A 57,671-nucleotide genomic window follows, 5' to 3' on the forward strand; every position below is an offset into this window, starting at 1 on the left:
GTCTGCGACCTGACCCAACTTCACTGCTTGCCCAACCGCCCCGAGGACCGGAATCTCGAATACCCAGAAATTCGCCTCAGGTGAGACCTCACGATGGGCGATCACGTCATAGACCGTCTCAGCTTCTGCTGTCATGCTCATTACTTCCACTCCTTCGGAATCGTCACGCCTGCTCGCTCCAGCTGCGCCAGGACACCAGCGGACATGAGCCGGTGACCTGTTGGTATCGATACGCGCCCGGCCCCGTTAGACCTCCCCCAGATTTCATGACTTCCTTTCGCGTCACGCAGATAGCCCCATCCCTGGGAACGCAGCAGCTTGAGGACGTCCTTGGTTTTCTGCGGCTTCATACATTATAGTATAGCCCCACTTTACATATAAGACAACCCCCTATTTACAATTTAGTTGGCTTCTGTGAGCCCTCCACTGATGCCGTGGTGCCTTGCACGAGAGCTAGATGCTTGAGGATGTCGCCCACAAGGGCACCGACACCCAGCAGGGTAGATAGGTGCACATGATGATAGGTGTATAGCTGTATGTGTATTTATGCACCGGGTTGGTGGTGGTTGGGGGTGGTGTGGGCTTAGCGGTAGATGTCGCGGCGGTGACCGATGGACAGGGCAAGGATGATGAGGCGGTCATCGTTGAGTGTGCATATGAGGCGGTAGTCGCCGATGCGGTAGCGCCACAGTCCGGAAAGATCACCGGTGAGGGGCTTGCCGTGGCGGCGGGGATCGTCGGTGTTGTCGATGTTTTTCGTGATCCAGCCGTGAATGAGTTTTTGGGTGTAGCGGTCTAGCTTTTTGAATTCTTTATCGAACCGGCTCGTGGTTTCGATCTGCCAGCTCATAGGTCACACTCGTCCCATAGCTCGCTGATGGGGCGAGACTGGTAGTTGTCGCGGGCGTAGTCGGTGAGTGCCTCACGGGCTACTTGCAGATCGAACTCGTCGGCGATGCGGTCGAAGAGGGCTTGCTTGAAAGCCTCACTCAGGGACTGCGAGTGCAGGCGGGCGTAGGAATCAGCTAAGCGGCGCTCATGGTCGGTTAAACGGATCGAAAAACTCATGACGTCACCTCTATCCTCAATGACTGTGTAGTACAGTGTACTACACGAGGGTGGGGGAGTCCACTCCTCGACCCCGCGTAGTACGTATCAGGGGTATGGAGATTCAGGCGGCGGGAACGGTTCCCCTGTCGGGGTGAGCCGGTCGCCCCGTGGGGCTCACTGTGCGGTGAGCTGCAACGCCTCGGCGATCGCGTGGGAGGTCTTCGCGACGTGCTCGGCGGCAGCTTCAATCGCGGCGCCGTCTGCTTCCTTCGCCCAGCCGGCAACGTACCCGGCTGAAATGGGTGCAGAGTCCAACCCCAGCTCGGCTCCTCTGACTTCCAGGTACACCCGCTTTATGGCTGTGGCGGTCGGGCTGGCAGCGCGTCACGCGCCTGGCCCTAGGTGCCGTGGGTGACGAAGCTGGCTTCGCCTTGGCCGGCACGGGCGCGATTCGTGAGCATGGGTTGATCGACCGGCCTACAGAAGACGTAGCCCGTTCACTGTCCAACAGGCCCAGGCCCGCCGCCCAGCAACCTTCAGCGGACTCCGCAAAGCCGCCAGTCAGAACACAACGGCACGCTGAACCGCTGACAACGTCTTGCCCAAACCATCATGGATGACAAGATCCGCGGCCCGGTCGTAGCCGGTCGCCTCACGGTTAATAAGAACCAGGTGACGACCGCGAAAGAACCTCAACAAGGCTGCGGCCGGGTAAACGTTGAGCGAAGTGCCTCCAACGATGAGCAGGTCGGCGGTCGTGATCGCGGTAATAGCGTCGTCGAGGTCCTGACGCCGCAAGGATTCCTCGTATAGAACAACCTCGGGACGCACCGTCCCCCCACAAGAGCACCGCGGGATGCCAGGGGCGTCCATGATCACCGACAGTGGATGGGCGCGCTCACAGTCCAGGCAGTGGTTGCGGTGCACCGAACCGTGCAACTCAATCACCTGACGAGAACCCGCTTCTTGGTGCAGGCCGTCAATATTCTGGGTGATGATCGTTGAGACGTGCCCGGCCCGTTCCAATGCAGCCAGGGCACGGTGACCGGCGTTGGGCCTGGCCTCGGGATAGACGAGGTAGGTGCGGTAAAAGTTGAAGAACTCCGCCGGATGCTCAACCAAGCAGTCGTGGCTGAGCATGTACTCCGCAGTGAAGGGCAGGTCATGCTGAGTGGTGTAAAGCCCGCCAGCCGAGCGAAAGTCCGGAATGCCCGACTCGGTGGACATTCCGGCGCCACCGAAAAACACCGTCGACGTCGACTCCTCGATCCAGTGCGCGAGCTGTTCGATCACTGTTGGGCTTGCCTTAGTAAGGTGCGGACGAGGTCGGGCTCGCTCGCCATGTCGAGGCTGGCAAAGACGTTGGAGACATCAACTTCAGGGCGCTGCCAGCCGATGGTTGCGGCATGGGCAGCCAGAGCGACGCAAATCTCCTGGCAGCCGTCAATGAGCCACTCGGGGTCGACGTCAGGGTTGACATAGTGGGCGAACTCGGCGGCGTCATGGCGCTGTGCTGCAAGAATCGCCGACAGGCCGCTGCGCAGCTGTTCGACCGCCTCCTCCCCCATGGTGGAGACGACGACCGGGTCAGCCAGGTCACGATGTACCCGCTCGACGAGCAGCCCAGGGACATCGGCGGCAGTGAGGTTGTCATGGTCGAATAGCCAATCTGGTAAATAAGCCTCAACCGCGTCCTCATCGACGTGCTCGACCCGCTTGACGGCGGCTTCCAGCAAGCTGACGCCGAGCATGACGGCGCCCTCAAGCTGGCATAGCGGGGTCAGGGCAATGGTGATCGCGGCCCGTCCCGACTCCAACGGGTCGAGTTGCTCCCCTCGCTCTTGGGCTCGCAACTCTTCCTCGCTGACGCGACGCAACACCTCGAAGGACTCTGCGGGCGGTATCTGCACGGTCTGTGGATCGGCCTCCACCTCGTCAGTCTCGGGGAGCGGGGCACCGATCTCGTCAGGGTCGCACCACGTGGTGTGAGCTTCTGGGATGTCGTTCATGGTCATTTACCTTTCCTGTCGGAGGCCGAGGTCAATGCGGCCGTTCTCCGGATTGTCGGCGATATACGCGGGGAGTATCCGCTCCCAGCTCGTGCTTATGTCCGGATCACCGCCAGCCTCCAGCCAGCCCAGTCTCACCTGACGATCTCGCCCTTTGCGAGCTTGATGAGGCGGTCGAGCACCGCCCCACCCGAAGCGTTCGACCCGTTGTGCTCGTATTCGGTTGTCACCCAGGCGTGCATCTGTGGCAGCAGGGCCGCCGTCTCGACAGAGAACTCGCGCGGCACATATGCATCGTCGTGGTACACCGCCGCAGCACAAGGCACCTCAGCAGTCCTGAGCACGTCAGGGTCGTACAGCTTCGGCCACGGATGATTCGCAATGAGGTTGGCAACCTCCTTCCAGGGCCGCAACTCTTGGTCGGTGTCAAACCACTCCGGCATCACGTGTTCACCCGTCAGCAAGGTGGGGTCCTCCCGGAAGTCATTAGGCAGCATCCGGGCAGCCGACCAGTTGGTGACCACACCGTCGGCATAGGACGACTCATGGATGACGGCATACAACGGGTTCCGTCCGCCATAGGGCAGCAGCTCGGCCAGATCATGACGGAACGCCCGCGAAGTGTGCGGGTACTCCAGCAGGTAATGCAGCTTTTCTGCCCCACCCGAGGCTCCCAACAGATGCCCTAGCGACCGCAGCCGCGATGGGCACACGACGTCACCACTCGGGGTGGTGATCTCGCCTTTCTCCGCCAATGCCACCAACTCAGCGAACCGCACCCGGTCCCCGGGGAAGCGCTTGTAATACTCCAACGACTTGGCATGCAGCTGCTCATAGCAAGCCGCGTAGATATCGTCAGCGGATCGCCCCACCGCCGACAGGCCACCAGTAAAGTACCCGGCCGACAGCGACTCCGGGTAGGTAGACAAGTACCTGAGCAACGTGAATCCGCCGAAGGACTGGCCCAAGGCTGCCCACTTCTGAATACCGAGATGTCGACGAATGTCCTCACAGTCCTCGACGATTTCGTCGGCACGAAGATGGGTGAGGTATTCGGCCTGACTGGCAGCATCCCCCACCGGCTCACTCACCGGAGAGGACAACCCCGTACCGCGCTGATCTAGCAAGACGAGCTGGTAGTCCTCCAACGCGCGCGACAACCAACCGGGGAACCCTGGGTCATGCAGAGTCGGGCGGGGAGACTCACACCCCGGGCCGCCTTGCAGGAAGACCAGGTAGGGCTTGTCGGTGCCGTTGGGGGTGGTCACCACACGCGCGTACACCTCGATAGTGCGCAGGTCGTCGGGATTGCTGTGATTCAGCGGGACCCTCAGACGAATGTCGTCGGTCAGCAGGCCAGGAATGTTGCGGTTCCACGTCATGGGATCAGCCTATGAGGTCCCGACGCCCGTAGGTCGGCCCGGCCTTCATCCTCTTCCCTAAAGTCGCCGTCGTCACGGCCGCGGAACCCAAGAGGCGAGACCAACCCCTCAGTATTTTCTCAGTTTTTCACCCCGCACCCAGATCTGTTGATCTATCATTACACCTTGTCAGGGGGATTCTGTGGCGCTACCTTCGGAAGCTGTCACATGACACTCACTCAACTAGACTGAACAGATTTTGAGAATCTCTCAGGAACACGTACAGTTCAACGAGCCCTCAAACCTGCGGCAACGCTCGGAAGGAACATCACATGACCAACACCTCGACCAACGCCGGGACGACTCTCAAGCGCACCGTCGCCCTGACCGCCGCGGCGAGTCTCGCCGTCATGGGCACCATCGCCGAGGAGGCTCACGCCGCCCCCACCGGCAACCCTGGGGCTCATGCCGAGAAGGCTCCCGCCCAGCAGACCAAGAAGGCGCCAGCCAAGCAAGCCAAGCGCGCCACGACATACATCACTCAGTTCGCACGTTCTCGCGCCCACCTCAATGTTCGCTCTGGGCACAGCACTGAATACAAGCGCTACGGGCTTATCCATCCCGGTGACAATCTCCTTATTATCGGTGAGGATGTCCAGGGCTGGACTCCCGTCAACTACCGCGGCAAGACCGCCTGGGTGGCCACCCGCTACATCACTAAGGTGAGCCGTCCGGTCGGCATCTACGCCCAGCGTGGCGACCACAATGCCCGCTCGAAGGTCGTCCAGCGCGAGCTATCGGCCCTCAGCTACTTCCCGGCCAAGTGGGTCGGCCTACCCTATGGTCCGGCTACCACCAACGCCGTCAAGGTGTTCCAGCGGGCCAACGCGCTCAAGCAGACTGGCGTAACCGACGCTGTCACCTTGGGCCTGCTCAAGTCGAAGGCCGGCTACCAGCGCGCTGCCGCGGCCAAGAAGGCTGCCGCCCAAGCTGCTCAGGAGAAGGCCGCTGATCGGGAGGCCTCCAGCGAGAAGAGCTCCACGCCGAAGCAGTCTGTCGAACATCACTCCTCGAGCACCTCCCGCTCGGCCACCCGTTCGACCGGCAGCACGTCCTCCGACGTTTCCACGAGTGGTGTCGCCGGAAGCTGCAAGGCTTCCTTCTACGACGATTCCCAGACCGCCTCCGGTGAGTCCTTCAGCTCGTCGGCCCTGACGGCTGCCTCCAAGACCTACGCTTTCGGCACCCGCCTCAAGGTCACTAACAAGGCCAACGGGCAGTCCGTCGTGGTGCGCGTCAACGACCGTGGACCTTACGTCTCTGGCCGCTGCCTTGACCTCTCCCCGGCTGCCTTCTCTCAGATCTCGTCGCCCAGCGCAGGTGTTGCCGACGTGACCTATGAGAAGGTCTCCTGACCTGGTCACCACATAGACCACCACAGCCAGGCTGTAACAGCGTGGGCCCCCGATCCTTGGCGGATCGGGGGCCCACGTTAGTTCAATTACCTCTAAGGCATCAGCCGGCCGGAGCCTCCGGCCCGTCGTTGAACCACCAGGTCGCTTGGCCTGGAACTCCAGCCTTCTTAGCTTCCTCGGGTGCCTCAACCTTGTCGAAGTCGTGGATATTGCCCTCGGAGTCCTCCCAGCACACCACCTCACGCCGAACTGGAATCTGCACGGTCACCAGGTCCGTGACGACGTAGCGACGCAGCTTGGCACCGGCAGGCAATCCCATGGCCGCGACGGGCTCGACGACGCGAGTTTCCTCGTCAGAGCGGTCGTCACTGAGCGCCTCGGGATGGTTCTCCTCATCCTCGTCGGTACCCTCAGCAGTCGGCACAACCTCGTCAGAGCCAGTCTCGGCGATGACGATCGGAGTGATGATGGTGTCTTGATTAGCCTCGTCGTCTTCAGGCTCAGCGACAACCGACCCAGAGTCATCAACCACATCAGCTTCGGCAATGTCGTCCGGCTCGCTCACAGCACCACGCCCAGGCTGGGAGGTGGCTACGTCGTCATCGCTAATCTCCAAGCCAGAACGACGAGCAGGCTCCATACCGTAATGTCCGTAAACCTCGGCCTCACGGTCGCGCGAAAGGTCGTCTTCCCCGGAAGCCTTGGGAGCGGCCTCGATGAGGTCTCGACTGAACGGGACATTGACCTGACTAGTGGAGTAATCGGCACCTCGCACCGGAATGAAGTACTCATGACCCTCCGAAAGCACGGTCACAAAGGTCGCAGCTCCGGTGACCTCGTCGGCAAAGATCTGCTGAATCGTGCCGACCTTCTCACCATCCGATCCGACGACCTCAGCGTCGAACAGTTCGGGGATCTCCTTGGGATCCATGGCGCTGATGTCCATGTATCGACCTCTCGCTAGGGGGCTAGAACGTACGTGCATACTCGTACTTTTTACCCAGCTTTTCATACCGTGCTGCGCAACTAGCGCAACACCACCGGGCGCGTCTCGAAGTGGAACAGATATGACGGGGACACAGTAGCCGCTTTCCCGCCGCGATCGGCAACTCGTAACAGCTGAAATCAGAGCATTCCAGATAGGTACCCTTAGGCCCGCCTACCAGGACCACAAGGTAGGAGCTTGTAGGATCGTCCCGTGATCTTCAAACGTGTCGGTGACTCCCACCCATACCCTGACCACGGGTACACGCAGAAGCGGTGGTCCCAATTAGCACCCGTCCAGGTGCGTCTGGACCAGCTCGTCACAACGAAGAGCACTCTTGACCTGGCGAATCTCCTCGAAGATGACTCCACCTTCTACGGGGACCTTTTCGCCCACGTCGTGGCTTGGCATGGCGACCTTTACTTAGAGGATGGCCTGCACCGCGCTCTGCGTGCCGCACTGCAACAGCGTCAGACCCTCCACGCTCGTGTCCTCGACCTGGACGGCCATCATGACTTCCGATGAGCGTCGCCATTATCTGAGGATGGCGGGGACCCCGTTAACTCTGCTGGCCCTCGTTCTTCTCATCGCGGTGGCTATCCGCGCCGGGTGGAAGGCCGTGAGTGCCCCCATTCCGCCGCCGCCTCTTACCCCCTGCATCAATCAGGACGTCAAGGGCGAGCTGACGACCCAGAAGGTCACCGTTTCGGTGTACAACTCGGGACACACCCGTGGCCTGGCTGGCAGTGCGTCCAAGCAGCTCGCCAACGTGGGGTTCGTTATCGATTCGGTGTCTAACCGTGAGCCGAGCGTCAAGACAGTCACCATCATCGGGCAGAACGCCAAGAATCCCGAGGTGGGGCTGGTTGCCGGTTATTTCCCGGGGGCGGTCGTGAAATCAGATCCCAAGCGCGTCGACCATGAGGTCGAAGTGGTGCTCGGTGACCGCGACCCGAACTTCAAGACGGATGCGCCGAAGTCAGTGAAGGTCAACGGGTCGGTGTGCTTGCCATCTCCCTCCCCGACTCCGTCCATCCTCGCGACGCCGGGGGAACAGCCCTCCTAGGGTTTGCCAGACCTCTTGCGGTGGCTTCTCATCAGTCGGCGGCCTGCACTCGCAGGCCATGCCATCGCGCTAAACGGCCACCCCGACTAATCTCGGTAAGCCTCTCGACGACGGTACGACGCTGCCCCTGGGGCACGACGATAAGCAACTCGTCACCTTGTTCCAGCGCTGTTCCGGCGTGCGGGGCGAAGGACCTGTCACCGCGAATGATGAGCGAGACGACGCAGTTGCGTGGCAGTCTCAGTTCCCGGATTGTCACACCGGCCAGACGCGACCCCTTGGGGACGTCGGCCTGCAGTAAGTCAGCAGCGATCTCGTCGAGGGGCGCAACCTCGATGGAGACATCTTTAGCCATCTGAGGATCGACGACGCCGAGTATATTCGCCGCGCTAGGCAGGGTTGGAGCTTGGATGCAGGCAAAGACTACGACAAGCACCAGGATGCCGTCGAAGAATTTGTCTGCATGCTCCATATGCGATGCCATCGGGATGGTCGCCAGGATGATAGGCACAGCGCCGCGCAGGCCGGCCCAAGACATGAAGAGCCGCTCGTTGCGTTCGAACCCAAACCATGTCGTGCATGCGGCCACCGCAATTGGGCGCGCAACCAAGGTGAGAAGTAGGCCGGCAGCGACTCCCACTCCGACCGAGCGCCACGTGAGGCGATCAGGGTTGGCCAGCAGACCGAGCATGACGAACAGGCCAATCTGACAGATCCAGGCGATGCCTTCTGAGAAGGACCTGGTGGTGTGTTGGTAGGGAAGATCGCCGTTGCCGATGACGACGGCGGCAACGTAGACGGCCGAAAAACCAGAGACGCCGATCCACACTCCCATGCCGTAGGCGGTGACGGCCCATGCCATCGCAGCGATGGCGTAGAGGTTGCCCGAGGGCAAGGTTATGCGCCGACTGACTTTGACGGCTACCCACCCCACGGCAAGGCCGACGAGAATACCGCCGATGAGCTGAACGGCGATCGATCCGAGTAGGGGAAGGACGCCGGCGCTCGACTCCCCGGTGGCCACTCCCGTTAAGGCGATGACGATGAGAACGGTCGGGGCGTCGTTGAGGCCCGACTCGGCCTCTAACACGGACCTCAGGTGGTCCGGCAATGGGACTCCGCGCAGCACGGAAAAGACTGCAGCAGAGTCAGTGGGCGCGGTGGCAGCACCGAGCAGGGCGGCCACGTTCCAATGCAAATCAAGCACATAGTGGCCGAGTGCCGTCATGACACCAAAGCAGACCCCGACGCCGACGGTTGCGAGCAAGGCAGCCGGGGCCAAGGCTGGTCGGATATCCTTCCAATTCGTCGAGAGTCCGCCGTCGGCGAGAATGAGTACGAGGGCGGCAAAACCGATGGCATGTGCGGCAGCCAGATCGTTGAACTCGATGCCGAATCCGATCGGGCCAAGCAGCATGCCGACCAGCAAAAACAGCAGTAGTGCCGGCAGCCCAAGACGGGTACCGATCCGGGCCGCAAAGGCAGCAAGCAACACGACGACGGCGCCGAGGAATAAGGCGAGGTCGGCTGGCTGCATGACTCCCATTATTGCAACCAAGCAAACGGATTCTTCGCATCTTAAGGGCGAAGACCGGTGACCACAGTCCGGTGGTGACTGGGGCCCGGGGATGTCATATTCCCGGGCCCCAGATGGCGGTGACGGAGGGATTTGAACCCTCGGTAGCTCTCGCTACACCCGCTTTCGAGGCGGGCACTTTCGGCCGCTCAGACACGTCACCGTGAGCAAGGGTAGCGAATTCCTCACCACATCCCAAAATCCGGATGTCAGGAACGCGTCGTGTAGATGTCGAAAGTGTCAGGGACGGCTGCTTTCGTCCCCGTTCGTGACCTCAGCCTCTTGCGCAGTTTCGACGTCGTCGTCGGACTTCACATTCTTCTGATCGAATCTCTTCGCCACCACAAGAGCCAGCCCGATGTAGAACACCAATAGCCCAGCCATGATGAAGGACATCTGATAGATCGTGCCGACGATCGACCGGTTGCTGAGGTTCAGGTAGGTCAGCGGCACCGCGGCGTACACGATCGCGAAAGCCAGCGCGATGCCGTTGTTTCGGGTCACGATAAACATGTTTGAGATCGGTGAGGTGACAAAATTGACGAAGAGCCATGGCACCAGAGCCACCGCGATGTCCGCCGATTGGTGAAACTTCGCACCCAGCAGCCACGGCAGCACCGGCGGGATGAGCAGATACAACAGCCCGAACGGCACAATGCCAATGAGGAAGGACCTCACGACCGACTTTTTGACGGTTTGGTAGAACCTCCCGGCATCAGAAACCGACAACTTCTGGAAGAACACCTGGGATAGTGCCTGGTTGATGACGGACGCCGGCATCTGCATGAGGGTCCACGCGATCGAGAACCGTCCATACCCGGCCGTCGAAAACCTCACCATGATGATCATGTTGACGCCCTGCTGACGAATGGCGTCGACGATGACGTTGGGCGCCGTCAACAGTGGCAACTGGCGATACTTACGCATCAGTGTGCGCATCGGGACTTCCGCTTCCTTGACGCCACGCAGGTCCGAGCCCAACCGACGCCGGAAGTTATTGAGAGCCAGGCACTTACCTAGGAAGGTGGCGATCACCTGACCGAATGCCCCCAGGGAAACCGCACACGACCCGATTCTTCCCATCGCCGTCGTCGACTGGCACCACAGCGCGTTAGTCCCGATGACACCGAATTGTTTGCGCCGGTTAGCCCAGAAGTTCACGACGTTCACCTGGGCATATGTGAAGGTGATCGGCCCCACCGCCAACAACCACCATCGGGCCTGAGGCTTGCCCAGCAGTCCGCTGAGGTAGGGGCCAAGGGGAACCATCGCCAACATCGCGACCACGGAGACAATGCCATTGATGCGGGTAGCCAGTCGAAATACCCGCTTCGCCTCAGAATCATCCCGCGGCAGCACGATGGCCATGTCGTAGCGCAGTGCGGCAGCGGGGATAACGAACTGGGAAACAGCCATGATGGCGCCGTAGATACCCCAGTCAGACGGGTCTATGTGGTGGGTGACGTAGAGGGTGGCTAGGGCAGCAATCAGCTGAGCCAGGCCGGTGCCACTAATGACCTTCGTCACTGAAGCGAGAAACTCATGGCGCTGAATGTATGCCCGACTGCGCGGGAACCACACCCGTTTCTCCCCGGGGGCTGGTGTTGCCCCGGATGCTGCCGGTGTCGGTTCCGTTGTCGTGTTGGTCACCCGTCCACGGTACAGGCCCGATGCCCGTCAAAGAATTCGCGCAACAGAGCAGCAGACTCCTCGGCCATCACCCCTGTGACTACGTCAGGCCGGTGCGGCAACCTCGGATCACGCATGACATCGAACAGGGAACTGACGGCACCCGCCTTCGGATCAAAGGCCCCGAAAACCACCCTCGGGATCCTCGCAGCAACGATCGTTCCAGCGCACATGGTGCACGGCTCCAGGGTGACGACGAGGGTGCAATCACCGAGGCGCCAGCCGTCCCTGACCTCGGCCGCACGGCGGATGGCCAACACCTCCGCGTGGGCCGTCGGGTCGCCAGTGAGCTCACGCTCATTGCCGGCCTCGGAAAAAACCTCACCGCCCGGGCCGAGAATCACCGCGCCGATGGGGACGTCACCCCACATAGCGGCGCGATGCGCCACATCAAGGGCCCGGGTCATAGCCTGACGCCAACCCGGCATCGGGCCAGTCACAGGTCAGCGCACCGAGGTGTTAGCGGCCCGCTCGAACTGCGGCCCGAAGTGAACCCGGGCAGCAATGTCAGACAAGATCTCGTCTGAGTCCTCGTCCGCGTCAGCGAAGGCCTCCATGTCGAACTCCCCCAGGCCAGCATCGGCAAGCATGTCGCCGTCGCCCATCGTCTCGGGATCATCATCGGGATCGGGAATGTCCTCACCGAGAAAATCAGCGACATCGCGGGCTATCGGCCAATCGTTAGCCTGGGTGGCGTCCGATAGAAAGACCTGCACATTTCGACCACGTACCCGGACGATGACATAGAACTGGTGGTCGATGGACACCATGCCGACAGCCCCAGCATCACCGGGTAGACGCCTCAGTTGGGTGATGAGCTCATCGAAGTCATTAGCAAGCATCGGCTCCATAGGAACTGCCACACGCTCGCCGTCATCGTTATAGAGGGCTACTACAAAGTCGATCTCGTCTTCGCTGGCATCCTCGAGATCGTCGTCATAGTCATCATCGTCGTAATCGTCGTCGTCATCGCCGTAGTCATCCTCATCATCGGACAACTCGTCATAATCGTCGAGATCGTCATAGTCATCGACGTCATCGGCGTCGAAGGGCTTGACGTCATCGTCGGGGACAAACTCATCATCGCTGAACCGGGACATGACGACCTCCTTGGGGCGGCGAACGACTCCATCGTTGCAGACATCCGGCCGCAGAAACAGTCGCAAGGCCGATTTAGCCGTCACATTCTTGGGAAGCACCACACTTCCCCACTCAGCCTCTCCTGTCCTTTCCTGCCAAAATACTTGGGCGCACCCCACCAGACAGGGAGCCGAGTGCCACCAACCTTCCCCACATGTGCCAAGGTTGGACTCGTGGAACTCAACGTCATGGATCATCCTCTCGTCTCCCACAAGTTGACCCTGTTGCGCTCGGTAGACACTCCCAGCCCAGTTTTCCGCCAGCTTGTCGAGGAGCTTGTCACCCTTATGGCTTACGAAGGCACCCGCGAGGTGCGCATCGAGCCAACCACCGTCACCACCCCGCTCACCACTACCGACGGCGTCGCCCTGGCCCGCCCTAAGCCGCTCGTGGTCCCGATTCTGCGCGCCGGCCTAGGAATGCTTGAGGGCATGATGCGCCTCATCCCCTCAGCTGAAGTCGGCTTCGTGGGCATGGCCCGCGATGAGGAAACCCTCCAACCGATCACCTACGCTGAGCGTCTCCCCAAAAATCTCTCCGGCCGTCAGTGCTACGTCCTCGACCCAATGCTGGCCACCGGCGGTTCTTTGGGCGGCACCGTCGAGTTCCTGGTCCGTCGCGGTGCCGATCACATCACCTGCTTGTGCATTCTGGCCGCCCCCGAGGGCATCGACAATTTCCGCAAGCTCGTTAGTGACCTTGACGTACCCTGCCACCTCATCGTCGCCGGCCTTGACGATCACCTCGACGAGCACGGCTACATCGTCCCTGGCCTAGGTGATGCCGGCGACCGTCTTTACGGCCTAGCAGAATGAGCGTCCTGCGCCCAGCGGACCTGCATGGTTTAGCGGCCCTGCTGAGTTCCCAACAACACCAAGAGGTTGTCCCGCCGTGCTGGCATTGGGTGCTCCTCCTCGACCCGGTCGTCCCCGCTAATCTCGACGAGGACGGCTATGTTGTCGGCTCACCGATCACCCCAGAACCAGGCATGACAAGGATGTTTGCGGGCGGACGGGTGCGCACCATCTGCCCGCTGGCCCTCAGCAGCGAGACCTCTCGCACTACCAAGGTGGCCTCAGTCACCGACAAGGAAAGTCGCCGCGGCCTACTCCACTTCGTGACACTGAGGACCACGTGGTCCCAGAACAACCAGGACTGCCTCATCGACGAGCAGGACTACGTCTTCTTACCAGCCCGCTCCGTCGATCCCACGCCCGAAGGTGCCGGCCAGACCGACGGCGACGGCTTCCTGGTGACCGAACCCCTGCTAGTGACCTTCTCGGCCCTGACAGCAAACCCGTACCGCATCCACTGGGACCGCGATTTCTGCCGCCGCGCTGGACATGACGGTCTGGTGATCCACGGACCATTACAGGCCCTGCTCATGGCCCAAGCATTCGAGGACACGGGCGCGGACTTCACCGGTAAACAGTTCTCCTACCGGTTCCGCGCCGCAGTCACGGCTCCGACCCGGCTCACCGTCGGCATCGAGGAAGGCGAAGCTAAAGTCCGTCGCCCCGATGGCACCGTAACCGCTACAGCAACCCTGCAAGATGAGGGTCGCTAACGTCTTTGGGAGCGATGCACCACTCAGTTCGCCAATCCCTCGACGACTTCAGCACCGGGCAGGGAAAGTACATCGCCCCCACTGACGATGAGCTTCGAGCTGCGCAACCCTGAGCCGATGCACACTGCCTCGGCTTCAGCCACCCGCGGGTCGATCCAGATCGGCCATTCAGCGGGCAACCCCACCGGGGTAATCCCGCCGTATTCCATCCCGGACATGCTGACAGCCTCATCCATGGGCGCGAAGGACGCCTTGCGGACGTCAAGCTTTTTGCGCACCACCTTGTTGACGTCGACTTTTGTCGTCGCCAAAACCAGACATGCGACGTATTTCTCGACGTCACCACGCTTCCCCTTGACGATGACGCAATTGGCGCAGGTCTCGGGGCCCTCACCGAACGCCTCACACAGCGCCTCAGTATCAGCAATCTCAGGGTCGATGCTGAAGACGACTGCCGACGGTAACTCGGCGACTCGACCAGCCACCGTCGCGGCCAGCAGCTCGGGGTGGTCAGCAGCAGGCAGATGTTCAACGGAGTCGTACATGTAATTCACCGTAGCCACCGTCGATCCATCAACGAGACCCTCTTCCATACCTCGGACGGATACCGTTGGCTGTGGTTGTTCCGACAACAAGGAGAACGATGACCGACGACACCACCGCAGGTCCCATCCCCACGGACTACGCCGACCGCGCTAAAGGCATGGGCGTCTGTCTCATCGATGGTGGCGCTGCGTTTCGAGTATGGGCCCCGCACGCCGAGGCCGTCGCCGTCACTGGAACGTTCGATAACTGGGCAGCTCAGCCAGCGGGTGACAAAAATGACGCTGAGAAGGTCCGCTCGGCCAAATTCCAGCTCGTCAGCGAGGACAACGGCTACTGGTACGGTCAGGCGGTCGGGGCGAAGGTGGGCGACGAGTACCGCTTCGTTCTCATGACCGGCGAACAGGTAATCTCCCGGATCGATCCCTATGCCCGCCACGTAACAAGCTCGATCGGCAATGGCATCATCACCGACCCCAACGCCTACGACTGGGAGGGTGACGACTTCACTCCCCCGACGATGAATGAGCTCGTCATCTACGAAATGCACGTCGGAACTTTTTTCGACAGGGACCCCAATGATGGCAAGCCCGCAGGTCTAGCGGACGTCGAGTCCAAGATTGACCACCTCGTTCACCTGGGGGTCAACGCTGTTGAACTCATGCCTCTTATGGAGTTCGCCGGCGACTACTCGTGGGGTTACAACCCCGCCCACATTTTCGCTGTCGAAAGCGCCTACGGTGGCCCACAGAGGCTGCGCGACCTCGTCAAGACCTGCCACCAGCACGGCTTGGCAGTCATTATCGACGTCGTCTATAACCATTTCGGCCCCTCGGACCTCGACTTGTGGCAGTTCGACGGTTGGAGTGAGAACGGCAAGGGCGGGATCTATTTCTACAACGACTGGAAGTCGTCCACCCCGTGGGGCGATACCCGCCCCGACTACGGCCGCGGCGAGGTGCGTGAGTTCATCCGCGATAACGCGATGATGTGGCTGGAGGAGTTTCACGTCGACGGTCTGCGCTATGACATGACCCCGTACATGCGCAGCGTCGACGCCGGCGAAATGAATATCCCCGAGGGTTGGAGCCTCACTCACTGGATCAACACCGAGATTCGTGCGAAGTTCCCTCACGCGATCACTATTGCTGAGGATCTGCACGGTGAACCGAAGGTTGTCTCGACCGCCGACGACGGCGCTGCCTTCCACGCCCAGTGGGACAACCACTTCGTCCACCCGATCCGCGCGGCCGTCATCGCAGCCTCAGACCAGGCCCGCGATATGAATGCCGTGCGCGAGGCCGTCGAGTTCTCCTACGGTGACGCTTTCTCCCGCGTCATCTACACCGAGTCCCACGACGAGGTCGCCAACGGTTCGGCCCGCGTTCCCCAGGAGGTCAATGACGACGATCCCACCGGCTACTACGCCCAGAAGCGCTCCACCTTGGGAGCGGCGCTGGTGCTCACCTCACCGGGATTGCCGATGATCTTTCAAGGTCAAGAGTTTCTGGAGGGCGAGTGGTTCCGCGACACCGTGCCGCTGCACTGGGATCAAGGCGCTCAGTTCAAGGGCATTTTCCGGATGTACCGCGACCTCATCGGCCTACGCCGGAACGAGGAAGGCCACACCAAGGGCCTCACTGGCCAAAACGTCGAGACCTTGCACCTGCACCCGGGCAATCACGTCTACGTCTTCCACCGCTGGGCTGACGGCGGCCCGCACGACGACGTCGTGGTAGCGCTAAACCTCGACTCTAAAACCTGGGGCGACTATACCGTTGGCATGCCGGCTGCTGGCCGCTGGGTGACGAGGTTCAATTCCGACGCGAAGGTTTATTCGGACGCCTTCGACGGGGTGGACGTGCCCGAGTGGTTCGATGCCGTCGAGGACGGCTACGACGGCCATCCGGCCTCTGCGACCATCGTCTTGCCGCCCTACAGCGCCGTTATTGTGTCGCGGGTGTGACGGCGTCGTCGCATCTGAGACACGACGAAAAGGCATCACGGGGGACGCCACGGTAACTTCCCTCCGCCCTTGGGCTGTGTGCGATCCCTCACTCGATTTGCAAGTGAGACCATGGGGTCCATACTTTCTTGAGTGATTCGCAGCCATGAACGGCAGGCGGTACCCAAAGCCAGCCAGCCGATCGCTGATCGTGAACCGATCCGATCCATGAAGCCCGGACTAGCCCTAGCCGCATTGGGAGTCGTCTTCGGCGATATCGGCACCTCGGTCCTTTACTCTCTCCAAACGGTGTTCTCGATGGAGAACCATGCCGTACGCCCCACCCCCGGTGACGTCATGGGGATCATTTCGATGATCTTCTGGTCGATCCTGCTCGTGGTGTGCGTCAAATACGTCATATTCGTGATGCGTGCTGACAACGACGGCGAGGGGGGCATCCTCGCCCTGATGGCCTTAGTGCGTCGTCTTATGGCTAGTCACAAGGGCACTGGCATGACGGCCCTCCTCCTGGGCATCGTTGGTGCCGGCCTGTTTTACGGAGACTCCTTCATCACCCCAGCGATCTCTGTGATGAGCTCGGTGGAAGGCATCACGGTGGCTAACCCAGTCGCAGAGAAGATCGTTCTGCCAGCCTCAGTCGTCATCCTTACCCTCTTGTTCCTCGTGCAGAGACGAGGAACGGAGGCCATCGGCAAGGCCTTCGGTCCGGTAATGGCGGTCTGGTTCCTCACTTTGGCGGCCCTGGGCATTCCGTGGATCGTCCACCACCCGGCCATCCTCACGGCCCTATCTCCCCACTGGGCAATTATGTTTTCCATCGAGCGCCCAGGGATGGCTTTCATCGCGATGGGCGCGGTCGTCTTAACGATTACCGGCGCCGAAGCGCTGTACGCCGACATGGGCCACGTCGGGGCCCCATCGATCCGACTTGCCTGGTTCGGGCTCGTGCTTCCCTGCCTGCTCATCAACTACCTGGGCCAGGGGGCCATGATCCTGTTGCACCCCGACTGGATCGATAACCCGTTCTTCAGGATGGCTCCCGGCTGGGCGACCATCCCCCTTGTTGTCATCGCCACGATGGCTACCGTCATCGCCTCCCAGGCGGTCATCTCGGGAGCGTTCTCGATGAGTTCAGAAGCCGTCCGCCTGGGGCTACTGCCGCGCCTCGGCGTGCGTCATACTTCGAAATCCGAAGGCGGCCAGATCTACATCCCGGAGGTCAACTGGACCCTCTTTGTCGGCGTACTAGCCCTCATCCTCATTTTCCAGACCTCGTCTAAACTGGCCACTGCTTATGGTCTAGCCGTAACCGGCACCTTCCTCCTGACGACGAGCCTGTTTCTGGTGCTGGCTCACCGAGCATGGCATTGGCCGATGTGGGCTCTCATCTCCTTTGGGGTCATTGTTGGTGGCGTCGAGTTATCGATTTTCTCTGCCAACCTGCTGAAGATCGCCTTTGGCGGCTGGATTCCATTGATGTTCGCAGCCATCGTCGTCGTCATCATGACGACATGGCGCCGCGGCACCGCCTACATCGCTACGCAGCGACAAAATGACGAGGGGCCGCTGGACGACTTCCTCGACTGGATGCACGAAACCAAACCAACCCGCGTCCCCGGTCTGGCTGTTTACCCGCATCCTGGGCGAGCGACAACCCCGTTAGCCTTACTTAACAACCTCAGGTTTAACCATGTACTGCACGAGCACAACATCATCATCTCGATAGTGGTGGAGAATGTGCCGCACGTGCGGCATGTCGACCGCATTGAGAAGGTAGACCTTGGCAGGCCCGCCGACGGCATCACGTACATCGCGTGTCACGTCGGGTTCACCGATTCCCAGGACGTCCCCAAAGCGCTAGCTCTGGCAGCAGCCAAGTGTCCTAGCCTCAAGGAGCGTCTCGACGAGGCGATCTATTACCTCTCCCTGGTAGACGTGAAGCGGGACGAGCCACATCAGGGGGCGCATATGGCTGGCTGGCGCAAGATGCTTTACATCGCCATGTCGCGCAACCAGGCCGATCGCACTCGGGGCTTCCGAATACCGCGCACTCGCGCGGTGGTTATGGGCGAATCAGTCGATTTGTGACGGTCCGTCGCTGAACTCACAACTGGCGTGATGCCCGAGGTTTCGCTAAGCCTCGGGCATCACTTCATCTCTGGGGTGCGCGCAGGGTGCGGCTGCTGTCAGTTTTCGCCCATAGCTTGCTGGGTGGTGGCCAGGGCGTTCGTGATGACAGCTATCAAGGCAACGGGACCCGGATCGGATCAACGTGTGCTTCCCACTTGTCAGGTCGATCGGGTGGCTTATTCCAGGCAAGGTCACAGCGCTGAACTGAGATGTGGGTACTCATGCCTGTTTCCGGAGAACGTCTCCTTGAAACGACGAAACCCCGCCATAAAGGCGGGGTTTCTATCTGCGCGCCCGGAGGGATTCGAACCCCCAACCTTCTGATCCGTAGTCAGATGCTCTATCCGTTGAGCCACGGGCGCCTTGTGCCGTGCACGTGGCTCAACACTACAGCTCTCGATCCTGCAATGCAAATTCGCGTAACTCAGCCCCTAGAAGTCCGCCTAGCAAGCGTGTTTCCGCAACGTCAGGACACCGTACGAGCCCAACTCCAGCACCTTCATTCCAGGCACCACTGGCCCCACCATGCACAAAGCCCGGCATCTCCTAAGTAGTAGATACCGGGCATCCGCGGAGGTGGCGGGATTTGAACCCGCGATGGGATTACCTCCCAAACCCGCTTAGCAGGCGGGCGCCATAGACCTGACTAGGCGACACCTCCAAGTGCCGTGTCAGCCTACTCTCTCAACCCCCCACCCTCCAATTCCAGACCCCAGCTCCGAGTCTCGCCAATATGCCCCATTAGCTCCAACACGCTCCTGACAAGGGGCTTCTCCCCCACCCAGGCGCTAAACGGAAGCCACGATCTCCCTCCACCGGTCAGGCGGGACGGCTTCACATTAGGGACAGCGGTTAACATGGGGTCCGCCCCATCGACATTTGTGGAAAGGGATGAGCATGGCTGACGCGTCACACGGCGCCAACTCGCCGTCTCCACGTCACGCCGCCCAACCGGACTGGATGAACGACCCGGAGGCCAACGAGGACACACACGTCCTGCGGCGGGCTGATATCGAGGCGGCCGCCCGGAGATCGCGGTCCTCTCCACGTCCACGCCGCTCCGCCGCTGAACCCCCCGCTAACGCCCCACAGCCCCCCATCGAACCGAAATTCCGCCCTACCCCGGCTCGACGAGCTGCAACCGCTAAGGCTTCACCAGCTAGCCGCAGCCGCCGCACACCGTCGAGGTGGAATGAGGAAGCCAAACGCAATCACGCCTTCCGCACCTGCTTAGGATGGACTGCCCTCGGGGCTATCATCCCCGGCCTGGCCCTGTCTCGCAGCCACGCCCCGCGTCGCCGCGTCACGGGACTGACGATCATCGGCCTCCTCCTCATCGGGCTGACCGTTGCCGTTTTCTTTGTTCTGGCTAACCCAACAGTTGCAGCATCGATCGTCGTGCGACCCAGGTTGCTCACCGCTCTGACCTGGGGCTTGCCAATTCTTGCCATCACTTTGGTGACATTGCTGACCTTCTCCCATCTAGACCTTCGGCCTCAGGGCATCACCCGCGGACAACGCTGGATCTCAACCATCCTTGTCACCGCCCTATGTACCACCATCGCAACCCCGCTAGCCGTTGCTGGCCGATACGCCTACGACGAGGCGCACATGCTCGGGCGGATCTTCACCGACAAGCGATCGGGCACCCGCCCATCCATCAACTACAACCAAGACGTCAAGGCAATTTGGGCGGCCAAACGTCGAGTCAATGTTCTGCTCGTCGGCGCCGACGACAGCAAGGTGCGCAACTATCGCGCCGCAAACTCCATGAACACTGACACGATCATGGTGGCGTCAATCAACACCTCCAACGGTGATACCTCGATCTTCCAGATCCCCCGCAACACCGCGAAGATGCCATTTCCGGCTAATTCACCCCTGCACAAGGACTTCCCCAACGGCTTCGTCGGGAAAGACGGTGACGGCGACAACCCCAACTACATGGCTAACGAAATCTGGTCTACGGTGTCAGCCCAGTACGTTGACCGCATGGGCGCGACCGACTATCCCGGGGCCGATGCCCTCAAACTGGCCACCGGAGAGGCCCTCGGCCTCAAGATCGACTACTTCGTCATGCTTGACATCGATGGCCTTCAGAAACTCGTTGACGCCCTTGGCGGAGTGTCGGTCAACATCAACGAGCGCTTGCCCATTGCCGGCAACACCGAAGGCAAGAAGCCGAACGGTTACCTCGAGACTGGCCCCAACCAACACCTCGACGGTTACCACGCCATGTGGTACGCGCGGTCACGCTCAGCGAGCACCGACTACGACCGGATGGGGCGTCAGTCCTGCCTCATCAAGGCTGTTCTTGACCAAACCAGCCCACAGAGCGTACTAACCCGCTTCGAATCGATCGCTGACGCTTCCGGGCAGATGGTGGTCTCTGACATACCGCAGGGAATGCTGCCAGCTTTCGTCGACCTCGCCATCAACATGCGTGACGCCAACATCAACCGTGTCGTTTTCACCAATGGCCAGCACGGATTCTTCTCTTCCAATCCGAATTACGCTCTCATGCGCAAACAGGTGGCGGCCGCTATCCATGGCGTCTCCGAGTCGAAAAACAAGAACAAGCCGGTGACGGGGGCCACGGCTGCCAAGTCCCACAAGGCCGCCGTGTCGCAGCCGAGCCACAGCATGTCAATGAATCCCCCACATAGCTCTGCTCCACATCCGTCGCCCAACAACCACGACGTCTCCCAGTCTGTGACTGACGCCTGCGCGTACAACCCACAGCAGCCCTGACCCCGAGCTATGCCACAGTTGTGCGGCTCGTAGGTGTCGCTCAGTGCCGCGGGGGTGCAGTGCTTGCGCGAACCACCAACGGGGCCGGCACCATCACCGACTTCCTCGGAGCGCCCTGCAACTGGGCTAGGAGCTCGGCAGACAGGCATTGACCAATCGCCGTGAAGTCCTGACGTACCGTCGTCATCGTTGGCCACACCGCATTGCCCAAGACGTCGTCGAATCCCATCACAGACATATCCTCAGGGACCCTGACCCCCATATCGAGCAGACCGATGATGACCCCAGCCGCCATCTCGTCATTGCTGGCCAGCACAGCCGTCGCCCCGGCGGCCTCAAGGTAATGAGCTGCATCACGTCCCGACGAGGTTGTCCAGTCCCCGTTGACAACATCGGGGATCTCGCAGCCGTTGGCCTCCAAGCACTCTTGCCAGGCCTGACGGCGCACCGCAGCCTGTCGGGAACAGTCCGGGCCGCTGACGAGGTGAACCGTGCGATGTCCCAACGCCACGAGATAGTTGACGGCGGCACGCACGCCGCAGACCTGGTCACACCCGACGGTCGCGAAACGGCGGCACGGAGGGCCAGCCATCACGATTGGGATCCCTGGCGGCACCTCGAGTTCGTCGGGATGGTCAAGCTCAAGCCCCTCAATGATGAAGCCGTCGACCCGCCCTGCCATCCGCTTCATCGCATCCCGGTAAGCCCCGACAAGGTCGTCAGCAGGCTCAAGGCGGTCAAGGATGACAGCAAACTCGCTGCGACGGGTGGCATCAACAATGGCTTGGACAGTCCGCAGCTCCCCGGTGCGTGAAAGGTCCGTAGCAAGGACCCCGATAGCACTCGTGCGGCCCGAGCGCAGACTCCGAGCAGCCACATTGGGCGAATAGTCGACTTCAGCCATGGCCTTGAGGACCTTGGCAACAGTTTTCTTGCGGACGGCGTCGGAATTGTTGACGACCCGCGAGACGGTCTGCTGGGAGACCCCGGCGGCCGCAGCGACATCACTCATTGAGGGGCGAGACGGTCCTCGACGCTGCCCGTTCATCGACCTACGCTCTCCGCGCAAGAGGGTCAGTAATCGGCTTCCGGCTCCGCGTATCGTTCATCTTCGGACAGCCGAGAAGCTGGCGAGTTGTACTCCACATCACTGCACCCGCAGGGCAGCAGGACCAGGGGTAACGACATAGAACTCGGGGTGAACGAAACCAGCGTTACGGAAAGAGTTCGCGACCTGCGTGGCGACCTCATTGCAGCTGTCGCGATTGACCAGAGCGATGGCGCAACCGCCGAAGCCGCCACCAGTCATCCGCGCGCCAAGAGCACCGGCAGCACGGGCCGCGTCGACAGCGGTGTCCAGTTCAGGGCAGGTGACCTCGTAGCCGTCACGCAGGGAGTCGTGGGAGGCATCCAAGAGCGCCCCCACCTCGCGAATCCGGCCGGTATCAAGGAGCTTAACGAACTGCGTAACGCGGTCGTTCTCAGTAACGACGTGACGAACGCGGTTAGCCATCTCTTCGTCGTCAAGGGCGGCCACGGCGGCTCCCAAGTCACCGATATCACGCAGGCTGCCAACTCCGAGGATGCGTGCGGCATCCTCGCAGGCTCGCCGTCGCGACTCGTACTGGCCGTCGACCAGCCGGTGAGGGGCGCGGGTATCGATGACAAGCAGTTCCAGATCGGCAGCGTGCAGGTTGAAGGGGACTTGACGGACCGACCAGTCGTCACAGTCGATGAGGAGGGCGTGACCTTCGATAGTGCGTAGCGAGGCGGTCTGGTCGAGGCCACCAGTGGGAGCCTTAGCAACCTCATTCTCGGCAGCGCGGGCAGCATTGACGAGGTCAGTACGGCCGGGATCAGAGTCGGTGAGCCCAAGGTCGTACAGATCGGCGAGGGCTAGACCGACGCCACACTCGACAGCCGCCGACGACGACAGTCCCGCGCCCAGGGGGACGCACGTGACCAGGGCAGCCTCGAATCCGCCGAGGTCATGACCGGCCTGACGCAGCGCCCACGCGACACCACCGGTGTAGGCCTTCCAGCCAGTAACCGCCCCAGGAGCGATTTCGTCGAGGGCTCCTTCCCAGGTGAGGACACTGTCGTCAAGCTGAGAGACGAGGACGACCTTGTCGTCATCACGGCGTCGAGCAGCGACGTAGGTGCGATGAGGAAGGGCGATGGGCAGGCAGAAACCGTTGTTGTAGTCGGTGTGCTCGCCAATAATATTGACACGTCCCGGAGCCGCCCAGACGCCGTCGGGGCCGCCACCAATGTGCTCGGCGAAGAGGCGACGGGCGCGCGCCGCGCCCTCCTCGGCCGACCAGGCTGTGCCAATCGTGGCGGACTGGTGATCTGCCACAACGGCGTGGGGGGTCTGCGACATGAATGGCTCCTTTGCCGGTCGAAATTCCTTGTCAACGAGTTTGGGCGTATGAGGATAGCGCCGATGACACCGGCACTGCATATACTTCGCTCACTCAAAATGTTTACGTACTCAAAACTACCGGGGGCAGGTGAACTCACGCCGCACCGGGGGTCTATGGTTCCCACGGGGCAACGCCAACGAGGCCGTTCCTCCTCGCACCAACCGAAAGGACCACCCCACACAATGCCGTTGGAGACACTCATCAACGCTGGGTTCGTTGATTACCTGATACTGCTCATCTACTTCGTGTTCGTCCTCGGGATCGGACTGGCCGCCAGGCATCAGGTGTCCGACTCCCTCGACTTCTTCCTGTCCGGGCGCAGTCTGCCCGGATGGGTGACCGGGCTGGCATTCGTGTCAGCAAACCTCGGCGCCGTCGAGATCATGGGAATGTCGGCTAACGGTGCCCAGATCGGCGTTCCGACCGTCCATTACTTTTGGATCGGCGCTATCCCCGCGATGGTGTTTCTCGGCATCGTCATGATGCCCTTCTACTACGGCTCCGGCGTACGCTCAGTGCCAGAGTTCATGCTCAAACGGTTCGGCCCCGCAGCTCACCTTGTCAACGCGATCTCCTTCGCGCTGGCCCAGCTACTTATCGCCGGCATCAACCTCTACCTACTTGGAACCATCGTCCATGCTCTGCTGGGATGGCCGCTGTGGGTCGCCCTCATCATCGCTGCGGTGATCGTGCTCGCTTACATCAGCCTGGGTGGTTTGTCGGCGGCGATTTACAACGAGGTGCTGCAATTCTTCGTCATCGTCGCTTCCTTGCTGCCCCTTGTCATCATCGGTTTGCATCGAGTTGGTGGCTGGAGCGGCCTCAAAACCAAGATCACCGCTGCCGCCGTGGCTCACCCTGACGCCGTAACGCCGGCTGCCCAGCAGCTTCACTCCTGGCCCGGCCAAGCATTGTCCGGGTTCAGCAGCCCAGTGGTGTCCGTGATTGGCATCACGCTTGGGCTCGGATTCGTGCTGTCCTTTGGCTACTGGACGACGAATTTCGTCGAGGTGCAGCGGGCAATGGCATCCGATTCGCTATCGTCTGCGCGCAAGACGCCGATTATCGGCGCTTTCCCGAAGATGCTCGTACCCTTCCTCACCGTTCTGCCCGGTATGCTCGCCGCGGTCCTCGTCCCTGAAATTGCCCGCATGAAGGCTGGCGAGAAGGTCGCCGGTGGCGCGTCAGGTGGCTTCGTCCAGTACAACGATTCCGTGCTGTTCCTCATCCGGAACTTGTTGCCGACCGGTCTATCGGGCGTGGCGATTACGGGTCTGCTCGCTGCGTTCATGGCTGGCATGGCTGCGAATATTTCAGCGTTCAACACCGTCTTCAGCGTGGACATCTGGCAGCACTACGTCATTAAGGACAAGTCCGACGACTACTACGTCAAGGTAGGACGCGTTGCCACGGTCATCGCCACTGTCGTCGCCATCGGAACGGCGTTCATGGCGTCCGGGTTCTCCAACATCATGGACTACTTGCAGACGTTGTTCGGATTCTTCAACGCTCCGCTGTTTGCGACGTTTATCCTCGGCATGTTCTGGAAACGCTCAACCCCACATGCCGGCTGGTCGGGCCTGGTCGTCGGCACGCTGAGTGCGGTGACGGTGTGGGTTATGAGCTTGACGGGAGTATTTACCTTGCCAGGCCAAGGGACGGCATTCCTGGCCGCCACGGTCGGATTCATCGCAGACATCATCGTCAGCATCGTGGTGTCCCTGTTTACCACGCCTAAGCCGGCAGCAGAGTTGGTCAGGTTGGTGTACTCGGAGACCCCGAAGGAGCATCTCGTCGATCCACAGGAGAAGAACCTCCCGTGGTATCGCCGCACGGTCCCGCTTGGCATGACCGTGCTCGCCATCACAATCGTTCTCAATATCGTCTTCTGAGGAGCTTGTCATGTCGAACGGAACTGCTACGGCTCGTCGTAATCGCCGTAAGGTCGCTCGCGCGATGGACATTCGGACCGTCATTGGCGAGCTGCTCGGACTCTACGGAATCATCCTGACGATCACTGGGTTAGTAAAAGGATCTGGCGCTCACGCCGACCTGTGGTCTGGGGTCTGCCTGCTCGTCTCAGGGGCCGCGTTCCTGCTGTGGGTGAGGCTTCGCCCGATCAAGGTACCGGAAGTAGCCGAGGAGACCAGCAAGCCCGCGGTCGGGAAGGGCTGAGCCTCCCGGCTGGAGTGGCCCGCAGTAATTGAACTGCTAGCTGACCTCAGCACATACATCAGATCAAAGTAGTGGCGTTTCAGAGTATCTCTGAAACGCCACTACTTCGTTAGGTGGTTATCGGTGCCTTCAGATGTCTTGGCGATATCCGCGCGACTTATCGAGGCGATGTGCGACATCGACGGCGAGGTCTTCCATCTCTTGAGGGTTCCCGATTCCGGGACGGACGATGTGGGTACGCCCGACTTGGCCGTGGTAGAGAGTGAGACGAGACCGGGATTCGGTCAAGGCGGCCTTCGTGACCTTGTCCCAAGTTCCGCGGCGGTCCTGTCCAGCGCCATGGATGTGGTAGCCCTTGTCGTCCACATCGACGTAAAGCTTCATGTGAACCATGGACCATGCTGCAGTGCAAGCCAAGGCGATACCGCAAGCGAGGACAGCGATAAAGATGATCGTCACCACCTCGTACCAGCTCTTGGCGATGCTGATAATCGTGAGGATGGCACCGACGATGGACAAGATGCCGGCGATGATGAAACCACGAATGGGAGGCTCCGGCGACATGACGTGCCTGGTCGTGCCAGGTGGAAGATCCATCACATCCGTCCTGGGCATCCCAATCTCCCATCACTGCAAGGCCAAGTATGCGAGGGCCTGACCCTCGGTTTCACACCTGGGGACCAGGCTCCGTGGCGGCGAGAGTGGGATTCGAACCCACGGAGGTTGCCCTCGGCCGCTTTCAAGGCGGCTGCACTCGTCCACTATGCGATCTCGCCAACCGGGCATGACCCGGTGACTACATCTTAGCCATAATTCATCGAATATAGTCATCGTCTCGGACGTGAGCACACTCATACATCGCCTGGATGTTGACGAGTCCGGGCGCCGGCACCATCTGGTAATGCCGATTTCGTGGCCCAACCTGGACGATGAAAGCTCCCGCCGTTGCCCCGTCCGGCCGCGCGAATTCATTCCATCACCGTCTTCCGGTTTTAGTGAGAACACCGATGAGTTCGTTGACTTTCAGCGGCTTAGAGGACGAACGCCTCGTGACGATCTCGCCAGACTGATCACCCGAACGCCATCCCACGCGCCACACCTCGGTCATGCGCACGGTGTAACTTCCTGGATGTTGGTAGGCATAGCCGCAATCCGGAGACTGTGCTCGCGGATCAGCATTCACCGGGCGTGGGGTTGAATGAGTACAGCGGATGGTTTTCTCACCAGTGTCGTAGATGGTCTCGACTCGCTTGGCGTCAAGAGAGACGATAGCTCCATGCGAGGAATCGCTCGCGACATGACGGCTAGCCCCTGAATTGTGAAACCACAATGGCTGCCCCACCGCGGTAATGTTCCATTTGTTGGCTTCAGGTTGCGGCTGAATGTCGACAACCGGCTTCGCAAGGTGAATATTCGTTGCAATATCGATTGACCAGTCTCGAACTACTTCCCGAGCCGGCCGGGCAGGCTTTGAGCGAGAGGGGGATGGCACCCGGCGGCTATGCTTTGATTCCCCAGCATGTGGATAGAGACCAGGAATATACGGGATCGCAGTTACGAAAGACGCCGCTACGTCAAGATAGATGGGGCTCTCCCGCCACTTCTTTGCCCCTGGCGGTTCAGGAGACGTGCGTGGCCGATGCTTATCCACGGGATGGCGGCGCCTGTGATGCGAGCTGCTATGTCCAGAGGCGCCGTGCTTAGCCTCCCGCCCGTGTCCAACTCGGGGCTCTCGACGGGAGCCCCCTCCCCAATACCTGACCGTTACGTCCCCTGCGTTTTCCATGTCCGCGATATCAACACTCTGCCCAGCAAAGGACGGCATCGTCATGACACCGAAGTAAATCAGCATGGCTCCTAAGCACGAGCAGATCACCCGACGCATTTATCTACACCTCTCGAGCTAGCGGCAACAATCACGAGCGATCCATTTTCTCGGGCCATCGACATAATAATTTGGCGTAAATTACCTCGAGATACCTTTTCACCTGACTTGTCCACAAACACCCACTGGCGCTGATCTGCACACGATCTGAGTGTTATTAGGTAACCGGGCTCTGCCTTAATACGCGACAGAGTTATATTCCCGAATCCAGCCGACTGATGAGTTACATGATGACCTCGCTTCTTCACTCTGGCGTAGTACTCTTCGAGAACCTCCCCCCATGGCCCACTGACAGTTTTCTTGAGACCTTCAGGCAAAGGTTTACCCCCACCTTCTTGCTCAAAAAGCAGAGTCTGTTCCAGATACGTCTCATAAACTTTCTTCGCTTCCAGGAACAACGCATCCTGCTTCGTCCCTGGCGCAGGCGTTGCCGAGACCTTCACGAGCTTCGGAACGTCCGCACTGGGAGTCGGAGTCGAGCTCCTGACCGACGTTGCCTTTGCAATCGGAGTCACCCCTCGCGTCGCATCAGAGGAATCCCCGCCAGCATCACATGCCACCGTCCCCAAACCGACCATGACAAGTGACGTCACGATCACAACGCACCGTCGGCAACCTTCAGTGCCTTTACTATTCATCACCATGGCGACAATCCTGAAGGTTTGCGGAGCCATTGAGAACCCTCGGATTTGAAATCTGTGGATAAGTCCCAAGCCTGTGCACACGCCCCCCTCACGCGAGGTCTCGGGGAACTTGCTTACTCACTGTGGCAGGCTTGATACATGCATGCGATCACCGTCCGCCCTACCGACACGACTGACTCCAAGGGCCGCCATCGCCCCGGCCCCGAGTGCATTGAATGGACTGAAGTTCCCACGCCCCAACCAGGCCCGGGAGAGGCGCTCGTCAAGGTGACCGCAGCCGGCATCAACCGCGGTGACCTGCTACAGCGTCAGGGCCTCTACCCGCCCCCGAAGGGCGTCTCGGACACCATGGGCCTCGAGGTCACCGGCACCGTCTCCGCCCTTGGCCCCGGCGTCGATTGGTCTGAAGGTGACGAGGTCGTCGCTTTGCTCGCCGGTGGTGGTTACGCCGAGTACGTCATCGTCCCCGCTGGTCAGCTCCTGCCTATCCCCGATGGCATCGACCCGGTGACTGCATCGACCCTCATTGAGGTCGCTGCCACCGTCATCTCCAACATGGATCACGTCGGGCTAGCTAAGGGTGAGACTTTCCTCGTACACGGCGGTGCCGGCGGCATCGGCCAGTTCGCTATCCAATACGCCAAGTCGCTTGGATGCACGGTTATCACCACCTGCGGCACTGCTGAGAAGCAGGAGTTCTGCCGCGCCCTCGGCGCCGACGTCGTCCTCAACTATCACGACGACTGGGTTGGTGGCGTCAAGGACGCCACCGAAGGCCGCGGTGCTGACGTCATCCTTGACGTCATGGGCGCTAAGTACCTCGGCCTCAACGTCGATGCTCTCGCCACTGGCGGACGTCTCGACATCATTGGAATGCAGGGTGGCGTCAGGGGGGAGCTCAACATTGGAAAGCTTCTCAACAAGCGCGCCTTGGTCACCGCTACGAGCCTGCGCCCTCGTCCCCTCGACGAGAAGGCCAGCATTTGTCAGCGGGTCCGTGAAGTCGCATGGCCGCTCTACGCCAACGGCAGCATCAAGCCTGCCCCGGTCGAATCCTTCCCGATGTCTGAAGCGGGCAAAGCCCACGAGCGACTCGAATCCGGTGAGGTACTCGGCAAAGTCGCGCTGACCCTCTGACAACCCCCAGCTGCCCGCAACGACCTGCCATGGCTCCGGCCAGGGCAGGTCGTTGCGTGTTTTCCGGGACACTCAGCGCGCTCCCCCAACCCAACCAATCGCATATCCATTTGAGTCAATGCATATATATGCGCTAGGGTGGTTAACGTGTCCAAGGTCATCACTCAGCTCCCCGTCGACGAACGCGTCGGCATCGCATTCTCCGGCGGCCTCGACACGTCCGTCGCCGTTGCGTGGATGCGCGAAAATGGCGCGGTCCCGTGCACCTATACAGCCGATATCGGCCAGTACGACGAACCCGACATCGCGTCAGTGCCGGAGCGTGCCCTCGACTACGGCGCCGAGATCTCCCGGCTTGTCGACTGCAAGGCGGCGCTCGTTGCAGAGGGTCTGAGCGCTATCGCGTGCGGTGCGTTCAACGTTCGCTCCGCCGGGCGTCCTTACTTCAACACCACCCCAATTGGTCGCGCCGTCACCGGCACTCTATTGGTGCGCGCCATGCACACCGATGGCGTCTCCATTTGGGGCGACGGCTCCACTTACAAAGGCAATGACATCGAGCGGTTCTACCGCTACGGTTTGCTCGCCAACCCGCAGCTGCGTATCTACAAGCCGTGGCTCGACGAGAACTTCGTCGCTGAGCTCGGCGGCCGGGACGAGATGAGCGCCTGGCTCACTGCCCATAACTTGCCGTATCGCGATTCCAAGGAAAAGGCCTACTCCACCGACGCCAATATCTGGGGCGCCACCCACGAGGCCAAGAAGCTCGAATCCTTGCACGTCTCCATCGAGTCCGTCGACCCGATCATGGGCGTCAAGTTCTGGGACCCAGACGTCAAGATCGATACCGAAGAAGTGACGGTCTCCTTCGAGCAAGGCCTGCCCGTCGCCATCAACGGCAAGGAATACGACGACAAGGTTGCCCTCGTCCTGGAAGCCAACGCCATCGGCGGCCGTCACGGCCTCGGCATGAGCGACCAGATCGAGAATCGAATTATTGAGGCTAAGTCCCGCGGGATTTACGAAGCCCCAGGTATGGCCTTGCTTCACATCGCCTACGAGCGTCTCGTCAATGCCATCCATAACGAAGACACTCTGGCTACCTATCACAACGAGGGACGTCACCTTGGGCGGCTGCTCTACGAAGGACGCTGGCTCGACCCCCAGTCCCTCATGATTCGTGAATCTCTCACCCACTGGGTCGCTAACGCGGTTACCGGATCGGTCACGCTCAAGCTGCGTCGCGGCTGGGACTATTCCATCCTCGACACCACCGGACCAAACTTCTCGTACCACTGTGAGAAGTTGTCGATGGAACGCGTTGAGGGGGCTGCTTTCGGCCCGACCGATCGCATCGGCCAGCTCACCATGCGCAACCTCGATATCGCCGATACCCGCGAGAAGCTTGAGCTCTACTCTGCGCAAGGTCAGCTCACCAGCCACGCCGACCTTATCGGACAACTTGACGCCGGCGGCGCAGCAGCCATCGCGTCCACCGGCGACGACGACAATAACAATCAGGAGGTTCTCGACTCTGCCGCAATGGAGTCTGGCGTCAACTGATCGCCACGCGATCGGGTCGTCCGGAATATCTGGCCGGCCCGAATGAGATTCTTGGACTACCTCCCGCCATTAGAAATGGATGTCCGCCACAACTGCACCACCATGTGACACGCTATTGCCATAGGTAATGATCCGACGCCTCCCAGCGGCTGGATTCCGTCATTCCTTTTCATCGTCATGGCGAGGATGCAGATCGAATCTGTCATCGCACTCATCAAGACTAGCGAGAACTTAGCTTCTATTCGCAAGAAGTTGCGCTGGTAAACGTATCTGCGCGGGGCTGCGTATCGTCTGCGTAGCCCCGCTGCGACTCCGGCGATAGCGAAGTGCTAATACGCAGAGTCGTATACAGTGCTTGGATGCACGGTTACCGGGATGTCATCGCCATTCGGGAGGTGTGGACGACCCTCCTATTGGCAGCCCTTATCCGGATTCCGATTTTCAGCCTCGGAATCGTCCTGAGCGTCCACGTCGTGAGCTCGCTGCACTTGGATTACGTGCGCGCAGGAGCAGTAACGACTGTGGTGACCGTCGCAACGATGATTTCTGGACCCTGGCGCGGCAGCATGGTCGACCGCCGCGGACTGCGACGCACGATGCTTCCCTCACTTATCATCACGACCATCACGTGGGGACTGTGTCCCTGGCTAGGGTATTTCCCTCTTCTCGCCCTGTGCGCGATCGGCGGGCTGTGGAATTACCCAATCTTCACCATCCCGCGCCAGGTCCTTATGGCGGCTGTGCCCACGTCACGACGACGCGCCGCATTGTCGCTCGATTCTGTGTCCGTGGAGATCTGCTACATGATCGGCCCGACCGTTGCCATCATCGCAGCGACGACAATCGGAACCCGGATCACCATCACGGCGTGCGGGTTCATTGCCGCCATCGGAGCCTTCGGCCTGATGGCCCTCGACCCCGCGACGACAGAGCCTCCCCAAGGTAGCCCAGCCTCAGCTATGCCAGTCGCCCAGACGCCGCATAGCCGCAAGATGGCCTGGCTGTCCCCCCAGTCAGCATCCATCCTCTTCGCAGTCATTGCCACCGGGTTCTGCCTTGGGGGTATTGAGTTGACGACGGTCGCCGCTATGAGGTCGCTGGGGCACCCCGGAATGATCGGTTGGGTGCTGGCAGCGTCCGGCTTCGGGTCGGCCATCGGCGGCGTCCTGTACGGGGCATTGCCTCGAGGCGCGTCGACCGCTCTTCTCCTCGTATTCCTGGGGACAATGACCGCCTTACCAGCCTTGTCGCACGGCCCAGTGTCAACGGCCATCTTGTTATTTGTGGGCGGGGTGTTCGTCGCCCCGACGATTACATCCTCCGTCGATGCCCTGACCGATCTGGTGCCCGCAGACTCACGAGGCACCATTATCGGATGGCAGGGATCGTGTCTTAACGGCGGGACGGCCATGGCAGCCCCGCTCATCGGCGCCATTATGGACGCCAATGGCTGGCAGTGGGGATTCCTGGTGGCCGGAATCGCAAGCGCCATTATTGGAGCCGCCGTGTGGACGACGGAGAGGATGGTACGCAAGCGCCCAAACGGTGTGAATGGAAGCTGAGGACAGTATCACGACGGCACTGCCTCGGCCGAGCCTTCACCACTGGCCTTACTAGCGCTCGCCGTGTCCTCCCCTTCAGCCGCTTTGCGGTCGGCGTCAATACGATCTCGCACCGCCTCTTCCGAGGATGGGACCGACATCGGCTGTCGATTCGACCCCACTTCTTGCGCAGCAACAGACTTCGGAGCATCTTTCCACTCGTCACCCAGGTAAATGATGATGTCGTCTTCCCTGGGAGTGTTCATCTCATCGGTGGCAACGTTCACTGAAGAAGGCTTAACGACAAACATCACGACAGCATCCGGCATAGCTTCCCGGAACCGTTCCCAGCTGCGGTTCTCGTCCAGCTTGACCCGTCGCACCCGTTTGCCACTGCGCCACAACTTGTCCATCGCTGAGTACGAGGTCGGAGGGTCGAAGGCCGTCCTTGCTTTGAGGCTCTGCGCGGTGCCAGTAGTGGCGTCGCCGTCATCTGCTTCGTCCATCCGCTCCAGCTGGAAGACGTTCGCCCGTCCCAAGGCGCGTCGGTAGTGCACGGACGCAATCGAGTTAGTGTCGTCGTCCGGCGTGCAAGCCACCATCGAAGCGATTCCTGCAAGGTCCATGTCTTCGGTGGCGTATTCAGATAGAAAGTCCGCAGCCTCGCATCTGAGACCGGCTTTGCGTGCCGCGTACAGGTCATACGCACGTCGAGTGACGATGAGGGTCGACACATCGAGGTCGCGCAAGGTCTTGGCAGTATCAATGGTCCAGGTAGGCGAGCCCGCGAACATCACTCCCCGCGGGCTCGCGGACGCCAGCCCGAGTTTCTCAGCGAGTCTTCCGATGCCCAAGCCGTAGATAGCGACAGTGCAGACGATTACGAGGAAGACCAGCGGAACGAGCCGGTCCACCTCGCTAGCCATACCAGCGATCTGGTTAGCAAACGAGAACAACTGCTTGGAACGCCCCCGATCAGATTCGGCGACCTGCCTCGCTTGCTGGCGCACGTGGTTGGCGGACGCGCTGAACTGCATGGCAAAAATCGACGCCACCGACGCCGCCACGATTCCTCGCGGGGCCATGAACGACATCAGGGTGCGTTCTTGGCGGGTGGCCTCAGTACCGACTAGCCCCAACTGCACCGAGGCAGGCCGGATGACGAGCACAAGCAGTGCGACGAAAATCAGACCGGTGGGCAGAATGTCGAGGATCTGAGACGGGGTCACACGTCCTGCCAGCATGATGAACAAGACGCCGACGAGCAGCACCTGCAGGTGTTCCTTGAACTCGATGACGGGTTCAAGCTCGAGGTTGCGCTGGTTCGCCAGGTAGATGCCGAGCATCGTAACGGCGACCAGCCCCGACTCCTCCTGAAAAGCGTTAGCGCCAACACACGTTCCAACGGCGATCCCGACGAAAATAACGCCCTGGAGGAAGTCCGGGATGAGGTGCTGCTTCATCATTGCGCTGACGATCCACCCGATGGGGGCAGCGAAAAGCAGCCCGACCAGCAAGGTAAGACCCAGGTTCAAGACACCTTTTCCGATAGAGGACCCATCGATGCTGGTAATGGCCTGGTACACCAGCAGTGCCAAGATGGCACCGAGCGGATCGACGACGATTCCTTCCCATCTCAGCAGGGCACTCACTCGCCGGGTAGGGCGCAATTGTCGCAAGATCGGGTTAATCACCGTTGGGCCGGTGACGATGAGAATCGCGCCCAACAGCAGAGAAACGCGGCCATCAAACCCCAATACCATCGCCGCGGCGGTGATAAGACCCCACGCCACCCCTGCGGTGACGGTGCACAACCGAAAAATTGGTCGCCCGAGGTCACGGACTTCGCGAAGCTTGAGTCCAAGTGACCCTTCGAAGAGGACAATTGCGACTGAGAGGTTGACACCATCGAATAGCAGCTTTCTCCCGAAGATCTCATCGGGAGTGACCCACTGTCCGAGCGCGAAACCAATCACGAGGAGGAACAGCAGCGCGGGAAGGCGTAATCGCCATCCGAACCACTGGGCACCGACCGCGAGTACCAGCACAAGTGCCATGTATGTTGCTGCATCCACCTAGGCACTCTAACCGGGATAGCGCTAGATTTCTCACGCGCAATCCATTATGGAAGGTGCCGAGTGACCTGCCGAGGATGTGGACACCGTAGGCATGTAGACGAAAGTCGAATAGCTGAGCAATGCGCTGTCCAAAAGTACACATCGAGCCGCTCTAAAAGATCAGCCTTCCCATTAGCCATCACTGCGAATAATCCCAAACTAAATCCGGGTATATCGCCCTGACAAGCACGTTCGGACGTCCAATTTAGTCACTGTCAACGTCAGATGAACTTCTGAAAAGCACTTGTAGCATCACTGCCAGTTGACGTCGAGCACCCGCCTTGGCCCGTTGGAAAGGAGCCATCGTGAACCGGACGAACGATCGCACTCTCCCGTCCTGCGCCAACCTCAGAGCGGTCTTCCAGCACCCTCTGCTCGAAGGTGACAGCACCGCAGCCACGCCTGACGAACACCGCCTGGAGCGCACTCTTCAGGCCCGCGCTCGCGCTGCCTGTCTTACCTGTCCCCTCTTCGAGCAGTGCCTCGAGAACGCCATCCTCGATCACGATGTCGCTGGATTCGCCGCCGGCACAACGCCGCGTCAACGCTCCCGCATCCGCTCCCACCTCGGCGTCAGGGTGCGTCCCGATGATTTGGAGTCATTCGCCGGAGTCATCGCCAGCGGCCACCAGGTCGCCACTCAGGATGTCATCCGGCTTCGCCGGGCTCACCCCGACCAGCCACTGAGCTTTATCGCAGACCGTCTCGGCTGCTCGCTATCCACCGTGAAGCGGCATCTGCGTCGAGCCCGCGATGCCTCGCCGACTCCACGCCGTAAGGCCCGCTCAAAAGTCACGACGACTCGCCTGGCTGCCGCCTACGAGTCCGTGACTGGTCGACCTCATCCGAGCCGGGCAAGGTTGGCTGCCTGAGAACGTCACGCTTTGTTCACCGCTTGATCATCACGCGGTGGCAAGCTAGCTGACATGACATTCACTCCCCGCATGGTGGCCCTCGACATCGACGGGACCCTCGTTGATCATCAGGGGGAACTTCCGGAAGCGGTCCGTGAGGCGGTCGCCAAGGTTGACGTCCCCGTCGTCCTAGCGACCGGCCGAGGGCTATTCGGCGCGGTCCCGATCCACGAAGCGCTCGGCCTGCACGGCGGACACGTGGTGGTGTCCAATGGTGCCGTCACCGCGACGATGTCCCCTCTCAAAGTTCAGACCGAGGTCACCTTTGACCCGCGCCCGATCATTGACCACGTCATGGACGTCTATCCCCAAGCTCTCATCGCCGTCGAAGAAGTTGGCGTCGGATACCGGCTCAATCAACTCTTCCCGGTCGGCGAATTGCAGGGCGAGCTTCACATCGAAACGATTGAGGAGTTGGCGTCACGACCGACCCCGCGGGTCATCATTCGTGATCCGAGCGGCTACGCTGGCTCTTTCAGCGATCTGGCCCGTAGCCTCGACCTGCACAGCGTCTCCTACGTCATCGGCTGGTCAGCTTGGCTCGACATCACCTCAGAAGGGGTCACCAAGGCTTCTGCCCTTGACACTCTATGCCGCCTCAAGGGGATCGACCCGACGGACGTCCTAGCCATTGGTGACGGCAACAACGACATTGAAATGCTGCAGTGGGCCGGGCGCGGGGTAGCCGTCGGCGATGCCCCCGACTCGGTCAAAGAGGTAGCCGACGACATCGCTCCCTGCTTTACCGACGGCGGCACCGCCACCGAGCTCAACCGGTGGTTCGCCTGAGACCACCCTCGACTCAGCCCTGACCGCCTGCCACGAGGCTTCCCCTGTTGTACCCGCAAGGCGGCAAGACAAGCGGTCGTCTCCCCCTGCATTTCGGATTCCACCTGAATAGCCACATTGCCCATAAAGTGCAGTATCATGCACTGCATGGACACGAGTGCGGAGCCACTAGCACGTGCGATCGGCACGCGGCTTAAGCACCAGCGCAAGGCCCGGGGATGGACGCTCGATCAACTCGCCGAGTACGCCGGGGTAAGCCGACGTGTGCTCGTCAACGTCGAGCAGGGCGCAGTGAATCCACGCGTAGGCACCCTCCTGCGACTCTCGGATGCGCTCGGCGTCGGACTCCCGGCTCTGGTAGAACCCCCGGCTCCGCGCGCCGCGAAGCTCACCCGCAATGGACAGGGCGCTGTCCTCTGGAACGGCGACGCGGGCGGCAAAGGCATGCTGGTTGCAGGCACGCAACCACCGGACGTGGTCGAACTATGGGACTGGACGCTCGCGCCCGGTGAGCGTCACGACAGCGAGGCGCACAGCGACGGCACCCGAGAACTACTGCACGTGCAGGAAGGTACGGTCACAGTGGAGGTCGACGGCAACCACTACGACCTTGCGCCCGGCGATGCATTGTCGTTCTACGGCGACGTCGCCCATGCCTACATAAACTCAACCGATAACTCTGCCCGGTTCTCACTGACGGTGTTCGAGCCGGACGTGGGAACCGCACACTGAAAGGAAACCCCGATGCCTGAACCCATGACCCCCGAGACGTTCCTCGACGCCTGCACAGTGGACGAGGCCGTATTCGAGCTACGTCCTGACTACCGTGCCCTGCTGCTCGTCGTGGATGGCCTCACCCCGCCTGCATCCGGGGAAGGCAACAACATGGTCGACACGCTCATCGCCCGGGCTGAAGACCACGCGCGTGACCTCCTGGCCAGTTCACCGGTGACTGAGCTTGCACACATCGCCTCGTGGCGGGAGGCGTTTCGAGGATTCGGGGCAAAACCGCAGCGCACGCGCAACTGTCTTGAAGCCCTCACCCGCCGCGCCGAAAAGGGCCTGCCGCGGGTGAACGCGCTCACTGACGTCTACAACGCCATCTCAGTGCTGCACCAGATCCCCCTCGGCGGTGAAGATCTTCACCGCTATGACGGGCCGGCACGTCTGATCCGTGCCACGGGTGAGGAGTCGTTCGATACGACCGCGAATGGGGAGGCCGTGATCGAGCACCCTGAAATCGGGGAGGTCGTCTGGCGCGACAATGCCGGGGTAACGTGTCGCCGGTGGAACTGGCGACAGGGTCGACGCACCGGCCTTACTGATACCACTCGGACGGCATTGTTCATCCTCGACGCCCTCGCCCCCGTCACCGACGAGGAACTGCAGGCCAGCGGCGACGCACTCACTGAGGCGCTGGCGAACCTGGGCGAAAACGTGCAGACCGCAAGACGGCTGATAAGCGCGTAATCCAGCAGGATCTGAGGGCGCAGCAGCCCACACGTCCTCGCCCATCTCGAGACTGCAGAGCGGGCGGGGACGGCGGGGTGTTCTAATCCCAATGACCGATCAGTGTCTCACCTGGGTTCAACGTAGCCGCGGTCAGCGAGAGGCCAGTGGGTAAACCCTCGCCACCCTTCCCTAAAATTGGACTCGTCGCGATGCCAGGGCCACATCAATAGATTCACTTCGCGCTTTTATTAAACGTGCACACACCTGCCCACGAAATGGTCCAATCTCTCACCACATTGCCTCGCTGGATTGCCCATTTAGGGCACGCCGCAAGCAAGCTCGATCAGTATCGCCAGCCCGATGCTTACCACGATGTTCAATTACGCGCATGCAATGCCGCCAATGAAAGCAACTGTCCTGACCGGCTAACTATCAGCCACCCCCGAATGTCACTTCTGACAAGAACAGCTCTATAACCCAGTTAGCTTCCCTCACCCCCGGCGCTCAGACAACGATCGACGAGGCTGCCGTCTTCAACCACCACCGACTGATCGGAAGCCTTTGTCGCTGCTGGTATCGACAAGCGCCTGGCGAGGGAAACGCTACTAGCGTTCAACATCGTCAACCTCGTCAAGGACATCGCCCAAGAAATCGCCCACACCGGCAACACTCAGGAAGCCATAGCGGCCTACAAGCAATTCAGAACTACCAACTCTGAACGGCCTCATGCAGAAGGCCCGCGCCCCGAACCGGATCCCACCTCCCATTCCGACTCCGACAGCAACCCCAACCCACAGAGCCATGCCCGCTAAGCCCTTCAGCCGTACCACGGACCGCTACAACCTCGGGGCTCATCGCACCCAAATCACGGCCCCAGCGCTGATCCATGCAAAGAGCCATCCCACCAGCAGGAGTCTGACGGCTTCAGGGCACAACGCAAAATTTCTCTGACAACCAGAAGGATCATGATTCACACAGCCGTGGACCACGGATATTTAGTTGCCTAAGCAATGGATGACTCGTACACGGGAATCACTCAAGGACAACCACAGTGAAAAAGCCGACGCTAACACTGGACTTGGCCGATTGTGCATCAGAATTTCACCGTGCCGTTGCCGCGAACAAAGCACCGGTGAAACTCTGACATGGCGAGGATGAGGAAACAGAAGTCACCCCCAAAACAGTTTTCTACACCGACCTCGAGTAGATTCTATAACGAACGCCAGAAATCTACTCTTCCAAAGGCACATCGAGGCGCAAGCTCACCGCCATTTATCCATAACTACCGTTAAGCATCTGTCCTCGACTAGTTCAACGTTAATGCTGACACCAGACTCACAATAACGGTCACCTCGGCTCGGAGTCTCCTTCAAAAACAACTCCATCGTCACGCGCGGTTACGGCGAAATAATGCCCTAGTCTAGCTCCACACCCTTCGGGTAAACCATCTCCAGGGGGTAGTCAAACGCTCGCCTGCCGAGCGGGTAATATACCAACGCTGTAACAACAAGACCCACGAGCCAAGAGATGTCCGCCCCGCCCATCGCCGTGGCCACCGGCCCCACATAAAACGCCTGTGAGATGAACGGGATCTGCACAGCAACGCCGAGCAAATACACCACGATAGTCGTCCAGTGAAGCTTGCCATAGCGCCCTCTCGAGGTGTACAGCGCAGGAATGTCAATACGACGACGACATATGAGGTAATAGTTTATTAGGTTAATTGCTGACCACGGCAGGAAAAACATCAACAGAGTTAAGATGAAAGACTTAAACACTTGAAGAAAATCCGACGACGCCGCAAGCGCCGTCAGGACAACTACAACGTTGAAACCAATCACGAACCCGAAACGGGTCTTAGGGGAAATGCTGCTCTTACCAGTGAAACCTGAAAGCGCTGTCGACAACGCCATAACTCCACCATAAGCGTTCAAGGCGTTGATAGTCAACTTGCCAATCACAATGGAGATGAAAATCAGGATCGCCAGAACACGATTTTGGGCAAGGTTTCCCATAAAACCAACCTGATCACCAATGAAAGCTTGGCCACCGGCAGCAGCGATGAACACACCCAGCGTCATCGAAATCGTAGCCCCAAGTACCGAACCCGCGAACGGGCCAAACCACGCACGCCCAAATTTCGTATCGCGGGGAAGATAGCGTGAGTAATCACTGGCATACGGTGCATAAGTCAACTGCCATCCCGCCGCTAAAGCAATCGACAGGAGGAACGGTACCGCTGAGAAGTGCACATCGGTCAGCTGTGACCCAAAGGAACTTACCTGGAACAGACGAACCGCGATATAGAGCAGCCCCAGGAGGCCAACTGTCGATGACACCTTCCCCAGCTTATGGATTAGGTCATACCCAAACATGGCAATAATTGCTGTCAGAGCTGCAAAGACCAGAATTCCGATCCACCTGGGCTGGACGCCGAATGCATTGTTGATAGCTTGTCCAGCCAAGACAGTTCCAGTAGCAGCGAAGCCGAAATAGAGAAGCAGTACGAGAAACAGCGGAAGCGCAGCGCCATAAACGCCGAACTGCGCCCGCGAACTGATCATCTGTGGGAGCCCCAGCGCGGGCCCCTGAGCGGAATGGAGCGCCATGACAGCGCCACCGACGATCTGCCCGATGAAAAGGCCAACTATCGCCCATACGACATCGGCTCCAAAAACAATCGCCAAAGCACCATTCACGACAGCGGTAATTTGCATGTTCACTCCGAACCACAGCGTGAACTGACTCTTCGGAGTGCCGTGCCTTTCGCTGTCAGGCACCATATCAATTGTTCGCTTCTCAACACCGTGACCTGCTCCCGAAATTGTTGGAGCCGGATTCCCATGACAAACTTCACCCTGAGCGTTATTTGGTGCGGACACCACAATTCCTCCTACCGAGCGACAACTTTGTCGCTTCACAGCCACCCAAAAAGGGGTCATCCTTCTCTAAAAGAAATACCCATTGCACCTGCGGGATAGCGCCATTCAAGCGACCCGGGTGCAGCAACCGCCAGACAGGTGCCACACTCCAGACACGCTGCGTACTCAACGGAAATAGTGCCATCGGGCTCCTCCGAGTACACGTGTGCCGGACACACTCGCACCAATAGCTTTCCCGTCCCTGTTCTGCGCGCAATGTCTTGGTTAACACGAATGTGGCTGTTATCCTCATCCACGTCATAATGATTTTTTGCAAGACGGTCGGTCACAGACCCGAAACCATCACTTTTTGCTGCCATCACAATGCCCTCATCGCTCTGAACCCAATTGAGGCGAGCTGGGAAAAGCTCAGGCTCGATGACCTCACCGCAGAGGCTACCGTCGGAAGTAAATGTTTCCGCGGGGTCATATCGAGACCGTAGATCTGATACATCACGTCCGCCGCAAGCTGACCGACATCGTTGTACATTTCTGGAGATTCCAGGAATTTTGGAGTATTCCGATATGTATTCATGTCGCGACCCACAAAGCCTTCATTGCATGTGGAAATATAACCATCCAGAGTCCCATGACCGACATCATGGTTACGCAAGGCTAAATCAACCGACTTCGCAGCGGCGAGAGCAGAGCCTGCAGCGAGGTCCATCCCCCGTACCGTAAACCCCGTGTTGAACGTGAAGCCAGCGGCATCGCCGACGACCAAGAGTCCTGGTGCAACCAGGTCGTGCTGCATACTGGCACCACCTTCAGCTACCAGATGGCAGCCGTACTCCAGCAGCTCGCCACCAGCAAGGAGTGGCGCAACAACCGGGTGAGTCAAGAAGTGGTCGTGCAGCTGCGAGCTTGACTCCCTACTCCTTTCTAAATCATCCAACCGCAGGACCACCCCGGCTGACACGCTGTCAATATTCGTGTAAAGGAACCCACCTCCCCCAACACCTTTCGTGCAGTCACCAACGACCGCGTAGGCTGCCCCCTCGCCGTTCTTTACCTGGAACCGTTCCTCGATGACTTTCGGGTCAAGGCCAATTACCGACTTCACTCCGACGGCGAGATTGTTCTTGGGCTCCGGCCCACGGAGTCCAGCGTCACGACTCAGAAATGAATTCACGCCATCGGCAGCAATGACCACACGCGAATATAACTCATCATCACCAGCTCGAACGCCGACGAACTGCCCATCACGCTCAATCAACGAATCAACGCGAACACCTGACATCACACTGACGCCAGCATCCTCGCATTTTTCCGCCAGCCACGGATCAAGTTTCGCCCGGAGGACGGTAACAGCGTTGACGGGATTCACGAGTCGCGCATCTCGATAATCAATTGCAACAGATGAGTCCCTATTCAGGAACATCAGCTGGTTGCGAGTGATCTTACGCTCGACCGGAGCATCTCGAAGAAAGTTCGGAAATATCTCCTCAAGAACTCGGCAGTAAAGAACACCTCCTGAGAGATTTTTGCTTCCAGGCTCTTGGCCACGCTCGACAAGGAGCACTTCGTGTCCCCCACTGGCTAGCTCGTAGGCCGCGACGGCACCAGCCACACCACCCCCGACGACAATGGCGTCGAAATCAGGCTCAACCCCTGGGACGTCCCACAACGGCGGCGGTGACTCCGAAGCCTGGGAGCCCACACCCCGCAACAGTTCTGCGATCCCAGTCATCGCGCCAATGCCTTTGTCAGCTCGGGAAGCACGGCATAGAGGTCTCCAACAATTCCATAATCAGCCTGCTCGAAAATAGGCGCATCTGGATCTGCGTTGACAGCAACGACAGTCTGGGACTTATTCATACCGACAACATGTTGCAGCTGGCCAGAAATCCCCACCGCAATGTAAAGCTCAGGTGAAACCTGTGCTCCGGAGATTCCTACGTAGAGTTTCTTTTCAAACCAGCTCACCCCTTCAGCTAGAGGACGCGAGCAGGCGAGCTCCGCACCTATCTGTGCAGCCAAGTCGTGCGCAATGCGGAGGTCTGCCTCCTCACGAAAACCACGTCCACAAGCAACAATGCGTTTCGCAGCAGCCAAATTCGTCACCTGGCTACCGGCCTTGTCACTGGAGACCACGGTGATCCCATCTGCGTTTGCGCTCAGCTGCGTCACCTCAGCGCATGGCCCCTCAGACGGCCCCCCAGGCTCACACACGAACACGATCGGCGTGGTAAGCGAGAGCGTCTGCTCCAACACACCACCCAGCTGCAGCACAGTAGCCTTATCAGCCTCCAGCTCTTGCAGGCCACGATAAATGGGCACATCAAGCTGGACAGCCACCGCAGCTGCGAGAACACGATCGGCCGAAGAAATGCCAGCGAGGACCACGTCGCCGGGCTCAGCTGCGACCTGCTCCGCCGCGAATTCAGCCACCGCCTCAACCGGCATCGCTGCCGGAAGTTCAATCTGAACAACGCGACCGGCCCCCGAAAAACGATCGGCGGCCACACCAACAGCCACCACGACCGTGCTGTCACCTCTCTGCCCAGCAAACTCCAGCATACGAGAAATGTTTGGCTGCGCAGTAATGATCCAACTCGTCGACATCAATATTCTCTTTCACGCCTGTTTGATTCTTGTCAAATGACCGATGCATCTCGAAGTGCAGCAACAAGTCGGTCAGCAGCACCATCGCCACTGAAAACTTGATGCTTCCGCTCCTTCACCGGAGCTGGTCCACGCGAGAGAACATCCACCGTTGCCTGTGAAAGGTCCAACTCGGAACACTTCACATCCTCCATCGGCTTCTTCGCCGCCTTAAGAATATCTTTCATTCCCGGCGCTTTCGGAAGCGTCGCATCTGGGGTAGCAGCGATAACCGCAGCGCCATCGGTGCGAACAACACGGCTACCACCGTCGTAGTTTTGCGTAATTTTCCAACCCATTCCGGAAGGCTCGACATGCGTGACTTCCAGGAAGGTAGGAAGTCTGAGGCGAGCTCCAACAAGTGCAGACATCAATTGGGCACCGTCGTCAACAGACGCATCTCCGGTAACGACTAGGGTGACACCCTCGATTCGTTGGATGAGGGCCGCAAGCGCACTCGCAACCTGGACACTCGACCATTCACTCGTCTTGTCGTCCCCCAGAGTCACAACTCGATCTAGGCCACGAGCCAAGACATTTTTCTTCTCCTTGACAGCAGTCGCTGCAACCGTACCAACACTTACACCCACAAGGTCAGTGCCAGAAGTATCGGCCGCCTCCCGGGCAACCTGAATCGCGACCGGATCATAGTCACTAATGCCAAGTTTCCCGTGAGACCAATCGATCCTTCCATCGGGTTCTACACGTGCGTTCTGTGGATTGGCAGCCACTTTATATGCCACAGCAATTGTCATGATTTTCCCTTCTGTCGGCAGATGGCATCGGTCCAATTTGGTCATCAGTCGCTTAGCGGATCACAGGCAGAGCTCCCGCAAACTTCGCGAACTTCGAGTCAAACATTCATTTTTTATTCTTCTTCGGTCGGCACCATTCATCCGCGACGGCCTCCGCTGTCTGCTCACCCAAACTCGGAGACGGCTCTGAAAAAGCCGCCGAATCTCCGCACCCAAAGCCCGCCGGAAATCGTAAGTACGGCATCTTCCCGAGCTCCGGGTGTGTGAAGTGACCAAGCGAATGGCGCGCGACCACGTGCTCACTTTCAAGCGCATCCTTGAGATCCCATATGGGTGCAGCAGGGACACCCGCTTCCTCGGTCTTCCGCAAAAGTTCTGCGACGGTCATCCTCTGCGTCCACCCGGACACCAACTGCGTGAGCTCTTGTCGTTTACTCGCGCGGTTCATATCACCGAGATAGGCATCGTCAGTTCCGAGGTCCGGCCTTCCCATGAGGTCGGCCAAGCGTGCCCAAATTCGATCGTTCGCCACTGCCAGCGCAACCAATCCATCCTTGGCAGGATACGTGTCGAACGGAACCGAAACTGGATGACGATTCCCGATTCGTCCCGGCAACTTTCCATCGGCAAGAAGGAGACTCAGATTAGTCACCTGCAACGCAAGTAAAGAGTTGAACATTGAAACGTCGACACTACGGCCAATCCCCGTACGCTCACGCTCATACAGTGCTGCACAAATCGCCCATCCGGCGAAAATTCCTGAAACTACATCACCTAGTGATTCACCAACGCGTGTCGGCTGTCCTCCCTCAGGACCCGTGGCAGCCATGATCCCGCTCATCGCCTGAACAATGAGGTCATACGCGGGACGGTTTCGAAACGGCCCCTCCTGGCCGAAACCCGAAATGCTGGCGCATATTATTCGCGGATTGGTCTTATGCACACTTTCTGCATCCATCCCTAAACGCTTCGTAACTCCCGGCCGGAAGTTTTCTAACACGACATCCGCGTGCTCAACGAGTCTCATGAAACGCTCATGATCGTTTGGGTCCTTGAAATTCAGAACAACACTCCGCTTACCATGGTTCAATTCGGCGAAGTACACGCTCTCCGCACCCTTGAATGGGCCCAAATGGCGCGCGTCATCCCCATTTGGCGCCTCGACTTTTACCACATCAGCACCTAAATCTGCGAGGAAGGCACCGCAGTACGGGCCAGCCAAGACACGTGAGAGATCGAGAACCCTGACTCCCTCGAGCACACCTTTGGACACGATCAAGCTCCTTTCCTACTCGTCCTAGACACAGAAGTCAGCGTGACCTGTTGAACAGCTGACGCGCGATAACGATCCGTTGGATCTGGTTCGTGCCCTCGTAGATCTGCGTAACCTTGGCATCCCGAAACATCCGCTCGACGGCAGAATCCTTGGAATAGCCGATGCCACCAAGCAGCTGGACTGCATCCGTGCAAACCGCCATCGCTGTATCGGAAGCAAAACATTTGGCCGCCGCACCGAAGTAACTCACATCGTCAGTCTGGCGCCCACTACGGTCAGCGGCAGAGTACGTAAGCGCCCGCGCCGCCTCTAAACGCATTGCCATGTCTGCGAGCATGAACTGGATTCCCTCAAAATTGGACAGCGCCTGACCAAACTGCTTGCGCTTCTGGACATAATCCGTGGCAATGTCTAAAGCTCCTTGGGCAATTCCGACTGCTTGAGCGGCGATCGAGACACGAGAGTTGTCAAGTGTGCCCAGGGCGACGCTCAGCCCGTGCCCTCGACGGCCAATCACGCGGTCCTTAGGGATACGCGTATTTTTGAAAATTACTTCTCTGGTAACTGACGCGCGTATCCCCATCTTGTGCTCCGGGGCTCCGTAGCTAATGCCCGGGTCATCTGCGTGGACCATCAGCGCGCTGATTCTGTGGCGCGGATCGGCTGGGTCAGTAACCGCAAATACTACCAAGTATTTGGCTTCGCCAGCCTCCGTGACCCAAGCCTTGACGCCGTTCAGGATGAAGCTGTCCCCATCTTCGTCGGCTCGACATTTAAGTGCAGCCGGATCTGATCCCGCATCAGCCTCGGAGAGCGCATATCCGAAAAGCGCCTTACCCGAAGCAACTTCAGAAAGATAACGTTTCCTCTGCTCCTCGCTACCGTATTTAAGGAGGGGCACGGTACCAAGCTCATTGGACGATATGACAGTGGACGATGACGCACAGACTCGAGCGACCTCTTCCATGATTATTGCGGACGCAATCGCATCCGAACCGTCGCCACCATACTGCTCCGGGATGCCAGGAGCCGCGAAACCCGCCTCAACGAGGGCATCATACTGCTGCTGCGCAAAGACTCCTTTATCGTCAACTTCTGCAGCGTTGGGGGCAAGCTGCGACTCGGCAAATTCTCGGACAAACTGGCGTAGCATTTCATGCTCTTCTGACAAGTGATACAGCATCCCGACTCCAAATCATCATCGATCGCGCTTCCGGCTTCATCGCTTTCAGCGGTCCTCTTATAAAAAGCAAGGTACTAAGCGGCGTCAAGGACACGCAATGCTGTCACACCGTCAGCTGTTTCACATAAGAAACAGTCAGTTCCGGATCAGAAACACCGTCACAATTTAGTGACAAATCTTACGCAACTTCTTGTACAGTGTGATTTTTATATCAATTTCTGCAGCTCAGCGCGCACCCAGTCTGTACTGGATTGCTCGCGCGGCCGCGAGAAGATGGCCAAGAAGTGCCCGATCGAGCTGGCTGCTCTCAAGTGCCGTTTTGTACGTCGTGGCAAGCGAAGCCAATGGATAACCCGAGGCATCGACAACTGGGACAGCTAGAGTCGACCATCCGACCGTCACCGAATCGATTTCGCGTGCCCACCCTCGCTTTCGTGTTTCGGCGAGCATCGCATGAAGCTCAGTAGTCGAGGTCGGCGAGTTCGAATGCCCAGCCGACAACTGAGCTGAGCTCGGATACAGCGCATCCACCTGAGTCCGTGACAGGCAGGCCAGCATTGCCCTCCCGCTCGCAGTAATTTCAGCCGGGAGTCGAACCCCGACCTCAGTTATGAGCGAGGGGGTATGAATGCCCCGCTGCTCCACAACATATATGACTTCAGATCCTCGAAGTAACGCAAGATGAATACTCGAATGGGTTTCATCCACAAGATGGTCGATAATCGCGAGGCTCACGCGGCGCAGCGGCTCCTGCCGTTGATACGCAGCAGCCAACTCGTACGCCGCTGGACCAAGCGAGTACCTACCCAACTCTGAGTCATGGACGGCGTAGCCCTCGCTCACAAGCGCAGCAAGTATTCTGTACGTCGTAGTTCTCGAAATGCCCAGCCTCCGGGCCAAGGCACTTGCGTATTGTGGCTCAACGTGCTCAGACAGAGCCCCCAACACCTCAAGTGCCGTAATTGTTGACCGGCTGGGTTCCATGAACATATGCTAGCTTTTTCCCACCTAGTTTTGATGTGGGTCCCGTGATTACTGCGCGGCACACAGCCCAGTGCTGGTGCTCCATGGCCGCGATGATCGAATGCGAGCTCGGGCGCTGCATGACGCCCGTCCCTCACCTCACCCACGTCGCGGCAAGCGCTCCCCTGGGAATCTCACATTCGTCGCCCAAGTCCATAGGGGCAATCCGTCCTGCTGCCCGCGCCTGGAACAACTTCGGCAGCAGCATGGCTGCCAGTGCCGCAGGCGAAATAGTATTGACATAGATCTTCGTCCCGCCCTCAAACCCGGCCAGGGTCGAGATCCTCAGCTTGAGAATGATCCGCCACGGCACCGTCACCCCGGTACCCATCGGACGGTAGTGCCATTCCTCATTGGCAGGCACATCGTCGCTGACAGCCACATGCGCAGCATGTAGAAGGTCCGAGACGGCGTCGATCCCCTCATCATCAACCCGCCAGGGCTGATCGACCCGGCTCGTCGACCACACCTCTACCGACGGGTAGCGATGCCCGAACCCAACCGTCATGACGGCGCCCTCATTACAAGCCAGCACCAGGCCATGCTCTACCGCGAAGTCGGGCCCCCATCGATTAAAAATGCCCGGGTCGAGGACAGCCTTCGGCAGCACCGACTCGTTATCGGCACCGACCTCGTCAATCGCTACCAACTGCTTATGCAAGTGGTCGAAGGAAGCCCCAGCCGGCTTGAGCCAATTCTGGAAAACCACCACATACCGCACATGTTTGTTACGACGGTGCAATTGAGCCATCGAATCGACGGTCAGCGCCATGAACGCCCGATGCTCGTTGACGGTAAGACTCGCCGATCCGGCAATGTCGGCCGTCGTCGTGCCCTCATCGGTGTAGTGCCGGCGAGCAACAATGACGTCATGTCCGCCGGCAAAGAAGGCCGCAGAAGCCTCGCGCAATTCTTGGGGCCCGAGGTCCTCCGCACGTTGGTCTGACCCCACCGCCTTGAACTTGACGTTAAGAGCTGACCTCACGTGGGCCTCGCCTGCCGGACTGGACAGGTATTCCTCCTGCCACTCCCGCGACACCCGAGGCAAGCTCATCCCCCAGTTGAGCTGCCAGTACTGCCACGACAGGATCTCGAATAGGTTAGGGACGCGCCGAAACTCCGGGACGGTTGCGTCGAGTTGGTCAGCCGGAACACGACGAATGAGGTCATGACCGCGCACCAAACCGCCCTCGCGCTTCACCAGCCGGGTCTTCTCGGGCGGCGTGGACAAATGGTTATCGGGACAGAACGCGCATGCGGCACGGCGGTCATGCTCGTTCAATTCCCGAGTTTGCACGGCTGACTTACCTAGCGGGCGCGCTCCACGGCCCGGAACCGTCCACACTTTCGTCCCGGTGAACGGGTTGACCTGCTTAATCGTGCCGTCAGGCAGCTCCCGGTAATACGGGTCGTCGTTCACTTGACAGGTTCAATGAACTCGCGACCACCCAGGTAGGGACGCAGCGCCACGGGTACGCGCACCGAACCGTCAGCCTGCTGATGGTTCTCCAGCAGCATAATGATGATGCGGGTCATGGCGCACAGCGTGCCATTGAGGGTAGCCAGGGGCTCGACGCCGTCGGGCCCGCGGTGGCGGATGGACAAGCGCCGAGCCTGGAAAGTAGTGCAGTTCGACGTCGAAGTGATCTCGCGATAGCGGTTCTGGGTTGGCAGCCAGCCGTAGCAATCGTACTTGCGGGCAGCCGACAGGCCCAGGTCACCGGAGGCGACGTCGAGCACCTGGAACGGGACTTCTAGCGCGGTAATGAAGTCCTTCTCAAAGCTCAGCAGCTTCTCGTGCCAAGCCTCAGCCTCTTCGGGGAGGCAATAGACAAACATCTCGACCTTGTCGAACCAGTGGACGCGGAAGATACCGCGGGTGTCCTTGCCGTACGAGCCAGCCTCGCGTCGGTAGCACGGAGAGAAAGCAACGTAGCGTTTAGGCAGCTCAGCGTCGTCGAGGATCTCCTCAGAATGGAAGGCCGCTAAAGCCACCTCGGAGGTTCCGACGAGGTATTGGTCATCCTTAGGCAGGTAGTAGACGTCGTCGGCAGCTTGACCGAGAAATCCGGTGCCCTCCATAGCCGACGGCTTGACGAGGGCCGGCGGGATCATCGGGGTGAATCCCCACTGGGCTGCTTTAGACATCGCTAAATTGAGCAGCGCGAATTCCAACTGGGCGCCAACGCCAGTAAGAACGTAAAAGCGAGATCCAGAGATCTTCGTGCCACGCTCCATATCGATAGCCCCAAGGGCCTCACCGATCTCGAGGTGATCCTTGGGCTCGAATCCTTCAGCGGCAAAGTCGCGCGGAGTTCCGATGGTTTCCTTGATGACACCTTCATCCTCGCCACCAGCGGGCACCCCGTCGATGACGATATTTCCGAGAGTCTTGGCGAGCTCGGTGAACTTGACGTCTGCCTCGTCCGCGGCCTTTTTGAGGTCAGCAACCTCACCGGAGATCATTTTGGTACGAGTCAGCAACTCCGCTTTCTCGTCACCGGATGCCTTGGCGATCCGCTTGCCGAGTCCCTTCTGTTCTGCACGCAAGTTCTCGTGGGCGGCAATGGCCTCACGACGGGCCTCATCTGCGGCGACGACGTCGTCCACGACCGAGGGATCCTCGCCGCGGGCGACCTGGGAGCGGCGAACGGCGTCCGGATCCGTTCGCAGGAGCTTGGGATCGATCATGTGGCCGATCCTACCGGGCTAAGAACATCATGGCGCAGACACGGGTGGGGCCCGGACCGTACCGCCCGGGCCCCACCCATAGTCAGTGCATCACTTGGCGTGCTTGGCGTTATCGATATCGATCTGCTCCTTGGCAACCTTGCCGGACACAGTCTCAGTGTCCTGCACGGCCTGCTTACCAATCTTAATCTTCTCGACGCCGACAGTCTCCTTATTGACAACCGGGCGCTCTTCATGGGTCACGATGTCCTGGGTGCCCTCGGAGAGCTTGACGTCGTCAGCGGCCACCTTCTCGTCAAGCGGGACACGCTCAACGTGGATCTCCTCGCGCTCAACCGGAACCTCAACGGTCTCGGTGTCGTGGACGACATGCTTGTGGATACGCACGCGACCAGTCTCGACTCGCTCCTTACCCACGTTGAGGCGCTCCTCGTGGCGGACAACAGAACCGTCCTCGGCAACCGGGGACTTCTGGCCGGCCGTGGTCTGAGCCTTGCTGTCGGCAACCTTGTCAGTCTTGGTATCGGCAGTAGTCCGAGTGTCAGCAGCCTTCTGACCAGCAACGCCACCGGCTACTCCACCAGCAACACCCTGCTTGGTGTTTGTGTCGGTGGTCTTCGTGTCCGAAGCGAACGCATCGGAGTAGTAGCGGTAGAGCGCGTCGGTCTCATCCTCCGAGAGGTGGCCGTCGGGGTCGACGTTCGGGGCGTCCTTCACCTTGTCCTTGGTGTAGGGAGTGCGGATCTGCTCGCCCGCGGTCTCCAGACCCTTGAAGGGGACAAAGGTCTCATTGCGTCCGAAGAGCCCAGTCTTAACGGTCACCCAAGCCGGCTGGCTCGAGGCGTCGTCGAGGTAAACCTGACCGATCTCGCCAATCTTGTTACCAGACTGGTCAACAACGGTGCGGTCGTAAAGAGCGTCGATATTGGCATTTGTTGGCTTCTTGTCAGTCGGCATTTTTGCTTCCTTTCGTTTAGATTTCTACCAAATCCCGTCGGGGAACCGAACGGGCTCGGTTGATGTCTTCAACGATACGGACCAGAGGGTCATACGCAAATCACCCTGACACTCGACACCTGTTAAATTCTTCAGACCCTTGTTTCGACAACTTAACTGTGATAGCGTGCGCCGTCGGCGGGTAGCGAGAGCGTCGTCATTTTCCAGCGAATTATCCCAATCACCCCGCTGCTACGACAGCGACCTCGTTCCTGGAATCACAATCCATGCTGGAGTCTCCCGACGGTGTAAAGCCCCTTGTGAAGCCGGTTTGATTGAGCCCAAGAAAGATCACCTTCCGGCTGATTCGATACCAGCCTTTCAGCGCATCAGCATCCCCTCGTCCTCGACATGACCGATGGCGTCGAGAGACAATCAGCACTCGCTAAGACGATCCTCCGTAAGCCAGGGTTCAATTCTCAACAAATTGATTTTCCGGAAAGCGAACTGCTGCAAAATTTTCGGCAAGGCACCCAGATGGCCACCCAGGGGAACGGCAACAACAGTGGTTCGATCATCGCCAGTTCTAGCCATCATCTGATCACTTCTTGTAACCAGAATGAATCGCATTATGGCATTAGGATTATCGACAATTTCCTGTGTCGCAGCCATCGAACCACCCTGCAGAGCATCTCCCCTCGCGTACGGGTGAGCGTCACCGCAACCAAGAGTCTCCCCACGCTACCGGGCAACAACCCGCCGGGCCGAGGCAGCCGTACATGTCGTCAAATTATCCGCGAGGTCACAAAAGCGACTGCAGCTCCATCAGCCGGTCATTCTTCGCAACCGCTCGAGCAGATGGACGCCATTCCACGCTGGATCATCTGGACTCGTCCACTGCGGGCTCGAACGCTCAAGGGCGTCGGACAGAAGAGCGAGGTACTCCCCTCGGTCCACCTCAGTGACGCCAAGACTGGCCAAATGTGGGGTACTCCACTGGACATCAAGAAGCCCAGGGCCGAGTTCACAGACCAACCTCATCAAAGCCGTCTTGGAAGCATCACGGCCATACTCTGGGTCGTGGAACATGGACTCTCCACTGAAAAATCCCCCGACATTGACGCCATAGAGGCCCCTACCAGACGACCCTGCGCATCCCAAGTCTCAACTGAGTGAGCCCAGCCGCGGTCATGGAGGTACCGATAGGCTTCCATGACCCGATCGTCGATCCAGGCATAAGGGCGCGTCGGGTCTGCGCACCGCGTGATGACCTCATCAAAGGCGCGGTCGACGGTCGTCGTCTGATGTTTAGTCGTTTTACGCAGACTGCGAGCGACCTTAAGCTGGCCAGGCCGCAGGATGCCGCGACGCATAGGAGACCACCACGCCGTCGCACCCTGAAGTTCCCGCGGCACCTCATCGTCGGCAATAGGCATGGGAAAGACACCTTCATGGAGGGCCGCCAATACTAAGTGCGGACTGAGCGCTCCCGTGATCATGATGAGATCGTCGTCAGGCCATTGGTCCGGGTCTCCAAAGAGTTCTGGAATCGTCACTGACCTGGCCTCCTGACATCGTCGCCGATCTATTGTCCACCCGGAGGCAACACGCTAAGCACCCAGTTCCTTGTCTAGCGCCCCGCTGATTCCCGCACTCGCAGGACACCGCTGTGCTGCCCGGCGATTTCTGTCAGCTGACACCAGGGCCAGGCACCCCAGTACCCCTTCCCTACCCGTGCTGACATTTTTCGCACCACACGACCGGTATGCATCATCGTCTCGGTGGATGTCATGGTCTCGGTGGATGTCATTGCCTCGGTGAGTGTCAACCGCCCCATGAACATGGCACGGTCAGACGCTGCCGGCGCCCTCAACGGCCAAGATCCTTGCCGAACCGATCTGGCGAGGTAGGCATACCTGCCGCACATGCGCCGCGCAATTGGGGACACGCCCACCACCTACCGGCACACCTCCCGCGTACCCCCTGTGCCCTCTATCTGAGCTCCCAACGGTTCCCCTCGAGCACGGGAATGCCTTACCTTCGGGCCAGCTGACGATTTTCGGCACTCGGTACCCCTGGGGCCTGCTGGACTCGGGTGGCTGGACCCGGAGAACGACACTGGTTGAAATTACACCCATGTGAGTTGTCCTCAACCGGTGGACAACCCTGTGGATAACTCTTAGAGGAGGCCCGCCTCAGACCCTCAGTCGCCCCTCGTCCGACAAGGGTCTCCAGCCATTTAAAAATGGAATCGTTTCGTAATTGCTGTAGCCTGGCGGCATGGCCAAAAACCAATGTCTCGCGCGGATCCGCGAGGTCCGCCATGACATCCCTGACGTTATTTCAATCGACTTCGAACCATGCGGTATGCCACCCATCACCTCCGTCGATGACCACATCAAAATCGTCCTGCCATCTGACGGCTCTGATCTGCGCCAACCCGTCTGTGACGATGCAGTACAACCACTTCTACGCACGTACACCCGACGCAGGTGGTTTGAGGACGGATCGTGGGGCATTGACGTCCTGCAGTTTGGCCCCGAGTCCGGAGCCGAAGCCCATCATGGGCCCGGCACCCAGTGGTCCCAAACCGTCCAGCCCGGAGACCAGGTCGCGGTTCGTGGACCGGGCGGTCACTGGCAGATACCCGATGACATCTCTCACCTGCTCGCCGTCGCCGACGCCGTGGCCCTCCCCGCAGTCGCGAACGCCCTCGCCGCCCTGCCGAAATCAGCCGAAGCAACCGTCGTTCGCGTCGACGGCCACCACGATTACCCGTTAGCACCAAACGACCGCACCACCCTCGTAACGGCTCCTCACGACCTTGAAGGCATCGTCGCCGCCGTCTGCGACCTAGACCTGCCCGCCAGCGCCCACGCGTTCGTGCATGGAGAAGCCGCCATGGTCCGCCCAATGCGTCGCCATCTCCGGATAGAACGCGGCCTACCCAAAGACCGAGTACAGCTGTCGGCTTACTGGTTTGCTGGTCGTGATGCTGACGGCTGGCGCGCCATGAAGCAGGACTTCAACCGCTCAATGGAGGCCGAATCGGGAGACTGAAGTCGATCCGCGAGGAGATGATTTACCTACCTACACAGCGCCGACCTGATTCGTGAATACCGACCCTGTTACGTCAGGCGGTGATGAGGTTGGTCGAGATCAGACCAATCATGATCAGGCCTACGATGACGCGGTACCAAATGAAACCAGTGAACTTATTCGACGAGACGAACTTCAACAACCACGCGATAGACACGTAAGCCACGATGAGGGAAACCACGGTCGCCAGGATCGTCGGCCCCCAACCGATCGCGGCAGCACCACCATGAGCGACAGAAATATCACCGGCGGCAGAGATCGTCTCGTAAGCCCCGGCCGCAACAAGCACCGGAATGCCCATGAAAAACGAGAGCCGGGTAGCCGTGGCACGGTCAAACTTGCGGAACAGCCCAGCAGAAATCGTCGCACCCGAACGGGAGATGCCGGGGAAAAGTGGGGCCAGAGCCTGGAAGCACCCGATAACAATGGCGTCGATGACACCAACCTCTTTCATCCCCCTGTTAAGGCCTGACTGCCGATCGCCCAGCCACATCACCCCACTCCAGAGGACAAGGGCAATGGCGACCACCCACAGAGAGCTCAGCGTGTTCTCGATGGCGTCTTTGAATACCAGCCCCACGACGCCTACCGGAATCGACCCCAAGATGATGCCCCAACCGAGGATGTAGTCCGGGTCATCACGGTCTTCCTTATGGACCAGACCCTTGCACCATGCGACGACGATGCGCACGATGTCAGACCAGAAATAAAGGATGGCAGCGATGATCGCACCGACCTGGATGATCGCGGTGAAGGCAGTGATCCCGGCACCCTGGATGTCGTATCCCAGCAGTTTCTCCACGATGCGCAGATGCCCGGTGCTGGAGACAGGCAGAAACTCGGTGATGCCCTCGACTATGCCGAGGATGACGGCGTGCAGCCAGTTCACGGATGAAAACCTCTCGATTGGGGGGGTTGTGCGGATGTGAGGGTTCACCTTCAGTACATCCGGGCCCACACCCTAGACGTTGGCGGCGACAGTTTCTGCCTCCCGCCTCACATTAATGACCGTAGTCGGAGCCGATTTTCCCCAGCCACGACCACGGTCATTACACAGGCCGCCCCCTCACAGCACCGACCCATGACGTCGGCCACGCAAATCGTTCTCCCAAAAAGGATCTAACATCACCCTGCGTTCTCGGTGGACTCCACGTCACGGGAACCAAGCTCGGCGTCTAGGCGGAGCAGCCCCGGGCCGTCGTCCCCAATGAGCTCAATGCGAGCGACGATTTCGCCAACGGTCGCCTCTTCCTCGATTTGCTCATTGATAAACCATTGCAACAGTGGAATCGCATCGATGTCACCGGCTGAAGTGCAGGTACGGTAGAGCTCGCGAATAGCCTCAGACACCTTCTCCTCGTGGGCCAGGGCGGCCTGGAAGATCTCAAGCGCAGACAAGCCGACTTCAACGTCAGGAGCTTCGATAGTGCCGATACGCGGATGGCTACCGCGATCGAGGGTGTGATCAATGAACTTGTTGGCGTGAACGATCTCCTCGTCAGCCTGATGGCGTAGCCACGCAGCCATCCCGGAGAGATCCTGAGCATCAGCCTCGATAGCCAACTGGCGGTAAGTCATGTCGGCGGTGAGTTCGAGAGTGATCTGATCATTGAAAGCTTTAAGGATGTCATCGGACATGTTCATACCTTGATGCTATGTGGGCAGTCCAAGCGCAAACCGGACGATCGAGGTCGAAAAAAATCGCCTCGAGTCGCGCAACATCATCCCCGTGCCCCTTACTCTACCCGGGGCGACATTTTTCGCACTCGCTCCCCGCCCTACCCTCTGGCCACGAATCCCCGGCTCGGGATCGAGTGCCTTCAGGGGCTATGTCGTCAGCACCCTGATGTGCTCAATGATTCCCTTAGCAGTGGATTCCTCATCGACCTGTGCCCATATCCGGGCGGCAATGCTCAGATAGCCCTGCCTAACGGCCGCGGAGGAAAGCTGACGGTACGTGACGGCGCTGAGCCCGAGCATGATTGGCGGCTGAATACCCCAACGACGTCGTCTACAACATCTACTACGTTCGACCGTCGATTTTCGCCGCCGAATCAGGGGCACAGACGGTAGGTGTGGCCGTCACCTACCTGCCAGACTGAGACCCCCGCTACCCCAACCTCCAGAGGGGCCACACCAGCGAGAATTCTGACGGCTCGCCCTTGTAACTTCGGCGGAACTTGATATCCCATCGTGACGTGAGGATTCCACCACCTAGGGCTGTAATAGTTGAAAGCGGTGACTCCCACCGCAGCCAACCGACGGTGCAGCAAGTCGTGCGGTCGCCGGAGGGCCTCCGGTAGACAGGTCGCCGCGCGAAAACTACCGACAGGGGTAGGCGCGAAGCACAATTCAGGCTCTCCCTCCCCCGAGGTGTCAAAAATCGTCACAGGATCAGAAGAGGTGGGGTCGTGAGGGCACAACGCGACGACGCCGTCGGAATTGGGAAGGCGACATGACGTCGTAAGTCTGATTCTCTCGGGCCACCCGACATCAACGAGGCGAGAATCGACATCCTCCATGGTGGAAACTGCGGCGACCGTAATGTGGGCTGGTTGGTGCAATACGGGGACGCCAGCCGCCATGAGCTGGTCGCGGATGTTTTGGAGAGTCTCTTGGGCTTTGTCGTCGAGGGTAAGGGACAGGGTGTGGGTGAACACAACACCGGGCTGCCAGTCGACGTCGTCTGTCACACCTCACCCCCAAATGTGTTATAAGTCTGTGACCACTGTCACCGTCTCCCCCAGAGATGGGGCATGGTTCCAACCACGATGCCGAAGGAGGGGCCTACGGTGGCAAGTGAAACACAACTAGTCCGTGAGGAACATAGTCTCGGACGAGCTGCACTCAACACCCTTAAAGGGTGCCTAGGAAACCTCGTCGAATGGTACGACGTCTACATCTACACGGTTTTCGCGACATACTTCCAGAATCAGTTCTTCAGCCCTGAGGACAAGAACTCACGCATCTACGTCTATGTCGTGTTCGCCATCACTTTCCTCATGAGGCCTCTGGGATCGTGGTTTTTCGGACGGTGGGCCGACCGCCACGGACGCCGCTCTGCCCTCACCTTTTCTGTCCTCGTCATGGCTTTCGCATCGCTGGTTGTAGCGGTCCTCCCGTCACGCACCCAGATCGGCATATGGGCCGCCGTCCTCCTCATCGTCTGCCGCATCGTTCAGGGCTTCGCCACCGGAGGTGAATACGGCACCTCAGCGACTTACATGTCAGAGGCGGCAGTTCGCCACCGGAGAGGATTCTTGTCGTCCTTCCAGTACGTAACCCTCGTCGG

General features: G+C 59.6%; 55 protein-coding genes, 4 tRNA genes and 3 pseudogenes (2 of these 62 only partly in view). 21 read left to right on the forward strand and 41 right to left on the reverse strand.

Translation table 11 applies throughout. The features are described from left to right. The 8 genes from A5483_RS12055 to A5483_RS10390 form a co-directional block, all read right to left on the reverse strand. Positions 1 to 141, reverse strand: partial view of a hypothetical protein gene (locus A5483_RS12055; protein WP_063811777.1) — the beginning only. 273 nt of this gene lie to the left of the window's left edge; only the first 141 of its 414 coding nucleotides appear in the window; the start codon lies at positions 139 to 141; its stop codon lies beyond the left edge, outside the window. Beyond that, on the reverse strand, positions 141 to 350 hold the full coding sequence (locus A5483_RS10365) for a type II toxin-antitoxin system HicA family toxin (protein WP_063811778.1): 210 nt from the start codon (positions 348 to 350) through the stop codon (positions 141 to 143). The genes A5483_RS12055 and A5483_RS10365 overlap by 1 nt, the downstream gene beginning before the upstream one ends. Positions 351 to 583: 233 nt before the next feature. Continuing rightward, positions 584 to 850: a type II toxin-antitoxin system RelE family toxin gene (locus A5483_RS10370; protein ID WP_002542728.1), complete on the reverse strand. Its 267-nt coding sequence runs from the start codon at positions 848 to 850 to the stop codon at positions 584 to 586. Continuing rightward, entirely contained in the window at positions 847 to 1,068 is a 222-nt protein-coding gene (gene relB / locus A5483_RS10375; protein WP_002520161.1) for a type II toxin-antitoxin system RelB family antitoxin, read from the reverse strand. The genes A5483_RS10370 and relB overlap by 4 nt, the downstream gene beginning before the upstream one ends. Positions 1,069 to 1,224: 156 nt before the next feature. Then, a complete protein-coding gene (locus A5483_RS12180) occupies positions 1,225 to 1,365 on the reverse strand; it encodes a hypothetical protein (RefSeq protein WP_002520162.1) in 141 nt (46 codons plus the stop codon). A 246-nt stretch (positions 1,366 to 1,611) separates the two neighbouring features. Further along, on the reverse strand, positions 1,612 to 2,343 hold the full coding sequence (locus tag A5483_RS10380; RefSeq protein ID WP_063811779.1) for an NAD-dependent protein deacylase: 732 nt from the start codon (positions 2,341 to 2,343) through the stop codon (positions 1,612 to 1,614). After that, positions 2,340 to 3,065 (reverse strand): hypothetical protein, encoded by a 726-nt coding sequence (locus A5483_RS10385; RefSeq protein WP_042842782.1) that lies wholly within the window; start codon positions 3,063 to 3,065, stop codon positions 2,340 to 2,342. The genes A5483_RS10380 and A5483_RS10385 overlap by 4 nt, the downstream gene beginning before the upstream one ends. 128 nt (positions 3,066 to 3,193) lie before the next feature. Then, on the reverse strand, positions 3,194 to 4,441 hold the full coding sequence (locus tag A5483_RS10390; RefSeq protein WP_002549188.1) for an alpha/beta fold hydrolase: 1,248 nt from the start codon (positions 4,439 to 4,441) through the stop codon (positions 3,194 to 3,196). 311 nt (positions 4,442 to 4,752) lie between these two features. On the opposite strand from A5483_RS10390, the gene A5483_RS10395 reads away from it, so the two are divergent. Continuing rightward, a complete protein-coding gene (locus A5483_RS10395) occupies positions 4,753 to 5,835 on the forward strand; it encodes a septal ring lytic transglycosylase RlpA family protein (RefSeq protein ID WP_002549087.1) in 1,083 nt (360 codons plus the stop codon). A 100-nt stretch (positions 5,836 to 5,935) separates the two neighbouring features. Here A5483_RS10395 and A5483_RS10400 read toward each other — a convergent pair whose 3' ends face one another. Continuing rightward, positions 5,936 to 6,781 (reverse strand): PRC-barrel domain-containing protein, encoded by an 846-nt coding sequence (locus A5483_RS10400; protein WP_002549156.1) that lies wholly within the window; start codon positions 6,779 to 6,781, stop codon positions 5,936 to 5,938. Positions 6,782 to 7,033: 252 nt separating this feature from the next. On the opposite strand from A5483_RS10400, the gene A5483_RS10405 reads away from it, so the two are divergent. After that, a complete protein-coding gene (locus A5483_RS10405; protein ID WP_002549097.1) occupies positions 7,034 to 7,345 on the forward strand; it encodes a type II toxin-antitoxin system VapB family antitoxin in 312 nt (103 codons plus the stop codon). After that, the gene (locus A5483_RS10410; RefSeq protein WP_002549145.1) at positions 7,332 to 7,886 is read left to right on the forward strand and encodes a LytR C-terminal domain-containing protein; all 555 of its coding nucleotides are present in this window, start codon (positions 7,332 to 7,334) and stop codon (positions 7,884 to 7,886) included. The genes A5483_RS10405 and A5483_RS10410 overlap by 14 nt, the downstream gene beginning before the upstream one ends. A gap of 31 nt (positions 7,887 to 7,917) precedes the next feature. On the opposite strand, the gene A5483_RS10415 is transcribed toward A5483_RS10410, so the two are convergent. The 5 genes from A5483_RS10415 to A5483_RS10435 form a co-directional block, all read right to left on the reverse strand. Then, positions 7,918 to 9,432 carry a potassium/proton antiporter gene (locus tag A5483_RS10415; RefSeq protein WP_193790479.1) on the reverse strand — a complete coding sequence of 505 codons (1,515 nt, stop codon included), beginning with the start codon at positions 9,430 to 9,432 and terminating at the stop codon, positions 7,918 to 7,920. 105 nt (positions 9,433 to 9,537) lie between these two features. Next, positions 9,538 to 9,625, reverse strand: a tRNA-Ser gene (locus A5483_RS10420). A 77-nt stretch (positions 9,626 to 9,702) separates the two neighbouring features. Next, a complete protein-coding gene (locus A5483_RS10425) occupies positions 9,703 to 11,112 on the reverse strand; it encodes a lipopolysaccharide biosynthesis protein (protein ID WP_042842783.1) in 1,410 nt (469 codons plus the stop codon). Beyond that, positions 11,109 to 11,558 carry a nucleoside deaminase gene (locus tag A5483_RS10430; RefSeq protein ID WP_176607865.1) on the reverse strand — a complete coding sequence of 150 codons (450 nt, stop codon included), beginning with the start codon at positions 11,556 to 11,558 and terminating at the stop codon, positions 11,109 to 11,111. The genes A5483_RS10425 and A5483_RS10430 overlap by 4 nt, the downstream gene beginning before the upstream one ends. A gap of 36 nt (positions 11,559 to 11,594) precedes the next feature. Next, positions 11,595 to 12,251, reverse strand: a complete 657-nt coding sequence (locus tag A5483_RS10435) for a tRNA adenosine deaminase-associated protein (protein WP_042842808.1) — start codon at positions 12,249 to 12,251, stop codon at positions 11,595 to 11,597. Positions 12,252 to 12,479: 228 nt separating this feature from the next. Between A5483_RS10435 and upp the strand changes: the two genes are divergently transcribed. Then, positions 12,480 to 13,106, forward strand: coding sequence for a uracil phosphoribosyltransferase (gene upp / locus A5483_RS10440; protein WP_081474432.1), 627 nt, complete (start codon positions 12,480 to 12,482; stop codon positions 13,104 to 13,106). Next, a complete protein-coding gene (locus tag A5483_RS10445) occupies positions 13,103 to 13,858 on the forward strand; it encodes a MaoC/PaaZ C-terminal domain-containing protein (RefSeq protein ID WP_063811780.1) in 756 nt (251 codons plus the stop codon). Before upp ends, A5483_RS10445 begins: the two co-directional genes overlap by 4 nt. Before the next feature lie 23 nt (positions 13,859 to 13,881). Here A5483_RS10445 and A5483_RS10450 read toward each other — a convergent pair whose 3' ends face one another. Then, complete coding sequence (locus A5483_RS10450) at positions 13,882 to 14,451, reverse strand: YbaK/EbsC family protein (RefSeq protein ID WP_063811781.1); 570 nt, start codon at positions 14,449 to 14,451, stop codon at positions 13,882 to 13,884. A gap of 50 nt (positions 14,452 to 14,501) precedes the next feature. Here A5483_RS10450 and A5483_RS11690 point away from each other — a divergent pair, with 50 nt between their 5' ends. Both A5483_RS11690 and A5483_RS10460 read left to right on the forward strand, forming a co-directional pair. Then, positions 14,502 to 16,367, forward strand: a complete 1,866-nt coding sequence (locus tag A5483_RS11690) for an alpha-amylase family glycosyl hydrolase (RefSeq protein ID WP_082864051.1) — start codon at positions 14,502 to 14,504, stop codon at positions 16,365 to 16,367. Between the two features lie 207 nt (positions 16,368 to 16,574). Continuing rightward, entirely contained in the window at positions 16,575 to 18,455 is a 1,881-nt protein-coding gene (locus A5483_RS10460; RefSeq protein WP_063811815.1) for a potassium transporter Kup, read from the forward strand. Positions 18,456 to 18,786: 331 nt separating this feature from the next. Here A5483_RS10460 and A5483_RS10465 read toward each other — a convergent pair. Together A5483_RS10465 and A5483_RS10470 are read right to left on the reverse strand one after the other, a co-directional pair. Then, positions 18,787 to 18,859, reverse strand: a tRNA-Arg gene (locus A5483_RS10465). Positions 18,860 to 19,068: 209 nt separating this feature from the next. After that, a tRNA-Ser gene (locus A5483_RS10470) sits at positions 19,069 to 19,158 on the reverse strand. Positions 19,159 to 19,394: 236 nt separating this feature from the next. Between A5483_RS10470 and A5483_RS10475 the strand changes: the two genes are divergently transcribed. Next, positions 19,395 to 21,248: an LCP family glycopolymer transferase gene (locus A5483_RS10475; protein ID WP_042842811.1), complete on the forward strand. Its 1,854-nt coding sequence runs from the start codon at positions 19,395 to 19,397 to the stop codon at positions 21,246 to 21,248. 40 nt (positions 21,249 to 21,288) lie between these two features. Here the strand turns inward: A5483_RS10475 and A5483_RS10480 are convergent, their stop codons facing one another. Together A5483_RS10480 and galK are read right to left on the reverse strand one after the other, a co-directional pair. After that, positions 21,289 to 22,260 (reverse strand): LacI family DNA-binding transcriptional regulator, encoded by a 972-nt coding sequence (locus tag A5483_RS10480; RefSeq protein WP_042842785.1) that lies wholly within the window; start codon positions 22,258 to 22,260, stop codon positions 21,289 to 21,291. 135 nt (positions 22,261 to 22,395) lie between these two features. Continuing rightward, the gene (gene galK / locus A5483_RS10485; protein WP_002549049.1) at positions 22,396 to 23,631 is read right to left on the reverse strand and encodes a galactokinase; all 1,236 of its coding nucleotides are present in this window, start codon (positions 23,629 to 23,631) and stop codon (positions 22,396 to 22,398) included. A 225-nt stretch (positions 23,632 to 23,856) separates the two neighbouring features. Between galK and A5483_RS10490 the strand changes: the two genes are divergently transcribed. Together A5483_RS10490 and A5483_RS10495 are read left to right on the forward strand one after the other, a co-directional pair. Next, positions 23,857 to 25,566: a sodium:solute symporter family protein gene (locus A5483_RS10490; RefSeq protein ID WP_002549148.1), complete on the forward strand. Its 1,710-nt coding sequence runs from the start codon at positions 23,857 to 23,859 to the stop codon at positions 25,564 to 25,566. A gap of 64 nt (positions 25,567 to 25,630) precedes the next feature. Then, positions 25,631 to 25,849 (forward strand): hypothetical protein, encoded by a 219-nt coding sequence (locus tag A5483_RS10495; RefSeq protein ID WP_042842812.1) that lies wholly within the window; start codon positions 25,631 to 25,633, stop codon positions 25,847 to 25,849. Positions 25,850 to 25,978: 129 nt separating this feature from the next. Here the strand turns inward: A5483_RS10495 and A5483_RS10500 are convergent, their stop codons facing one another. From A5483_RS10500 to A5483_RS12485, 4 genes are all read right to left on the reverse strand, one after another. Further along, complete coding sequence (locus tag A5483_RS10500; protein ID WP_042842786.1) at positions 25,979 to 26,470, reverse strand: hypothetical protein; 492 nt, start codon at positions 26,468 to 26,470, stop codon at positions 25,979 to 25,981. A 69-nt stretch (positions 26,471 to 26,539) separates the two neighbouring features. After that, positions 26,540 to 26,625, reverse strand: a tRNA-Ser gene (locus A5483_RS10505). A 200-nt stretch (positions 26,626 to 26,825) separates the two neighbouring features. Continuing rightward, entirely contained in the window at positions 26,826 to 27,341 is a 516-nt protein-coding gene (locus A5483_RS10510; protein ID WP_002549161.1) for a hypothetical protein, read from the reverse strand. 380 nt (positions 27,342 to 27,721) lie between these two features. Next, positions 27,722 to 28,327, reverse strand: coding sequence for a hypothetical protein (locus A5483_RS12485; protein ID WP_042842814.1), 606 nt, complete (start codon positions 28,325 to 28,327; stop codon positions 27,722 to 27,724). 189 nt (positions 28,328 to 28,516) lie between these two features. Between A5483_RS12485 and A5483_RS10520 the strand changes: the two genes are divergently transcribed. The 3 genes from A5483_RS10520 (at position 28,517) to A5483_RS10530 (ending at position 32,640) form a co-directional block, all read left to right on the forward strand. Continuing rightward, positions 28,517 to 29,515: an NAD(P)H-quinone oxidoreductase gene (locus tag A5483_RS10520; protein WP_002549121.1), complete on the forward strand. Its 999-nt coding sequence runs from the start codon at positions 28,517 to 28,519 to the stop codon at positions 29,513 to 29,515. A 138-nt stretch (positions 29,516 to 29,653) separates the two neighbouring features. Continuing rightward, on the forward strand, positions 29,654 to 31,078 hold the full coding sequence (gene argG, locus A5483_RS10525) for an argininosuccinate synthase (protein ID WP_176607866.1): 1,425 nt from the start codon (positions 29,654 to 29,656) through the stop codon (positions 31,076 to 31,078). Positions 31,079 to 31,437: 359 nt separating this feature from the next. Then, a complete protein-coding gene (locus A5483_RS10530) occupies positions 31,438 to 32,640 on the forward strand; it encodes an MFS transporter (RefSeq protein ID WP_063811782.1) in 1,203 nt (400 codons plus the stop codon). 8 nt (positions 32,641 to 32,648) lie between these two features. Here the strand turns inward: A5483_RS10530 and A5483_RS10535 are convergent, their stop codons facing one another. After that, positions 32,649 to 34,676, reverse strand: coding sequence for a cation:proton antiporter (locus tag A5483_RS10535; RefSeq protein WP_306417301.1), 2,028 nt, complete (start codon positions 34,674 to 34,676; stop codon positions 32,649 to 32,651). A 365-nt stretch (positions 34,677 to 35,041) separates the two neighbouring features. On the opposite strand from A5483_RS10535, the gene A5483_RS10540 reads away from it, so the two are divergent. The 5 genes and pseudogenes from A5483_RS10540 to A5483_RS12490 form a co-directional block, all read left to right on the forward strand. Further along, entirely contained in the window at positions 35,042 to 35,608 is a 567-nt protein-coding gene (locus A5483_RS10540; RefSeq protein ID WP_002549099.1) for a WhiB family transcriptional regulator, read from the forward strand. A gap of 72 nt (positions 35,609 to 35,680) precedes the next feature. After that, positions 35,681 to 36,439 carry an HAD family hydrolase gene (locus A5483_RS10545; RefSeq protein ID WP_176607870.1) on the forward strand — a complete coding sequence of 253 codons (759 nt, stop codon included), beginning with the start codon at positions 35,681 to 35,683 and terminating at the stop codon, positions 36,437 to 36,439. 147 nt (positions 36,440 to 36,586) lie between these two features. Then, positions 36,587 to 37,171, forward strand: coding sequence for a helix-turn-helix domain-containing protein (locus A5483_RS10550; RefSeq protein ID WP_042842816.1), 585 nt, complete (start codon positions 36,587 to 36,589; stop codon positions 37,169 to 37,171). 24 nt (positions 37,172 to 37,195) lie between these two features. Next, positions 37,196 to 37,909, forward strand: coding sequence for a B3/B4 domain-containing protein (locus A5483_RS10555; protein WP_063811816.1), 714 nt, complete (start codon positions 37,196 to 37,198; stop codon positions 37,907 to 37,909). Between the two features lie 545 nt (positions 37,910 to 38,454). Further along, positions 38,455 to 38,842, forward strand: a pseudogene (locus A5483_RS12490) (hypothetical protein); the annotation flags it as partial. Positions 38,843 to 39,306: 464 nt separating this feature from the next. Here the strand turns inward: A5483_RS12490 and A5483_RS10565 are convergent. The 13 genes and pseudogenes from A5483_RS10565 to A5483_RS10620 form a co-directional block, all read right to left on the reverse strand. Beyond that, positions 39,307 to 40,776 carry a purine-cytosine permease family protein gene (locus A5483_RS10565; protein ID WP_193790480.1) on the reverse strand — a complete coding sequence of 490 codons (1,470 nt, stop codon included), beginning with the start codon at positions 40,774 to 40,776 and terminating at the stop codon, positions 39,307 to 39,309. 53 nt (positions 40,777 to 40,829) lie between these two features. Then, entirely contained in the window at positions 40,830 to 41,132 is a 303-nt protein-coding gene (locus tag A5483_RS11700) for a ferredoxin family protein (protein WP_081474433.1), read from the reverse strand. After that, positions 41,132 to 42,502, reverse strand: a complete 1,371-nt coding sequence (locus tag A5483_RS10570; protein WP_063811785.1) for an FAD-dependent oxidoreductase — start codon at positions 42,500 to 42,502, stop codon at positions 41,132 to 41,134. The genes A5483_RS11700 and A5483_RS10570 overlap by 1 nt, the downstream gene beginning before the upstream one ends. Next, complete coding sequence (locus A5483_RS10575) at positions 42,499 to 43,332, reverse strand: electron transfer flavoprotein subunit alpha/FixB family protein (protein WP_082864052.1); 834 nt, start codon at positions 43,330 to 43,332, stop codon at positions 42,499 to 42,501. The genes A5483_RS10570 and A5483_RS10575 overlap by 4 nt, the downstream gene beginning before the upstream one ends. Before the next feature lie 77 nt (positions 43,333 to 43,409). Continuing rightward, positions 43,410 to 44,171 (reverse strand): electron transfer flavoprotein subunit beta/FixA family protein, encoded by a 762-nt coding sequence (locus A5483_RS10580; protein ID WP_063811787.1) that lies wholly within the window; start codon positions 44,169 to 44,171, stop codon positions 43,410 to 43,412. Between the two features lie 106 nt (positions 44,172 to 44,277). Then, positions 44,278 to 45,444: a CoA transferase gene (locus A5483_RS10585; protein ID WP_063811788.1), complete on the reverse strand. Its 1,167-nt coding sequence runs from the start codon at positions 45,442 to 45,444 to the stop codon at positions 44,278 to 44,280. Positions 45,445 to 45,481: 37 nt separating this feature from the next. Next, a complete protein-coding gene (locus tag A5483_RS10590) occupies positions 45,482 to 46,630 on the reverse strand; it encodes an acyl-CoA dehydrogenase family protein (RefSeq protein WP_063811789.1) in 1,149 nt (382 codons plus the stop codon). Between the two features lie 225 nt (positions 46,631 to 46,855). Then, complete coding sequence (locus A5483_RS10595) at positions 46,856 to 47,614, reverse strand: IclR family transcriptional regulator (protein ID WP_042842818.1); 759 nt, start codon at positions 47,612 to 47,614, stop codon at positions 46,856 to 46,858. A 133-nt stretch (positions 47,615 to 47,747) separates the two neighbouring features. After that, a complete protein-coding gene (locus A5483_RS10600) occupies positions 47,748 to 49,073 on the reverse strand; it encodes a DUF4921 family protein (protein ID WP_063811790.1) in 1,326 nt (441 codons plus the stop codon). Further along, positions 49,070 to 50,344 (reverse strand): serine--tRNA ligase, encoded by a 1,275-nt coding sequence (serS, locus tag A5483_RS10605; RefSeq protein ID WP_002549061.1) that lies wholly within the window; start codon positions 50,342 to 50,344, stop codon positions 49,070 to 49,072. Before serS ends, A5483_RS10600 begins: the two co-directional genes overlap by 4 nt. Positions 50,345 to 50,434: 90 nt before the next feature. Continuing rightward, on the reverse strand, positions 50,435 to 51,301 hold the full coding sequence (locus tag A5483_RS10610; RefSeq protein ID WP_063811791.1) for a DUF2382 domain-containing protein: 867 nt from the start codon (positions 51,299 to 51,301) through the stop codon (positions 50,435 to 50,437). Positions 51,302 to 51,715: 414 nt separating this feature from the next. Next, positions 51,716 to 51,952 carry a hypothetical protein gene (locus A5483_RS12060; RefSeq protein WP_052647589.1) on the reverse strand — a complete coding sequence of 79 codons (237 nt, stop codon included), beginning with the start codon at positions 51,950 to 51,952 and terminating at the stop codon, positions 51,716 to 51,718. A gap of 153 nt (positions 51,953 to 52,105) precedes the next feature. Continuing rightward, a pseudogene (locus tag A5483_RS10620) lies at positions 52,106 to 52,836 on the reverse strand (leucyl/phenylalanyl-tRNA--protein transferase). An 811-nt stretch (positions 52,837 to 53,647) separates the two neighbouring features. Here A5483_RS10620 and A5483_RS12495 point away from each other — a divergent pair. Next, positions 53,648 to 53,857, forward strand: a pseudogene (locus A5483_RS12495) (siderophore-interacting protein); the annotation flags it as partial. Positions 53,858 to 53,944: 87 nt separating this feature from the next. Further along, on the forward strand, positions 53,945 to 54,340 hold the full coding sequence (locus A5483_RS12500) for a siderophore-interacting protein (protein ID WP_277619710.1): 396 nt from the start codon (positions 53,945 to 53,947) through the stop codon (positions 54,338 to 54,340). Positions 54,341 to 54,413: 73 nt separating this feature from the next. Here A5483_RS12500 and A5483_RS10630 read toward each other — a convergent pair whose 3' ends face one another. The 4 genes from A5483_RS10630 to A5483_RS10640 form a co-directional block, all read right to left on the reverse strand. Beyond that, positions 54,414 to 55,268 carry an undecaprenyl-diphosphate phosphatase gene (locus A5483_RS10630; RefSeq protein ID WP_002549102.1) on the reverse strand — a complete coding sequence of 285 codons (855 nt, stop codon included), beginning with the start codon at positions 55,266 to 55,268 and terminating at the stop codon, positions 54,414 to 54,416. A gap of 236 nt (positions 55,269 to 55,504) precedes the next feature. Beyond that, the gene (locus tag A5483_RS10635; protein WP_063811793.1) at positions 55,505 to 56,023 is read right to left on the reverse strand and encodes a ferritin; all 519 of its coding nucleotides are present in this window, start codon (positions 56,021 to 56,023) and stop codon (positions 55,505 to 55,507) included. Positions 56,024 to 56,206: 183 nt separating this feature from the next. Continuing rightward, positions 56,207 to 56,359, reverse strand: coding sequence for a hypothetical protein (locus A5483_RS12065; RefSeq protein WP_158541383.1), 153 nt, complete (start codon positions 56,357 to 56,359; stop codon positions 56,207 to 56,209). Positions 56,360 to 56,433: 74 nt separating this feature from the next. Beyond that, on the reverse strand, positions 56,434 to 57,072 hold the full coding sequence (locus A5483_RS10640; RefSeq protein ID WP_002549059.1) for a hypothetical protein: 639 nt from the start codon (positions 57,070 to 57,072) through the stop codon (positions 56,434 to 56,436). A gap of 99 nt (positions 57,073 to 57,171) precedes the next feature. On the opposite strand from A5483_RS10640, the gene A5483_RS10645 reads away from it, so the two are divergent. Further along, positions 57,172 to 57,671, forward strand: the 5' end (the start) of a protein-coding gene (locus A5483_RS10645) for an MFS transporter (protein ID WP_082864053.1). Its footprint extends 844 nt past the window's final position; only the first 500 of its 1,344 coding nucleotides appear in the window; the start codon lies at positions 57,172 to 57,174; the stop codon falls past the right edge of the window.

Source organism: Cutibacterium namnetense (assembly GCF_001642025.1).
GTDB classification, from domain to species: domain Bacteria; phylum Actinomycetota; class Actinomycetes; order Propionibacteriales; family Propionibacteriaceae; genus Cutibacterium; species Cutibacterium namnetense.

Excerpts from the sequence above, each read along its gene's own strand:
- A5483_RS10365 (WP_063811778.1), bottom strand. The coding sequence starts at position 350 with ATGAAGCCGCAGAAAACCAAGGACGTCCTCAAGCTGCTGCGTTCCCAG.
- A5483_RS10370 (WP_002542728.1), bottom strand. The coding sequence starts at position 850 with ATGAGCTGGCAGATCGAAACCACGAGCCGGTTCGATAAAGAATTCAAA.
- relB (WP_002520161.1), bottom strand. The coding sequence starts at position 1,068 with ATGAGTTTTTCGATCCGTTTAACCGACCATGAGCGCCGCTTAGCTGAT.
- A5483_RS10385 (WP_042842782.1), bottom strand. The coding sequence starts at position 3,065 with ATGACCATGAACGACATCCCAGAAGCTCACACCACGTGGTGCGACCCT.
- A5483_RS10390 (WP_002549188.1), bottom strand. The coding sequence starts at position 4,441 with ATGACGTGGAACCGCAACATTCCTGGCCTGCTGACCGACGACATTCGT.
- A5483_RS10395 (WP_002549087.1), top strand. The coding sequence starts at position 4,753 with ATGACCAACACCTCGACCAACGCCGGGACGACTCTCAAGCGCACCGTC.
- A5483_RS10400 (WP_002549156.1), bottom strand. The coding sequence starts at position 6,781 with ATGGACATCAGCGCCATGGATCCCAAGGAGATCCCCGAACTGTTCGAC.
- A5483_RS10410 (WP_002549145.1), top strand. The coding sequence starts at position 7,332 with ATGACTTCCGATGAGCGTCGCCATTATCTGAGGATGGCGGGGACCCCG.
- A5483_RS10415 (WP_193790479.1), bottom strand. The coding sequence starts at position 9,432 with ATGGGAGTCATGCAGCCAGCCGACCTCGCCTTATTCCTCGGCGCCGTC.
- A5483_RS10430 (WP_176607865.1), bottom strand. The coding sequence starts at position 11,558 with ATGACCCGGGCCCTTGATGTGGCGCATCGCGCCGCTATGTGGGGTGAC.
- A5483_RS10435 (WP_042842808.1), bottom strand. The coding sequence starts at position 12,251 with ATGTCCCGGTTCAGCGATGATGAGTTTGTCCCCGACGATGACGTCAAG.
- upp (WP_081474432.1), top strand. The coding sequence starts at position 12,480 with ATGGATCATCCTCTCGTCTCCCACAAGTTGACCCTGTTGCGCTCGGTA.
- A5483_RS10445 (WP_063811780.1), top strand. The coding sequence starts at position 13,103 with ATGAGCGTCCTGCGCCCAGCGGACCTGCATGGTTTAGCGGCCCTGCTG.
- A5483_RS10450 (WP_063811781.1), bottom strand. The coding sequence starts at position 14,451 with ATGGAAGAGGGTCTCGTTGATGGATCGACGGTGGCTACGGTGAATTAC.
- A5483_RS11690 (WP_082864051.1), top strand. The coding sequence starts at position 14,502 with ATGACCGACGACACCACCGCAGGTCCCATCCCCACGGACTACGCCGAC.
- A5483_RS10460 (WP_063811815.1), top strand. The coding sequence starts at position 16,575 with ATGAAGCCCGGACTAGCCCTAGCCGCATTGGGAGTCGTCTTCGGCGAT.
- A5483_RS10475 (WP_042842811.1), top strand. The coding sequence starts at position 19,395 with ATGGCTGACGCGTCACACGGCGCCAACTCGCCGTCTCCACGTCACGCC.
- A5483_RS10480 (WP_042842785.1), bottom strand. The coding sequence starts at position 22,260 with ATGAGTGATGTCGCTGCGGCCGCCGGGGTCTCCCAGCAGACCGTCTCG.
- galK (WP_002549049.1), bottom strand. The coding sequence starts at position 23,631 with ATGTCGCAGACCCCCCACGCCGTTGTGGCAGATCACCAGTCCGCCACG.
- A5483_RS10490 (WP_002549148.1), top strand. The coding sequence starts at position 23,857 with ATGCCGTTGGAGACACTCATCAACGCTGGGTTCGTTGATTACCTGATA.
- A5483_RS10495 (WP_042842812.1), top strand. The coding sequence starts at position 25,631 with ATGGACATTCGGACCGTCATTGGCGAGCTGCTCGGACTCTACGGAATC.
- A5483_RS10520 (WP_002549121.1), top strand. The coding sequence starts at position 28,517 with ATGCATGCGATCACCGTCCGCCCTACCGACACGACTGACTCCAAGGGC.
- A5483_RS10530 (WP_063811782.1), top strand. The coding sequence starts at position 31,438 with ATGCACGGTTACCGGGATGTCATCGCCATTCGGGAGGTGTGGACGACC.
- A5483_RS10535 (WP_306417301.1), bottom strand. The coding sequence starts at position 34,676 with ATGGCACTTGTGCTGGTACTCGCGGTCGGTGCCCAGTGGTTCGGATGG.
- A5483_RS10545 (WP_176607870.1), top strand. The coding sequence starts at position 35,681 with ATGGTGGCCCTCGACATCGACGGGACCCTCGTTGATCATCAGGGGGAA.
- A5483_RS10550 (WP_042842816.1), top strand. The coding sequence starts at position 36,587 with ATGGACACGAGTGCGGAGCCACTAGCACGTGCGATCGGCACGCGGCTT.
- A5483_RS10555 (WP_063811816.1), top strand. The coding sequence starts at position 37,196 with ATGACCCCCGAGACGTTCCTCGACGCCTGCACAGTGGACGAGGCCGTA.
- A5483_RS11700 (WP_081474433.1), bottom strand. The coding sequence starts at position 41,132 with ATGGCAGCAAAAAGTGATGGTTTCGGGTCTGTGACCGACCGTCTTGCA.
- A5483_RS10570 (WP_063811785.1), bottom strand. The coding sequence starts at position 42,502 with ATGACTGGGATCGCAGAACTGTTGCGGGGTGTGGGCTCCCAGGCTTCG.
- A5483_RS10575 (WP_082864052.1), bottom strand. The coding sequence starts at position 43,332 with ATGCTGGAGTTTGCTGGGCAGAGAGGTGACAGCACGGTCGTGGTGGCT.
- A5483_RS10580 (WP_063811787.1), bottom strand. The coding sequence starts at position 44,171 with ATGACAATTGCTGTGGCATATAAAGTGGCTGCCAATCCACAGAACGCA.
- A5483_RS10590 (WP_063811789.1), bottom strand. The coding sequence starts at position 46,630 with ATGCTGTATCACTTGTCAGAAGAGCATGAAATGCTACGCCAGTTTGTC.
- A5483_RS10595 (WP_042842818.1), bottom strand. The coding sequence starts at position 47,614 with ATGGAACCCAGCCGGTCAACAATTACGGCACTTGAGGTGTTGGGGGCT.
- serS (WP_002549061.1), bottom strand. The coding sequence starts at position 50,344 with ATGATCGATCCCAAGCTCCTGCGAACGGATCCGGACGCCGTTCGCCGC.
- A5483_RS10610 (WP_063811791.1), bottom strand. The coding sequence starts at position 51,301 with ATGCCGACTGACAAGAAGCCAACAAATGCCAATATCGACGCTCTTTAC.
- A5483_RS12060 (WP_052647589.1), bottom strand. The coding sequence starts at position 51,952 with ATGGCTGCGACACAGGAAATTGTCGATAATCCTAATGCCATAATGCGA.
- A5483_RS10635 (WP_063811793.1), bottom strand. The coding sequence starts at position 56,023 with ATGAACATGTCCGATGACATCCTTAAAGCTTTCAATGATCAGATCACT.
- A5483_RS12065 (WP_158541383.1), bottom strand. The coding sequence starts at position 56,359 with ATGCTCGGGCTCAGCGCCGTCACGTACCGTCAGCTTTCCTCCGCGGCC.